General features: G+C 71.7%; 56 protein-coding genes, 3 tRNA genes, 1 pseudogene and 1 riboswitch (2 of these 61 only partly in view). Of the genes and pseudogenes, 19 read left to right on the top strand and 41 right to left on the bottom strand.

All coding sequences use genetic code 11. The features are described from left to right. From Msi02_RS05405 to Msi02_RS05390, 4 genes are all read right to left on the bottom strand, one after another. A protein-coding gene (locus Msi02_RS05405) for a helicase HerA-like domain-containing protein (RefSeq protein ID WP_204047327.1) crosses the window boundary here: on the bottom strand, window positions 1-589 show its beginning. It extends 917 nt beyond the left edge of the window; 589 of the gene's 1,506 nt are visible here — the first part of the coding sequence; the start codon lies at window positions 587-589; the stop codon falls past the left edge of the window. Next, window positions 586-1,410 (bottom strand): polysaccharide deacetylase family protein, encoded by an 825-nt coding sequence (locus tag Msi02_RS05400; RefSeq protein WP_204047326.1) that lies wholly within the window; start codon window positions 1,408-1,410, stop codon window positions 586-588. The genes Msi02_RS05405 and Msi02_RS05400 overlap by 4 nt, the downstream gene beginning before the upstream one ends. Window positions 1,411-1,444: 34 nt before the next feature. Beyond that, the gene (locus tag Msi02_RS05395; protein WP_079312678.1) at window positions 1,445-1,750 is read right to left on the bottom strand and encodes a hypothetical protein; all 306 of its coding nucleotides are present in this window, start codon (window positions 1,748-1,750) and stop codon (window positions 1,445-1,447) included. A gap of 155 nt (window positions 1,751-1,905) precedes the next feature. After that, entirely contained in the window at window positions 1,906-2,523 is a 618-nt protein-coding gene (locus tag Msi02_RS05390; RefSeq protein ID WP_204047325.1) for a helix-turn-helix domain-containing protein, read from the bottom strand. 98 nt (window positions 2,524-2,621) lie between these two features. Between Msi02_RS05390 and Msi02_RS05385 the strand changes: the two genes are divergently transcribed. Next, window positions 2,622-3,425 carry a DMT family transporter gene (locus tag Msi02_RS05385; protein WP_239108141.1) on the top strand — a complete coding sequence of 268 codons (804 nt, stop codon included), beginning with the start codon at window positions 2,622-2,624 and terminating at the stop codon, window positions 3,423-3,425. 93 nt (window positions 3,426-3,518) lie between these two features. Here Msi02_RS05385 and Msi02_RS05380 read toward each other — a convergent pair whose 3' ends face one another. Beyond that, complete coding sequence (locus tag Msi02_RS05380; RefSeq protein ID WP_079312684.1) at window positions 3,519-4,112, bottom strand: sigma-70 family RNA polymerase sigma factor; 594 nt, start codon at window positions 4,110-4,112, stop codon at window positions 3,519-3,521. A 327-nt stretch (window positions 4,113-4,439) separates the two neighbouring features. Between Msi02_RS05380 and Msi02_RS05375 the strand changes: the two genes are divergently transcribed. After that, window positions 4,440-5,510: a PLP-dependent cysteine synthase family protein gene (locus tag Msi02_RS05375; protein WP_204047323.1), complete on the top strand. Its 1,071-nt coding sequence runs from the start codon at window positions 4,440-4,442 to the stop codon at window positions 5,508-5,510. A gap of 46 nt (window positions 5,511-5,556) precedes the next feature. Here Msi02_RS05375 and ftsY read toward each other — a convergent pair whose 3' ends face one another. The 12 genes from ftsY to fakA form a co-directional block, all read right to left on the bottom strand. After that, entirely contained in the window at window positions 5,557-6,738 is a 1,182-nt protein-coding gene (ftsY, locus tag Msi02_RS05370) for a signal recognition particle-docking protein FtsY (RefSeq protein WP_204047322.1), read from the bottom strand. Window positions 6,739-6,940: 202 nt separating this feature from the next. Beyond that, complete coding sequence (locus Msi02_RS05365) at window positions 6,941-10,699, bottom strand: chromosome segregation SMC family protein (RefSeq protein WP_204047321.1); 3,759 nt, start codon at window positions 10,697-10,699, stop codon at window positions 6,941-6,943. Between the two features lie 261 nt (window positions 10,700-10,960). Next, complete coding sequence (locus Msi02_RS05360; protein WP_036331364.1) at window positions 10,961-11,155, bottom strand: hypothetical protein; 195 nt, start codon at window positions 11,153-11,155, stop codon at window positions 10,961-10,963. Between the two features lie 188 nt (window positions 11,156-11,343). Beyond that, window positions 11,344-11,613 carry an acylphosphatase gene (locus Msi02_RS05355; protein WP_179154936.1) on the bottom strand — a complete coding sequence of 90 codons (270 nt, stop codon included), beginning with the start codon at window positions 11,611-11,613 and terminating at the stop codon, window positions 11,344-11,346. A 47-nt stretch (window positions 11,614-11,660) separates the two neighbouring features. Next, window positions 11,661-12,542, bottom strand: a complete 882-nt coding sequence (gene mutM / locus Msi02_RS05350) for a bifunctional DNA-formamidopyrimidine glycosylase/DNA-(apurinic or apyrimidinic site) lyase (RefSeq protein ID WP_204047320.1) — start codon at window positions 12,540-12,542, stop codon at window positions 11,661-11,663. A 16-nt stretch (window positions 12,543-12,558) separates the two neighbouring features. Beyond that, window positions 12,559-13,308: a ribonuclease III gene (gene rnc / locus Msi02_RS05345; RefSeq protein WP_079312692.1), complete on the bottom strand. Its 750-nt coding sequence runs from the start codon at window positions 13,306-13,308 to the stop codon at window positions 12,559-12,561. A 246-nt stretch (window positions 13,309-13,554) separates the two neighbouring features. After that, window positions 13,555-13,734, bottom strand: a complete 180-nt coding sequence (rpmF, locus tag Msi02_RS05340; RefSeq protein ID WP_030506036.1) for a 50S ribosomal protein L32 — start codon at window positions 13,732-13,734, stop codon at window positions 13,555-13,557. A 1-nt stretch (window position 13,735) separates the two neighbouring features. Then, complete coding sequence (locus Msi02_RS05335) at window positions 13,736-14,290, bottom strand: YceD family protein (protein ID WP_204047319.1); 555 nt, start codon at window positions 14,288-14,290, stop codon at window positions 13,736-13,738. Window positions 14,291-14,360: 70 nt separating this feature from the next. After that, window positions 14,361-14,837, bottom strand: a complete 477-nt coding sequence (gene coaD / locus Msi02_RS05330) for a pantetheine-phosphate adenylyltransferase (protein ID WP_079312696.1) — start codon at window positions 14,835-14,837, stop codon at window positions 14,361-14,363. Window positions 14,838-14,854: 17 nt separating this feature from the next. Next, a complete protein-coding gene (gene rsmD / locus Msi02_RS05325; protein ID WP_204047318.1) occupies window positions 14,855-15,424 on the bottom strand; it encodes a 16S rRNA (guanine(966)-N(2))-methyltransferase RsmD in 570 nt (189 codons plus the stop codon). A gap of 352 nt (window positions 15,425-15,776) precedes the next feature. After that, window positions 15,777-17,939 carry an ATP-dependent DNA helicase RecG gene (recG, locus tag Msi02_RS05320; RefSeq protein WP_204047317.1) on the bottom strand — a complete coding sequence of 721 codons (2,163 nt, stop codon included), beginning with the start codon at window positions 17,937-17,939 and terminating at the stop codon, window positions 15,777-15,779. 36 nt (window positions 17,940-17,975) lie between these two features. After that, window positions 17,976-19,550 (bottom strand): DAK2 domain-containing protein, encoded by a 1,575-nt coding sequence (fakA, locus tag Msi02_RS05315; RefSeq protein WP_204047316.1) that lies wholly within the window; start codon window positions 19,548-19,550, stop codon window positions 17,976-17,978. A gap of 205 nt (window positions 19,551-19,755) precedes the next feature. Between fakA and rpmB the strand changes: the two genes are divergently transcribed. Then, entirely contained in the window at window positions 19,756-19,941 is a 186-nt protein-coding gene (gene rpmB, locus Msi02_RS05310; RefSeq protein WP_079312702.1) for a 50S ribosomal protein L28, read from the top strand. A 125-nt stretch (window positions 19,942-20,066) separates the two neighbouring features. Then, window positions 20,067-20,909: an NAD(P)H-binding protein gene (locus Msi02_RS05305; RefSeq protein ID WP_204047315.1), complete on the top strand. Its 843-nt coding sequence runs from the start codon at window positions 20,067-20,069 to the stop codon at window positions 20,907-20,909. 26 nt (window positions 20,910-20,935) lie between these two features. Here Msi02_RS05305 and thiD read toward each other — a convergent pair whose 3' ends face one another. From thiD to Msi02_RS05290, 3 genes are all read right to left on the bottom strand, one after another. Next, window positions 20,936-21,733, bottom strand: coding sequence for a bifunctional hydroxymethylpyrimidine kinase/phosphomethylpyrimidine kinase (gene thiD / locus Msi02_RS05300; protein ID WP_204047314.1), 798 nt, complete (start codon window positions 21,731-21,733; stop codon window positions 20,936-20,938). Between the two features lie 141 nt (window positions 21,734-21,874). After that, the gene (locus tag Msi02_RS05295; RefSeq protein ID WP_204047313.1) at window positions 21,875-23,062 is read right to left on the bottom strand and encodes a hypothetical protein; all 1,188 of its coding nucleotides are present in this window, start codon (window positions 23,060-23,062) and stop codon (window positions 21,875-21,877) included. 218 nt (window positions 23,063-23,280) lie between these two features. Continuing rightward, complete coding sequence (locus Msi02_RS05290; protein ID WP_204047508.1) at window positions 23,281-24,231, bottom strand: thiamine-phosphate kinase; 951 nt, start codon at window positions 24,229-24,231, stop codon at window positions 23,281-23,283. 65 nt (window positions 24,232-24,296) lie between these two features. Here Msi02_RS05290 and Msi02_RS05285 point away from each other — a divergent pair, with 65 nt between their 5' ends. Further along, entirely contained in the window at window positions 24,297-24,530 is a 234-nt protein-coding gene (locus Msi02_RS05285; protein ID WP_030506047.1) for an Lrp/AsnC family transcriptional regulator, read from the top strand. Between the two features lie 23 nt (window positions 24,531-24,553). Next, window positions 24,554-25,030, top strand: coding sequence for a DUF3515 domain-containing protein (locus tag Msi02_RS05280; protein ID WP_204047312.1), 477 nt, complete (start codon window positions 24,554-24,556; stop codon window positions 25,028-25,030). On the opposite strand, the gene Msi02_RS05275 is transcribed toward Msi02_RS05280, so the two are convergent. The 3 genes from Msi02_RS05275 to Msi02_RS05265 form a co-directional block, all read right to left on the bottom strand. Further along, window positions 25,031-26,146: a D-alanine--D-alanine ligase family protein gene (locus Msi02_RS05275; RefSeq protein ID WP_079312716.1), complete on the bottom strand. Its 1,116-nt coding sequence runs from the start codon at window positions 26,144-26,146 to the stop codon at window positions 25,031-25,033. It lies immediately after the preceding gene. Window positions 26,147-26,221: 75 nt separating this feature from the next. Further along, window positions 26,222-27,229 carry an NAD(P)H-dependent glycerol-3-phosphate dehydrogenase gene (locus Msi02_RS05270; RefSeq protein WP_193201374.1) on the bottom strand — a complete coding sequence of 336 codons (1,008 nt, stop codon included), beginning with the start codon at window positions 27,227-27,229 and terminating at the stop codon, window positions 26,222-26,224. A gap of 53 nt (window positions 27,230-27,282) precedes the next feature. Next, the gene (locus tag Msi02_RS05265; protein WP_239108140.1) at window positions 27,283-28,080 is read right to left on the bottom strand and encodes a lysophospholipid acyltransferase family protein; all 798 of its coding nucleotides are present in this window, start codon (window positions 28,078-28,080) and stop codon (window positions 27,283-27,285) included. Window positions 28,081-28,157: 77 nt separating this feature from the next. Between Msi02_RS05265 and cofC the strand changes: the two genes are divergently transcribed. Further along, window positions 28,158-28,808: a 2-phospho-L-lactate guanylyltransferase gene (cofC, locus tag Msi02_RS05260; protein WP_204047311.1), complete on the top strand. Its 651-nt coding sequence runs from the start codon at window positions 28,158-28,160 to the stop codon at window positions 28,806-28,808. A gap of 109 nt (window positions 28,809-28,917) precedes the next feature. Here the strand turns inward: cofC and Msi02_RS05255 are convergent, their stop codons facing one another. Next, window positions 28,918-30,381 (bottom strand): MFS transporter, encoded by a 1,464-nt coding sequence (locus tag Msi02_RS05255; protein WP_204047310.1) that lies wholly within the window; start codon window positions 30,379-30,381, stop codon window positions 28,918-28,920. A 199-nt stretch (window positions 30,382-30,580) separates the two neighbouring features. On the opposite strand from Msi02_RS05255, the gene Msi02_RS05250 reads away from it, so the two are divergent. Then, window positions 30,581-31,324, top strand: a complete 744-nt coding sequence (locus tag Msi02_RS05250; RefSeq protein ID WP_204047309.1) for a TetR/AcrR family transcriptional regulator — start codon at window positions 30,581-30,583, stop codon at window positions 31,322-31,324. 5 nt (window positions 31,325-31,329) lie between these two features. Here the strand turns inward: Msi02_RS05250 and Msi02_RS05245 are convergent, their stop codons facing one another. After that, window positions 31,330-32,565 carry an MFS transporter gene (locus tag Msi02_RS05245; protein ID WP_204047308.1) on the bottom strand — a complete coding sequence of 412 codons (1,236 nt, stop codon included), beginning with the start codon at window positions 32,563-32,565 and terminating at the stop codon, window positions 31,330-31,332. A gap of 71 nt (window positions 32,566-32,636) precedes the next feature. Here Msi02_RS05245 and Msi02_RS05240 point away from each other — a divergent pair, with 71 nt between their 5' ends. Continuing rightward, the gene (locus tag Msi02_RS05240; RefSeq protein WP_204047307.1) at window positions 32,637-32,837 is read left to right on the top strand and encodes a hypothetical protein; all 201 of its coding nucleotides are present in this window, start codon (window positions 32,637-32,639) and stop codon (window positions 32,835-32,837) included. 53 nt (window positions 32,838-32,890) lie between these two features. Here the strand turns inward: Msi02_RS05240 and Msi02_RS05235 are convergent, their stop codons facing one another. Next, complete coding sequence (locus Msi02_RS05235; RefSeq protein ID WP_204047306.1) at window positions 32,891-33,682, bottom strand: SDR family oxidoreductase; 792 nt, start codon at window positions 33,680-33,682, stop codon at window positions 32,891-32,893. A 176-nt stretch (window positions 33,683-33,858) separates the two neighbouring features. On the opposite strand from Msi02_RS05235, the gene Msi02_RS05230 reads away from it, so the two are divergent. Further along, on the top strand, window positions 33,859-34,407 hold the full coding sequence (locus Msi02_RS05230) for a TetR/AcrR family transcriptional regulator (protein WP_239108139.1): 549 nt from the start codon (window positions 33,859-33,861) through the stop codon (window positions 34,405-34,407). Window positions 34,408-34,467: 60 nt separating this feature from the next. After that, window positions 34,468-34,637: riboswitch (M-box (ykoK) riboswitch) on the top strand. Window positions 34,638-34,864: 227 nt separating this feature from the next. After that, on the top strand, window positions 34,865-35,047 hold the full coding sequence (locus tag Msi02_RS05225) for a hypothetical protein (RefSeq protein ID WP_204047304.1): 183 nt from the start codon (window positions 34,865-34,867) through the stop codon (window positions 35,045-35,047). Between the two features lie 16 nt (window positions 35,048-35,063). On the opposite strand, the gene Msi02_RS05220 is transcribed toward Msi02_RS05225, so the two are convergent. Beyond that, window positions 35,064-36,278 carry an RNA polymerase sigma factor gene (locus tag Msi02_RS05220; RefSeq protein ID WP_204047303.1) on the bottom strand — a complete coding sequence of 405 codons (1,215 nt, stop codon included), beginning with the start codon at window positions 36,276-36,278 and terminating at the stop codon, window positions 35,064-35,066. Further along, the gene (locus Msi02_RS05215; RefSeq protein ID WP_204047302.1) at window positions 36,275-36,646 is read right to left on the bottom strand and encodes a YciI family protein; all 372 of its coding nucleotides are present in this window, start codon (window positions 36,644-36,646) and stop codon (window positions 36,275-36,277) included. Before Msi02_RS05215 ends, Msi02_RS05220 begins: the two co-directional genes overlap by 4 nt. 149 nt (window positions 36,647-36,795) lie before the next feature. Here Msi02_RS05215 and Msi02_RS05210 point away from each other — a divergent pair, with 149 nt between their 5' ends. Beyond that, window positions 36,796-38,313 carry an MFS transporter gene (locus Msi02_RS05210; RefSeq protein WP_204047301.1) on the top strand — a complete coding sequence of 506 codons (1,518 nt, stop codon included), beginning with the start codon at window positions 36,796-36,798 and terminating at the stop codon, window positions 38,311-38,313. Here Msi02_RS05210 and Msi02_RS05205 read toward each other — a convergent pair. From Msi02_RS05205 to leuC, 5 genes are all read right to left on the bottom strand, one after another. Further along, entirely contained in the window at window positions 38,292-40,316 is a 2,025-nt protein-coding gene (locus tag Msi02_RS05205) for a SpoIIE family protein phosphatase (RefSeq protein ID WP_239108138.1), read from the bottom strand. The genes Msi02_RS05210 and Msi02_RS05205 overlap by 22 nt on opposite strands. Window positions 40,317-40,558: 242 nt before the next feature. Next, window positions 40,559-40,855, bottom strand: coding sequence for an HU family DNA-binding protein (locus tag Msi02_RS05200; protein WP_142562214.1), 297 nt, complete (start codon window positions 40,853-40,855; stop codon window positions 40,559-40,561). A 53-nt stretch (window positions 40,856-40,908) separates the two neighbouring features. Then, window positions 40,909-41,169 carry an SCO5555 family protein gene (locus Msi02_RS05195; protein ID WP_079312744.1) on the bottom strand — a complete coding sequence of 87 codons (261 nt, stop codon included), beginning with the start codon at window positions 41,167-41,169 and terminating at the stop codon, window positions 40,909-40,911. After that, window positions 41,148-41,735, bottom strand: a complete 588-nt coding sequence (leuD, locus tag Msi02_RS05190) for a 3-isopropylmalate dehydratase small subunit (protein WP_204047299.1) — start codon at window positions 41,733-41,735, stop codon at window positions 41,148-41,150. The genes Msi02_RS05195 and leuD overlap by 22 nt, the downstream gene beginning before the upstream one ends. 32 nt (window positions 41,736-41,767) lie before the next feature. Next, window positions 41,768-43,153, bottom strand: coding sequence for a 3-isopropylmalate dehydratase large subunit (gene leuC, locus Msi02_RS05185; protein ID WP_079312746.1), 1,386 nt, complete (start codon window positions 43,151-43,153; stop codon window positions 41,768-41,770). 138 nt (window positions 43,154-43,291) lie between these two features. On the opposite strand from leuC, the gene Msi02_RS05180 reads away from it, so the two are divergent. From Msi02_RS05180 to Msi02_RS05170, 3 genes are all read left to right on the top strand, one after another. Next, window positions 43,292-44,008 carry an IclR family transcriptional regulator gene (locus Msi02_RS05180; protein WP_079312748.1) on the top strand — a complete coding sequence of 239 codons (717 nt, stop codon included), beginning with the start codon at window positions 43,292-43,294 and terminating at the stop codon, window positions 44,006-44,008. A 37-nt stretch (window positions 44,009-44,045) separates the two neighbouring features. Next, window positions 44,046-45,749, top strand: a complete 1,704-nt coding sequence (locus Msi02_RS05175) for a hypothetical protein (protein WP_204047298.1) — start codon at window positions 44,046-44,048, stop codon at window positions 45,747-45,749. Window positions 45,750-45,853: 104 nt separating this feature from the next. Continuing rightward, window positions 45,854-46,576, top strand: coding sequence for an MgtC/SapB family protein (locus Msi02_RS05170; RefSeq protein WP_373308247.1), 723 nt, complete (start codon window positions 45,854-45,856; stop codon window positions 46,574-46,576). Here Msi02_RS05170 and Msi02_RS05165 read toward each other — a convergent pair. The 4 genes and pseudogenes from Msi02_RS05165 to Msi02_RS05150 form a co-directional block, all read right to left on the bottom strand. Beyond that, window positions 46,573-46,839, bottom strand: a pseudogene (locus Msi02_RS05165) (ester cyclase); the annotation flags it as partial. The gene Msi02_RS05170 and the pseudogene Msi02_RS05165 overlap by 4 nt on opposite strands. 220 nt (window positions 46,840-47,059) lie before the next feature. After that, window positions 47,060-47,132, bottom strand: a tRNA-Glu gene (locus Msi02_RS05160). Between the two features lie 13 nt (window positions 47,133-47,145). Then, a tRNA-Glu gene (locus Msi02_RS05155) sits at window positions 47,146-47,218 on the bottom strand. Between the two features lie 44 nt (window positions 47,219-47,262). Then, a tRNA-Gln gene (locus Msi02_RS05150) sits at window positions 47,263-47,334 on the bottom strand. 228 nt (window positions 47,335-47,562) lie between these two features. Here Msi02_RS05150 and Msi02_RS05145 point away from each other — a divergent pair. After that, complete coding sequence (locus Msi02_RS05145) at window positions 47,563-49,545, top strand: M3 family metallopeptidase (protein ID WP_204047297.1); 1,983 nt, start codon at window positions 47,563-47,565, stop codon at window positions 49,543-49,545. 3 nt (window positions 49,546-49,548) lie between these two features. On the opposite strand, the gene Msi02_RS05140 is transcribed toward Msi02_RS05145, so the two are convergent. Next, window positions 49,549-50,088: a PadR family transcriptional regulator gene (locus Msi02_RS05140; RefSeq protein WP_079312759.1), complete on the bottom strand. Its 540-nt coding sequence runs from the start codon at window positions 50,086-50,088 to the stop codon at window positions 49,549-49,551. A gap of 55 nt (window positions 50,089-50,143) precedes the next feature. Between Msi02_RS05140 and Msi02_RS05135 the strand changes: the two genes are divergently transcribed. Further along, window positions 50,144-51,481, top strand: a complete 1,338-nt coding sequence (locus Msi02_RS05135; RefSeq protein WP_204047296.1) for an MATE family efflux transporter — start codon at window positions 50,144-50,146, stop codon at window positions 51,479-51,481. Here Msi02_RS05135 and gltX read toward each other — a convergent pair. Continuing rightward, the gene (gene gltX / locus Msi02_RS05130; RefSeq protein WP_239108175.1) at window positions 51,378-52,706 is read right to left on the bottom strand and encodes a glutamate--tRNA ligase; all 1,329 of its coding nucleotides are present in this window, start codon (window positions 52,704-52,706) and stop codon (window positions 51,378-51,380) included. The two genes, Msi02_RS05135 and gltX, sit on opposite strands and share 104 nt — an antisense overlap. Window positions 52,707-52,734: 28 nt before the next feature. Next, a complete protein-coding gene (locus Msi02_RS05125; protein WP_204047295.1) occupies window positions 52,735-53,505 on the bottom strand; it encodes a fumarylacetoacetate hydrolase family protein in 771 nt (256 codons plus the stop codon). Between the two features lie 83 nt (window positions 53,506-53,588). Here Msi02_RS05125 and Msi02_RS05120 point away from each other — a divergent pair, with 83 nt between their 5' ends. Further along, a complete protein-coding gene (locus Msi02_RS05120; protein ID WP_204047294.1) occupies window positions 53,589-53,969 on the top strand; it encodes an antibiotic biosynthesis monooxygenase family protein in 381 nt (126 codons plus the stop codon). Window positions 53,970-54,022: 53 nt separating this feature from the next. Here the strand turns inward: Msi02_RS05120 and Msi02_RS05115 are convergent, their stop codons facing one another. Beyond that, the gene (locus Msi02_RS05115) at window positions 54,023-54,622 is read right to left on the bottom strand and encodes an HD domain-containing protein (protein WP_204047293.1); all 600 of its coding nucleotides are present in this window, start codon (window positions 54,620-54,622) and stop codon (window positions 54,023-54,025) included. A gap of 168 nt (window positions 54,623-54,790) precedes the next feature. On the opposite strand from Msi02_RS05115, the gene Msi02_RS05110 reads away from it, so the two are divergent. Further along, window positions 54,791-55,228, top strand: the 5' end (the start) of a protein-coding gene (locus Msi02_RS05110; protein ID WP_239108137.1) for a heparinase II/III family protein. 1,233 nt of this gene lie beyond the right edge of the window; the window shows 438 of its 1,671 coding nt (coding positions 1-438); its start codon is at window positions 54,791-54,793; the stop codon falls past the right edge of the window.

Genomic DNA, 55,228 nt, shown 5'->3' with positions numbered 1-55,228 from the left:
GGATGACCCCGGCGGTGGACGCCGACAGCCCGCCGATGCCGCTCAGCGCCTCCGGCGTCTCGGTCAGATAGCGGATGACGGCGATCAGGTCCTTGAGGTCCAGCAGCGGCAGCCCGTGCGTGTCGGCGAAGTAGAAGATCAGCCCGAGCGACGACTCCTGGGTCTCGTTGAGTTCGAGCACCCGCGACAGCAACGTCGGCCCGAACGCGCTCATGGTGGCGCGCAGCGGGATGCCCTCCCCCACGCCGCCGAGGGAGAAGAACTCGGTCACGCAGCCCTCGGGCGCCCAGTCCTGGCCCACGTCGGCGGCCCTGCGGGCGATCCGGTCGCCCGGCGTCCCCGGCGAGGCCAGGCCGGACAGGTCGCCCTTGACGTCCGCGAGGAACACCGGCACGCCCTGAGCGGCGAGCTGCTCGGCCATGAGCTGCAGCGTCTTCGTCTTCCCCGTGCCGGTCGCCCCGGCCACCAGGCCGTGCCGGTTCATCATGCGCACGGGGATGCGGACGCGCTCGGCGGGATCGGCCGTGCCGTCCTCGCGTACGAGCGCGCCCAGCTCCAGCGCCGGGCCCTCGAAGTCGTAGCCCTTCATCGGTTCGTGTACTTCTTCCCGGGCGTGGTGCTGCCGAGCAGCTCCGAGACGGTCACGTACGTGAAGCCCTTGTGGTCGAGCTCGTCGAGCAGGTGGGGCAGCGCCTGCACGGTGGTGGGGTGGATGTCGTGCATGAGCACGATGTCGCCCGGTTTGGCCGCGGCGCTGCGCTGGGCGATCGTCGTGGGGTTGCGGTTGAGCCAGTCGAGGGTGTCGACGGCCCACAGGATCTGCGCGAGCCCGGTCTGCTTCGTCTCGTTGTCCACCGCCTGGTTCGTCGCACCGTACGGCGGGCGCATGAGCCGCATCGTCACGCCGGTCGCCTTCCGCACGGCCTCCTGCGTCCGGTCCAGCTCGCGGCGCAGGGCGTCGGACGACAGCCCCGGCAGCGAGGCGTGGTCCCAGGAGTGGTTGCCGATCTCGTGGCCCTCGGCGGCCATCCGCCGCACGAAGTCCCGCGTCTCGCCCGTGATCATCTGCCCGAGGATGAAGAACGTGGCCCGGGCGTGGTGGGCCGCGAGGAGGTCGAGGACGTGCCCGGTGTATTCGGCCGGCCCGTCGTCGAACGTCAGCGCCACGCATTTGTGCTGCCTGCAGTCGACGTGCCGCGGCGGCGGGACCGCGGGCAGGCGCGGCCCCGGCGCTCCCCGTTGCGCCCCCGCGAGCCGGAAGCGCAGCAGGTCGGCGTCGAAATGCCGGGGCGTGCCGAAGCGCGGATGCGGCGCCACGGGACGTTCCCCCGCGGCCGGTACGGTGGTTGTCCTGGCCTGGGCACATCCGCCGAGCAGCAGCAACGACAGCAGAACGGATCCGATCCGCATACGACCCCCCGGAGCAGGCGGGGGGCCACGAACGCTACGGATAGCCTCCGGCCGCTCCCCCCCGCAGAACCTTTTCCAGCTCCTCCCACCAGGGCGGCACGTCCGCCTTGAGTTCGGCGTACCTGCGCGCCACCCGGATGGCGCATCCTGCGGGGTCCGTACCCAGGTGCCGGCACTTCACGGCACCCTCGCGCCAACGGTAAAAGCCCTCACGGAAGGTCACGACCAGGCCTATCCAGACGGAGAGAGTAGCCTCGTCACCGATCTCGTAGGCGTCGGCCACCCCGAGCGCGGCGAGTTCCGCGCGAAGTTTTTCCACCGCGACTCGCGACTCACTCACCGGCCACCGCCCCCTGCACAGCAGACACGCACAAAAAGGGATGTACCCAACCTTGGAGCGGCGCTTGCGGATTCATTCTGTAATCATCGGCTACTAAGCGTCACCACGCAGCCCTTACTCGTCAGTCATGTGCGGGTTCTCCGGCAGCAGGAGGCTCACCCGAGGTCGGGCGGCACTGTCGCATGGGGCGGCACCGTCGCATCAGGCGGTTCGGGGGGCTCGGTGACCACCATCACGAACCGCAGCGGCTCGTCGTGCTCGTTGGCGTACCGGTGCGGCCGGTCGGCGCTGAACACGACGGCGTCGCCGGGCCCCACGACGTGGCTCCTGCCGTACACGGTCAGCGTGAGCCGTCCCTCCAGGACGGTGAGCATCTCGCGGGTGCCGGCGGGGTGCGCGTCGCCGTCGTGGTGCTCGCCCGGCCCGAGCCGCCAGTCCCACAGCTCCAGGATCGCGGGCGCGTCCGTCCCCACGAGCAGGCGGGCCGACCCTCCCCCCGGATGCCGGAACGTCACGACCTCGGACTCGTGCACGACCCGTACGACCGGGGTGTCGGCGACCTCCACCAGCCGCGCGAGGGTCACGCCCAGCGCGTCGGCGATCCGGGTGAGCGTGTTGACGCTCGGGTTGGTGCGGCCCTGCTCGATCTGGATGAGCATGCCGCGGCTCACGTTCGACCTGGCCGCGAGCTCGTCGAGGGTCATCCCCCGGTGAGCCCGCTGGCCCCGTACGTTCGCGGCGATGGCCGCGGTGATCGTCGCAGGATCAGCCATGAGTACAGCGTAGTGATCTCCTACTACAATCCATTGCACTCACGATGCAATCTCTTGGGGGATCTGTGACGGCGGTGGCCCTCGCTACGGCATGCGCGGTGATCTTCGGCACGGCCGACTTCTTCGGGGGGCTCGCCACCAGGCGGTCGAAGGTGCTGGCCGTCGTCGTGCTCTCCCAGCTCGGCGGCCTGCTGCTGGTGGCCGCCCTGCTCCCGGTGCTGCCGGGCCACGCGAGCACGGCCGCGCTGGCCTGGGGGATGGCCTCCGGGGTCGCCGGCGCCTTCGGCATCGTGCTGTTCTACCGCGGCCTGGCCACCGGGATGATGTCGGTGGTCGCCCCGACCACGGCCACGACCGCGATGGCGGTCCCTGTGGTGTTCGGCCTGCTCACCGGCGACCGGCCATCCGCCCTGGCGCTCGTGGGCGTCGCGCTCGGCCTGTTCGCCGTCCTGCTGGTCAGCCGCGAGCCGAACGGCGGGGCGAGCGGCCCGAAGGCGGGGCCGATCCTCGCCGCCCTGGTGTCGGGAGCGGGTTTCGGCGGGTTCTTCGTGCTGCTCAAGCTGGCCCCGGCCGACTCGGGCACGTGGCCCCTGCTGGGGGCGAGGATCGCGTCGATCACGCTGGTCGCGCTGCTGGCCCTCGCGACCCGCAGGAGCCTGCGCCCGGTGCCCGGCAGCCTCACGGTGACGATCACGGCCGGGGTGCTCGACATGGCCGCCAACGTGCTCTATCTCTTCGCCGCGCAGCGGGGGATGCTCACCCTGGTGGCCGTCCTGGTGTCGCTCTATCCGGCGAGCACGCTGCTGCTCGCGCGTTACGTCCTGGGCGAGCGGCTGAGCCCGGTGCAGATCACCGGCGTCGGGTTCGCGCTCGGCGCGATCGCCCTCATCGCCGCCGCCTGAACCGCGCCCCTCAACCGCGCCCCGAAGCGCGTCGGGGCCCGCGGGCGCGGGACACCACGTCCCTGCGCTCCTCACGGGCCCGTCAGGCGCGGGTCAGGCGGCGCACACCTGCTCGGGGACGCGTACGACGCCCTCCTCGCGGGCGTAGTCCTCCAGCATCCCCCGGAGCTGGCGGCGGCCCCGGTGCAGCCTGGACATGACGGTGCCGATCGGGGTGCCCATCCGGTCGGCGATCTCCTTGTACGCGAAGCCCTCGACGTCGGCCAGGTAGACGGCCACCCGGAAGTCCTCCGGCAGGGCTCGCAGGGCGTTCATCACGACGCTGTCCGGGATCTGGTCGAGCGCCTCGGTCTCGGCCGAGCGCAGCCCGGTCGACATGTGCGACTCGGCCGCGGCCAGCTGCCAGTCCTCGATCTCCTCGGCGGCCGACAGCTTGGGCGAGCGCTGCTTCTTCCGGTAGTCGTTGATGAAGTTGTTCGTGAGGATGCGGTGCAGCCACGCCTTGAGGTTCGTGCCCTCGCGGAACTGGTGGTACGACGTGAACGCCTTCGCGACGGTCTCCTGGACCAGGTCCTCGGCATCGGCGGGGTTGCGCGTCAGACGCATGGCGGACGCGTAGAGCTGGCTCGTCACCGGCACGACCTCACGCTCGAACCATGCCTGCCGCTGCTCGTCGGTCGAGATCATCTCTTCCCCCTACGGAACTTCTCCCCCGTTACCCGTCCGGCCGGAACACATGCGAGGTCACTCGTTCATCCTTGTGCCAAGGACATCGTGCCGATTGGGGCCTAAGCACGGTGTTAATGTCGTCCGGCCTGGTCAGCGCCATCGCCGTGGAGACCAGGCCCGCGCGGCCAGGTCACGCGCAAGCCGAACAAGTCTCATTAGCGTAACACTGGAGCCTCAATCCGGAGTAAAATGTGGCAGATTTCACTGACCGCCCGCAGGCGCAGGCCGTCGAAGCGGTGAGCCGCTCTTTGGTGTTCATGCCGAGGAGCGTGCCAGAGTGGCGCCATGAACCACCTGGATCGGCACGATCCGGTCACGAGGGCATGGGTGGCCGACGCCATCCAGGCCGTCGAGGCCGACGCCAACCGAAGCTGTGACACTCACCTGCATGTGTTCCCGCTCCCCTCGCACTGGGGTGTCGACCTCTATCTGAAAGACGAGTCGGTGCACCCGACCGGTTCACTCAAGCATCGACTCGCCCGGTCCCTCTTCCTGTACGGCCTGGCCAACGGCTGGATCGGGCCCACCACCACGATCATCGAGGCGTCCAGCGGATCCACCGCCGTGAGCGAGGCGTACTTCGCCCGGCTGCTCGGCCTGCCGTTCATCGCGGTGATCCCGGCGAGCACCTCGCCGGAGAAGCGGGAGATCATCGAGTTCTACGGCGGGAAGTGCCACCTGGTGGACGACCCGAGGGCGATCTACGACGAGTCGCACCGGCTCGCCGCCGAGACCGGCGGGCACTACATGGACCAGTTCACCTACGCCGAACGGGCGACGGACTGGCGGGGCAACAACAACATCGCCGAGAGCATCTTCCAGCAGATGGCCCTCGAACGGCACCCGGAGCCCGCGTGGATCGTGGTCGGGGCGGGCACCGGCGGCACCTCGGCGACGATCGGCCGCTACATCCGCTACCGCCGCCACCAGACCCGGCTGTGCGTCGCCGATCCCGAGGGCTCGGCGTTCTATCCGTCCTGGATCTCGGGCGAGGAGCACGGCGGCGCCGGATCGCGGATCGAGGGCATCGGCCGGCCGCGGGTCGAGCCGTCGTTCCTGCCGACGGTCATCGACCGGATGACCCAGGTGCCGGACGCCCTGTCGATCGCGGCCATGCACTGGGTCAGGGAGGTCACCCGCCGGGAGGTCGGCGGCTCGACCGGCACCAACATCGCGGCGGCGGTGCAGATCATCCGCGAGATGCGGGAGCGGGGTGAGCGCGGCAGCGTGGTCACGCTGATCTGCGACGGCGCCGAGCGCTACCGCGACACCTACGGCGACCCGCACTGGCTGTCGGAGCAGGGCATCGACATCGGCCCCCACATCGAAGAGCTGCGGGCCTTCCTCCGGAGCTGACGATCGGCGGGCCGGGGATCTCCGGCCCGCCGCCGTCTCCTGTTCGTCAGTCGCCCAGCAGCGCGTCGACGAAGACGTCGGGGTCGAACGGCGCGAGGTCGTCCGGCCCCTCGCCGAGGCCCACCAGCTTCACGGGCACGCCCAGCTCGCGCTGCACCGAGATCACGATGCCGCCCTTGGCCGTGCCGTCCAGCTTGGTCAGCGCGATGCCGGTGACGTTGACCACCTCGGCGAAGACCTGCGCCTGGCGCATGCCGTTCTGCCCGGTGGTCGCGTCGAGGACGAGGAGCACCTCGTCCACCGCCGCCTTCTTCTCGATGACCCGCTTGACCTTGCCCAGCTCGTCCATGAGGCCGGTCTTGGTGTGCAGCCGTCCCGCGGTGTCGATGATGACGGTGTCCGCCTTGTCCTCGATGCCCTTGGCCACGGCGTCGAAGGCCACTGACGCCGGGTCGCCGCCCTCCGGGCCGCGCACCACGCCCGCGCCGACGCGGTCACCCCACGTCTGGAGCTGGTCGGTCGCCGCCGCGCGGAAGGTGTCGGCGGCGCCGAGCACGACCTTCCTGCCGTCGCCGACCAGGACCCGGGCGAGCTTGCCCGAGGTCGTGGTCTTGCCGGTGCCGTTGACACCGACGACGAGGACGACGGCCGGCCGCTCCCCGTGCGGCTGGGTGTGCAGGGTGCGGTCCAGGTCCGGCGCGACCTGCGCGAGCAGTTCCTCGCGCAGCAGCTTGCGCACCTCCTCGGGGGTGCGGGTGCCGAGCACCTTCACCTTCGTCCGCAGCTCCTCCACCATCGCACGGGTGGGGGCCACGCCGACGTCGGCCGTGATCAGAGTCTCCTCGATCTCGTCCCAGACCTCGTCGTCGAGCCGGTCGCGCGACAGCAGTTCGAGCAGGCCCCGGCCGAGGACGTTCTGCGAACGGGCGAGCCTGCCGCGCAGCCGCACCATCCGGCCGGCCGAGGGCGGCGGGACCTCGATCTCGGGAGCCTTGATCAGCTCTTCGATCGGAGGGGCGGGCGGCGGCAGTGTGGTCGTCGTGCCGCCGTCCTCTTCGCCCAGCCCCGTCTTCGCGGGCTCCTCCGCAACGGGAGCCTTCGGCTCGGGCGGGGCCGGCGGCGCGGGCGGCAGGTCCTTCGCCTTCGGCCGGAACAACAGCCACAGGCCACCCACCGCCAATATGGCGACGATGGCCACGATCACGATGATGCCGAGGTAACCGTCCACACCATGCAGTTTCCCAGATCACCCGCATTACTCCGGCCAGGGCAACTCAATCGAGCGATCCGGAGGGGCGCGCCGCCGATCTGGACTGAGGAGCGCGCGGGAGCGAAGCGACCAAGCGCGACGAGGGAAGCGCTGATGGCGCGCCTCCGGCACGACCGGGCGGGTGTGAGCGCCCCGATGGTGAGCGGGAAACGCGAACTCCTCAGACCTTCTCGCGGAGGCGCTGGCTGACGACCTGGGTGACGCCGTCGCCGCGCATCGACACGCCGTACAGCGCGTCGGCGATCTCCATCGTGCGCTTCTGGTGCGTGATCACGATGAGCTGTGAGGTCTGTCTCAGTTCCTCGAACAGGGTGAGCAGCCGCTGCGTGTTGGTGTCGTCGAGTGCCGCCTCGACCTCGTCCATCACGTAGAACGGCGACGGGCGCGCCTTGAAGATCGAGATGAGGAACGCGACCGCCGTCAGCGACCGCTCGCCGCCGGACAGCAGCGACAGGCGCTTGACCTTCTTGCCGGGCGGCCTGGCCTCGACCTCGACGCCGGTCGTCAGCATGTCCTCGGGGTCGGTCAGCAGCAGGCGGCCCTCGCCGCCGGGGAAGACCCGCTGGAAGATTCCCTGGAACTCGCGTGCCACGTCCTCGTACGCCGCCGCGAAGACCTGCTCGACCCGGTCGTCGACCTCCTTGACCACGAGCAGCAGGTCGCGCCGGGTCTTCTTGAGGTCTTCGAGCTGCGAGGTGAGGAAGGCGTGCCGCTCCTCAAGCGCGGCGAACTCCTCCAGCGCCAGCGGGTTGACCTTGCCGAGCTGGGTCATCTGCCGTTCGGCCGCCCTGGCCCGCTTCTCCTGCTCCTCCCGGACGTACGGCACCGGCGGGTCGCCGGGCACCGGCACGCTCGGCCCGTATTCGGCGATCAGCGGTTCGAGCTCGATGCCGTACTCCTCCAGGGCACGCTGCTCCATCTGTTCCAGGCGCAGCCGCCGCTCGGTCCTGGCCATCTCGCTGCCGTGGACCCGGTTGACCAGCGCGTCCAGCTCGGAGCTGAGCTCCCGTACGCGCAGGCGCACCTGCTTGAGCTCGGCGTCGATCTGCCCGCGCGCCCGCTCGGCCTCGTCGCGTTCCTCGGCGGCCCGCGCGAGCGAGCCCTCCAGTGCGCTCAGGGCGGCACGGGCGCCGTCGGCCACCGCCGCCGCGATCTCCGCCTGCCTGCGGCGGCGTTCCCGGTCGGCCGCGGCCCGCGCGCGGTCCTGCCGCTCGCGCTGCGCCGCGCGCAGCAGGGCGTCGGCCCGTCCCGCGATGCCCCGCACCCGCTCCTCGGCCGTACGGACGGTCAGCCGGGCCTCCATCTCGGCCTGCCGGGTGACGCCGCAGGCGGCGGCCAGCTCGTCGCGGGTGTCGGTGGTCGGCTCCGCCTCCAGCTCGGCGGCGTACTCCGCCTCGGCGAGCTGCTCCTCCAGCTCCACCACCGCGGCCTGGGCCTGCTCGCGCGCCTCCTGCGCGTCCACGACGGACCGGCTCAGCCGGGCCGCCTCGTCCTGGGCGGCCTTGACGGCGGCCTCCAGCCGGGCGAGCTGCTTGGCCGCCGCCGCCGCCCGCTGGTCGGCCTCCCGCTGCCTGCCGCGCAGGCGGTCGAGCCCGGCCTGCGCGGCGTTCAGCCCGTTCTGCGCGGCGTTGACGCCGCTCTGGGCGGCGCTCACGCCGCTCTGCGCCTCCGTGACCCGCGCCTGCGCCTCCTCCAGCGCGAGCTGGCACTCCCGTTCGGCGGCCACGGCCTCGGCCAGCGCCTCCGCATGCCGTTCGGCCCCGGCTCTGGCGGTGGCGAGATCGGCGGCGGCCTCGTCTAGGGCCGTGCGCATCTGCAACAGCGAGGAGCCGCCGCCCGAGCCGCCGTGCGCGGCGTGGACGCCGAGCAGGTCGCCGGACGTCGTGACGGCCCGCAGCTCCGGATGGGCGTCCACGACCTTACGTGCGGTGAGCAGGTCGGGCACCACGACCACGTCGGACAGCAGCGCGTCCACGGCGGGGCGCAGCTCGTCCGGCACGGTCACCAGGTCGGCGGCCCATTCCGCGCCCGCGACGGGCACCTCCGGCCGCGCGGCGCCACTCTGTCCACGGCCACTCTGTCCACCGCCACTCTGGCCGCCGCCGCTCTGGCGGTCGCCCGCGATCAGGAGGGCGGCGCGGCCGGCGTCGGCCTCGCGCAGGTGCTCGACGGCCGCGACGGCGGCGGTGAGCGAGGCGACGGCCACCCCGTCCACGGCCAGCACGGCCGCGACGGCCGCCTCCGCCCCCGGACGTACGGCCAGCAGCGTGGCGATCGGGCCGAGCAGGCCGGGCAGCCCGGCGCCGAGCAGCGCGGCGGCGCCGTCCGCTCCCCCGGCCAGGCTCATCTCCAGGGCCTCGCACCGCGCCTGGAGAGCGGCGACCGCGCGCTGTGACTCCTGGTCGGCGGCCCGGGCCGTGCTCACGGCGGCCTTGGCGGCGGCCAGCGCGTCCCTGGGCGCGGCCAGGTCGGCCCGCGCCCGCTCCACGACGGCCTCGGCCTCCTCGGCCACGGCCCTGGCCTCCTCCACGGCGGCGCGGGCGAGGTCCACGCCTTCCTGCGCGGCCTCCAGCTCGGCCACGAGCTCGGGGTCGGCCGGCGGCTCGCTGAGCGCCTGCGCGTCGAGCTCGTCCTGGGCCTGCTCCGCGCGCCGGGTGGCGTCCTCGACGGCCTTGGTGAGCCTGCCGATCTCGTCTCCGGCGGCCCTGGCCCGGCTCCTGGCCGACTCGACCTGGCCCCGGAGGCGGGCGAGGGCCTCGCGGCGGTCGGCCGCGGCGCGGGAGGCGGCGGTCAGGCGCCGCTCCTCGGCGGCCAGCGCCTCCTCGGCCTCGGCGCGGACCTCGACGGCGGCCTCCAGGCGCTCGCGCGCCTCGTCCAGCTCCTCCGCCAGCACCCGCTCCTGCTCCCGCACCTCGGCGGCCTCGCGCTCCAGGTCCTCCGGGTCGCGCCCGCGCCGCTCGATGGACGCGGCGTCCGCGGCGTGCCGCCGCCGTTCGGCCGCGAGGCTCTCCACGCCGCGCAGCCGCTCCCGCAGGGCCGAAAGACGGTAGAAGGTCTCCTGGGCGGCCTTGAGGCGCGGCTGGGCCTCGTTCTCGGCCGCCTCAAGCTCGGCCTCCCGCCGCTGGCCCTCGGCCAGCTCCGCCTCCACCTGGGCACGCCGCGCCTGTACGGCCGCCTCGTCGGCCTCCTCCCGCTGCAGCGTGTCGCGCAAGGTGATCACGTCGTCGGCGAGCAGGCGAAGGCGCGCGTCACGCAGGTCGGCCTGGATGACGGCCGCCTTGCGGGCGATCTCGGCCTGCCTGCCCAATGGTTTGAGCTGGCGGCGCAGCTCGGCCACGAGGTCCTGGACGCGGGTCAGGTTGGCCTGCATCGCGTCGAGCTTGCGGAGCGCCTTCTCCTTGCGCTTGCGGTGCTTGAGTACGCCCGCGGCCTCCTCGATGAACGCCCGGCGCTCCTCCGGCCCCGCGTGCAGCACCTGGTCGAGCTGGCCCTGGCCGACGATGACGTGCATCTCCCGGCCGATGCCGGAGTCGGACAGCAGTTCCTGGATGTCCAGAAGGCGGCAGGTGTCGCCGTTGATGGCGTACTCGCTCTGGCCGGACCGGAACATCAGCCGGCTGATCGTCACCTCGGTGTAGTCGATCGGGAGCGCGCCGTCGGTGTTGTCGATAGTCAGCGTGACCTCGGCGCGGCCGAGAGGCGGGCGGCTGGAGGTGCCCGCGAAGATGACGTCCTCCATCTTGCCGCCGCGCAGCGACTTGGCGCTGTGCTCGCCCATCACCCACGCGAGCGCGTCCACGACGTTGGACTTGCCGGAGCCGTTGGGGCCCACCACGGCGGTGATGCCCGGCTCGAAGCGCAGGGTGGTGGCCGAGGCGAAGGACTTGAAGCCGCGTAAGGTGAGCGTCTTCAGGTACACGTCCGCCCCCCTCGGTGCCGCCTGGCGTTTGGGGGGAAAGACTACAGCTCCCGAGGGCCGGGTACGCGGGGATAGGCACCGGCGCCCGCTCGGGGAATGAATACGAGGTAACGACAAGCCGGGCGGTTCACCCGTCCCGCCCACGGCTCGTTATTTATGATCAGTTAGCCGCCGAATCAATTACCGGGGAACGACGGTGGAAATGGCAAGGGACGCCTTTGCGGGGCGTCCCTACAATCCTTTCCCGTTTCCTGCCGGACCTCAGGTGAGAGCCGGCTCGCGATCCTGCAGCCGGACCAGGGCCTCGTCACGAGTTTGCGCCGCAAGCGCGTCGTTCTGGGCCTGGAGCCGGGTGAGTTCTGCCTCGAGGTCGCGGATGCGCTGCTGGAGACGGCGCATTTCCGAGATCATCCGAGGGTCAGGACCGCCGACGTGGCCGAGTAGAGCCTTCGCCATAGTAAAGGGTCCTCCACGCTGAGTGACCAGACTGGTTCGCGCACTTCATGCCGCGGGAGGGGTGCGCGTGGTTCCTCTCAAGAGTCGCACCGGCAATGGAGACGGTCAAGTTGAACGCTCCGCACAGGCGTGCCGGTGGGCACTCTCGCTAGATAAATATACCGGATTTGAGGGGTTTGAGGGAAGCCCTACCTCTCGACAAACCCGGCGATACCTCTCTTCGCATCGCTCCAGCGCTCGACCACCCCCTCAACATGGCCGGGCGTGTCTCCGGTGCGTAACAACGACAGGAGCCTCTCGCACGACTCCCTCGGGCCCTCGGCGACGACCTCGACCCTCCCGTCGGCCAGGTTCGAGGCCCACCCGACGAGCCCGAGCTCGAGTGCGCGGGCACGGGTCCACCAGCGGAACCCCACACCCTGCACCCGTCCCCGGACCCATGCCGTCAACCGAACCACGCCTACAAGTATCCAGATCGACTTCGGCCGCGACAGCGGGGGGTGGCCTACGGGCGGGCGTTCCTCGGGCGGGGCTGGCACTTCGGGCAACTGTAGGAGGACCGGTTCATGAACGCCTCGCGCCGGACCGGCGCCCCGCAACGGCGGCACGGCTCGTCCCGTCTGCCGTAGACGGCGAGCGAGCGGTCGAAGTAGCCGCTCTCACCGTTCACGTTCACGTAGAGGCTGTCGAAGGAGGTCCCGCCCTGCCCGAGCGCCTCGGTCATGACCGCGCGGACCGCCGCGAGCAGTTCGGCGATCTTCGGCCGGGTCAGCGTCTCCGTCGGGCGCGCCCAGTGCAGGCGCGCGCGCCACAACGCCTCGTCCGCGTAAATGTTGCCCACCCCGCTGATCAGCGACTGGTCGAGCAGCGCCCGCTTGATCCCCGTACGGCGCAGCCGCAGCCGTACGGCGAACTCCGCGTCGTCGAAGGCGTCCTCCAGCGGGTCGGCGGCGATGTGCGCGATCGGCTCGGGCACCGGCCGCCCCCGCCCCGCGGTCATGGGCGCCACCAGGAGGTGCCCGAAGGTGCGCTGGTCGACGAAGCGTAACTCCAGGCCGCCGTCGGTGAAGCCCATGCGCACACGCAGGTGCTTCTCGATCGGCGACAACGGGTCCACGACGAGAAGCTGGCCGCTCATGCCGAGATGGGCGATCAGCGCCTCGCCGGGCTCCTCCTCGACGGAGGCACCGTCCCGCAGGGGCAGCCACAGGTATTTGCCGCGCCGCTCGGCAGACGCCAGCGTGCGGCCCTTGAGCTGGGCGGGCAGGTCGCCGACGTTGCGGCGTACCGCCCGGGGGTGCAGGACCTCGGCCGCGGCCACCGTCCGGCCGGCGACCCAGCTCTCCAGGCCCCTGCGGACGACCTCGACCTCGGGCAGTTCGGGCATGCGCCGTCTCCGGGGCTCAGGCGCGTACGGGGCCGGCGCCCTCGCGGGCGTCGCGCAGCGCGCGGATCGCGGTCCAGGCCGCCTCGGCCGCCTGCTGCTCGGCCTCCTTCTTGCTGCGCCCGGAGCCCTTGCCGTACTCCTTGCCGCCCACGCGCACGATCGCGGAGAACGACTTGGCGTGGTCGGGCCCGCTCTCGTCCACGTGGTATTCCGGCACGCCGAGCATCTCGGCGGCGGTGAGCTCCTGCAGGGACGTCTTCCAGTCGAGCCCGGCGCCGAGCGACGCCGACCGCGTGATGAGCGGGTCGAACAGCAGGTGGACGACGCGGAACGCCTCGTCGAGGCCCTTGTCGACGTACACGGTGCCGATCAGGGCCTCCAGCGTGTCGGCCAGGATGGACGACTTGTCCCGGCCGCCCGTGCCCTCCTCGCCGCGGCCGAGCCGCAGGTACTTGCCGAGGTCGAGCGTCCTGGCGACGTCCGCGAGCGCCCGCATGTTGACCACCGCGGCGCGCAGCTTGGCGAGCTGGCCCTCCGGCAGGTCCGGGTGGTTGCGGAACAGCGTGTCCGTCACCACGAGCCCCAGCACCGAGTCGCCCAGGAACTCCAGGCGCTCGTTCGTCGGCAGCCCGCCGTTCTCGTAGGCGTACGAGCGGTGCGTCAGCGCCCGTTCCAGGATGCCGGTGCTGAGCCGGACATCCAGGATCTGGGCCAGCTCGTCTCTGGCGACCTCGACGGGCACGGGCTTTACGGACGGCGCGGCCATGAAATCCTCCCAACTCCTAAGTGCAGGCAGGGCCGTGCACGGGAGGCAGGTGGGCCGGCCGAAGGCCCGAAGGCGTGGTGGACGCCGGTCCGCCGGGAGCCGATGGCCCCGGCGTCCACCACGGCCGCGGGCGTGCATGTCGGTGCGTACCGTCCAACCGCCACCGCACGTTCCTGTGAAGCACGGTAACGCCGACCGGGTCGTTTTGACGATCCGGCCGGCGTCCCGACGTCCCTTACCGCGCGATCAGGCCGACGGCTCGACGACCTGACGGCGGTTGTAGGTGCCGCAGGTCGGGCAGGCCACGTGCGGGCGCTTGGGCGAGCGGCACTGCGGGCAGCTCACGAGTGCGACCGCCGCCGCCTTCCACTGGGACCTGCGGGCGCGGGTGTTGCTCCGCGACATCTTCCGCTTGGGGACGGCCACGTCAACCCTCCTGATCGTCTTCCTGTTCCACAACCAAACCCTGCAGCGCCGCCCAGCGGGCGTCGATCGCTTCGTGCCGGTGGTCAGGGCCGGCCTCCGCCAGCCTGATCCCGCACTCCGCACAGAGACCGGGGCAGTCCTCACCGCACACCGGGCTCAGCGGCAGTGCGAGCACCACCGCGTCACGGAATACCGGCTCGAGATCGAGCAGTTCGCCGTCGAGGAGCAGATCGTCCTCTCCGGCGTCCTCCGCCGAGTAGAAGTAGAGCTCCTGGAAGTCGACCTCGATCTCCGAGGTCAACGGGTCCAGGCAGCGCGAGCACTCCCCCGTCAGGGGAGCCTGCGCCGTGCCCGTGACGAGCACGCCCTCCATCACCGCCTCGAGCCGGATGTCCAGCTCGACGTCGGCGTCCTTGGGAACGCCGATCATTCCGACCGCGAGGTCCACCGGTGCCGGGAGGACCGGGCTGAGCGTGCGCATCGATCCCGGTCGGCGCCCCAGGTCGTGGGTGGAGATCACCCAGGGGGCTCGGGGATCGAGGCTGTGCAGACTCATCCTGCTCTCGTTAGGCATGGCGAATCACCGCCGTCGTGCAAGGCTGAAAGGCAAGAATACCAGCCCCGGTTCAGCCTCTGAGCCGCTCCACGAGCAGCTGGTGGACGAGGTCGGGGACCAGGCCGGACACGTCCCCGCCGTACCGGGCGATTTCCTTGAGCCTGCTGGACGACAGGAAGGAGTACTCCGGGTTGGTGGACATGAACAGCGTCTCGACGCCCGACATCCGGTAGTTGAGCTGGGCCATCTGCAGCTCGTAGTCGAAGTCGCTGACCGCCCGCAGGCCCTTCACGATGGTCGGGATGCCCTGCTGCCTGCAGAAGTCGACAAGCAGGCCGTGGAACTTCTCGACCCGGACGTTGCCGTACTCCTTCGTCACCGCCTGGAGCATCTCGATGCGCTCGTCGACGGTGAACAGGCTGTGCTTCTCGATGTTGATGAGCACGGCCACGACGACCTCGTCATACAGCCGTGACGTCCGGCCGATGATGTCCAGATGTCCGTTGGTCACGGGATCGAACGACCCCGGGCAGACGACACGACGCAAGGCGCACCCCCATAGAGTCACGGGTTCCCGGCTGCGCGACCGTACCAAACGGCCGCTTCGCCGTATCGACGGACCCTGTCTTCCGTGAAGCCCGCGGGCCACACCAGGTCCTTACCCCTCGACTCCCGCTCGACGGCCACGAGCGCGCCCTCCGCGAGCCAGCCGTTGTCGCGCAGCGCCTCCAGCACCCGGGAGACCGCCTCGTCCGAGACGGCATAGGGCGGATCGGCGAAGACGAAGTCGTACGGCTCCTCGCACGGCCGGCCCACCACCCGTTCGACCTTGTCGGCCCGCAGGGACGCCCCCGGCAGCCCGAGCGACGCGATGTTCTCCCTGATCGTGCGTACGGCCCGGGCGTCCGACTCGACCAGCAGCGCGTGGGCGGCCCCCCTGCTCAGCGCCTCGAGCCCGACGGCGCCCGACCCGGCGTACAGGTCGAGGACCCGGGCCCCCTCCAGCGAGCCGAGCGCGGAGCCGACGGTGGCGAACAGCCCCTCCCGGGTGCGGTCGCTCGTCGGCCTGGTCGATCTCCCCGGCGGGACGGCCAGCCTGCGTCCCCCCGCCGTCCCTGCGATCACCCGCGTCACGCCTTCATTGTCCCGCCCGCGACGGCCTTCCCGGCACGGCGGGCGGAAGAGGCCGGGAAGATCGCACAGGTCAAGAGTGGGCAAGCGGCGGCGACGAATGAGTAAGAGCCGTATCGCGGGCTCCGTCACATGCGCATCATGAGTTCTGCGGCCTTCACGGTGACCCAGGGGAAGGCCGGCCGGCGTGGTCGTGAGCCCTTCCGCACGTCGGCGCCCTCGGCACCTGACCCGAGGGCGGGCCCGGCCGGGGACGGCATTCGGGGGGAGGCCGTCCCAAGGCTGGGCCCTGGGTCGTTAACGGGCGTCGTGTTCACACGGCGCCCGTTTCACTTTCCGGCCCGCACACCGGCGATCACGCCTTTTCGAGGAACTCTGCGCGTTCGTCGGCGACCATGGTGTCGATCTCGGCGCGCAGGGCCGGGTGAGCCGACAGCTCGGAGTCGGCGGACAGCAGGGCGGTCGCCTCGGCCCGGGCGGCCTCGATCACGTCCTCGTCGCGCAGGAGCTGCAGCAGCTTGAGCGAGGACCTGCGCCCCGACTGGGCGGCGCCGAGCACGTCGCCCTCCCGGCGCTGCTCCAGGTCGACACGGGACAGCTCGAAGCCGTCGAGGGTCGCCGCCACCGCGTCGAGCCTGCGGCGCGCCTGGGTGCCCTCCGGGGCCTCGCTCACGAGCAGGCACAGCCCGGGCAGCCCGCCCCGGCCCACCCGGCCGCGCAACTGGTGGAGCTGGGAGACGCCGAAGCGGTCGGCGTCCATGATGACCATCACCGACGAGTTGGGGACGTCGACGCCGACCTCGATGACCGTGGTCGCGACCAGGACGTCGATCTCGCCCCGGGAGAAGGCGCGCATCGCCGCGTCCTTGTCCTCGGGCGCGAGCTTGCCGTGCAGCGCCTCGATCCGCAGGCCGGCCAGCGGCCCCTCCGCGAGCATGCGCGCGACGTCGAGCACCGCCAGGGGCGGCCTGCGCTCGTCGTCGTCCTTCGCCAGGTCGCCCTCGTCGCCCTCCTGGTCGCCGATGCGCGGGCACACCACGTACGCCTGGCGGCCCAGGCCGACCTCCTCGCGTACCCGCTGCCAGGCGCGGTCGAGGAAGTGGGGCTTCTCCGCGGCGGGCACCACGTGGGTGGTGATCGGGGCCCGGCCCGACGGGAGCTGGGACAGCGTGGAGACCTCCAGGTCGCCGAACACGGTCATCGCGACCGTCCGCGGGATCGGCGTCGCCGTCATGACCAGCACGTGGGGACGTCCGCCGCCGCCCTTCTCACGCAGCGCGTCGCGCTGCTCGACGCCGAACCTGTGCTGCTCGTCCACCACGACCAGCCCGAGGTCGGCGAACTGGACGTGCTCCTGCAGCACGGCGTGGGTGCCGATCACGATGCCGGCCGCGCCTGAGGCGGCGTCGAGCAGCGCGCTGCGCCGCGCGGCGGCCCCCATCGAGCCGGTGAGCAGCGCGACCGAGGTTCCGCCGAACATCCCACCGGCCGCGAGGTCGCCCAGCATGTTCACGATCGACCGGTGGTGCTGCTGGGCGAGGACCTCGGTGGGGGCGAGCAGCACGGCCTGCCCGCCCGAGTCGACCACCTGGAGCATCGCGCGCAGCGCGACCACGGTCTTGCCCGCGCCGACCTCGCCCTGCAGGAGCCGGTGCATGGGGTGTTCACGGGCGAGGTCGGCGGCGATCTCCTCGCCCACCTGCCGCTGCCCCTCGGTGAGCTGGAACGGCAGCCGCTTGTCGAACTCGCGCAGCAGCCCGTCGTCGCGCCCGGGGCGGGCCCTGGCGAGCCAGGCGGACGCGGCCATGCGCCGCCGCACCAACACGGCCTGCAGGACGAACGCCTCGTCGAACTTCAGCCGGTCGTGCGACCGGGCGACGTCCGCCTGGCTGCGGGGCCGGTGGACGCGCCGCAACGCCTCCTCGATCGGCAGCAGCCCCAGCCGCTCCCGTATCTCGGCGGGCACCGGGTCGTCCAGGCTGAGCACGTCGAGCACCGTGCGCACGGCCCGGCGGATCTTCCAGCTCGGCAGCCCCTGGGCGGAGGGGTAGATCGGCACCAGCGCGGAGGCGAACTCCTCGGCCGTCTCCTCCGTCTCGTCGAACGACTCGTACTCGGGATGGGTGAGCGAGACGCGCCTGGTCCTGCCGCCGACGAAGACGCCGACCTTGCCGGAGAACATCGCCTCGGTGCCGGGGGTGAGCCGCTGCTCGGCGACGTAGGCGCCCTTGCCGAAGAAGGCCAGGTGCAGCTTCTCCTTGCCGTCGGTCACCTCGATGTCGAGCCAGGTGCCCTGCCGGTTCTTCATCGGCCTGCGCACGGCGGACGACACCTTGGCGACCACGGTGACGTGCTCGTCGTGCTCCAGTGACGCGATGGGCGTCAGCTCTCCCCGCTGCGCGTACCGCCGCGGATAGTGGCGCAGCAGTTCACCGACCGTGCTGATGCCCAGCGCGCTCTCCAGCGGGGCGGCCGACCTGCCGACCACCTTCTTGAGCGGCTCGTCGAAGCTCGTCACGACACCAATTCCTACCCGTACAGGCCGACAATCCGGCTACTCGACGCCGATCAGGAGGGGATAGCCGCCCTGCCCGCCCTCGTACACGACGATCTCCAGGTCCGGGCGGGCCCGCTCCAGATGGTCGCGTACGGCGTCGAGCAGCGCCTCGGGCGCGCCGGCGCCGGTGACGAGCGTGACCATCTCGCTGCCGCCGGAGACCAGGCGCCGGGCGACCTCGACCGCGGTCGCCGCCAGGTCCGCGCCGATCAGCGCGACCTCGCCGTCCACCACCCCGAGCACGTCGCCGGGGCGGCAGATCCCGGCGCTGGTCATCGCCTCGCGGTCGGCCACCCACACGTGCCCGTGGCGGGTGTGCCCGGCGGCGTCGGTCATCGCCACGATGTCGTCGTCGAAGCGGCGCAGCGGGTCGTGCACGGCCAGCGCGGCCAGGCCCTGCACCGACGCCCGGGTGGGCAGGACGCTGACCGTCACGCCCTCCTCCCTGGCGATCTCCGCGGCGGCCACGGCGACGTCGTACACGGCCGCGTCGTTGGGCAGCACCGCGACCTCGGCGCCGGCCTCGCGGACGGCCCGCAGCAGGGCCGCCGCCGCCGGGGCCGAGCCCGGCTCGCGCCGCACGACCACCGCTCCCGCCTCCCGGAACAGCGCGGCCAGGCCGTCACCGGCGGCGACCGCGACGACGCCCCTGGCCGGGGCCGGCTCGTGCGGCCGTCCCCCGAGATAGGTCACCTTGATCCGGTGCGGGCGCCCGGCCCGCAGCCCGGCCTCGATCGCCGCGCCCGCGTCGTCCACATGGACGTGGACGTTCCACAGGCCCTTTCCACCGACGATCACCAGGCTGTCCCCCAGCGCGTCGAGCTCGTCCCTCAGCCGGTCCACTTCGTGCGCGCCCGCGTCCAGGAGGTACATGACCTCGTAACCGGGGCCGTCCCCGTCCCGCCGTCCGAGCTCCTCCGGCGCGATCCGCGCGGCGGGGGCGGGCACCTCGTGCCGCTCGCTGTACGCCTCGGTCACCACCTCGGCCAGGCTCTCCAGCATGATCACCAGCCCGGCCGCGCCCGCGTCCACCACGCCGTTGCGGGACAGCACGCCGAGCTGACCCGTCGTACGGCGCAGCGCCCGCCGCGCCTCCTCCGCCGCCCGGCGGGCCACCTCGGCCAGGTCGTCGGGCGCGTCGCGTACGGCATGCGCCGCGTCCGACAGGACGCTCAGCACGGTGCCCTCCACCGGCCGGACCACCGCCGCCCTGGCCATCTCGGCCGCCCTCGTCAGCCCGTCGCGCAGGTCGGCGCCGCCTCCCGGCGCATGCCCGAGCACCTCGCCCATGCCCCTGACGGCCTGGCTGACGATCACTCCCGAGTTGCCCCGCGCGCCGAGCAGGGCCCCGCGCGTCAGGGCCTCCCACGTGGCGTCCGCGTCGGCGTCGCCGGGCAGCGCGTCCACCGCCTCGGCCGCCGACAGGATCGTGAGGTGCAGGTTGGTGCCGGTGTCGCCGTCGGGCACGGGGAACACGTTGAGCGCGTCGATCTCCGCCCTGGCCCGGCCGAGGGCCGCCGCGCAGTGGCGGGACCAGCGGCGCACCGCGGGAGGATCGAGCACCTTGAGCATCGGCCGACCTTCCTTCCGCGCGCTCCAGCCCCTCGATGCGCTACCGTTGGCGGGTACGAGACTATCCCCGTTCGCCGGAGTCCCGTTTGGCGTGCACCGGTGAACATCGGATATCCTCGTGTGGCCAGCCGGTTGTCCCGGCATTGCTCGGACGAGCCGCTGCACCGGCGCCGGGCCGATCGACTGATTCAAAGGAGCGATTACCGTGGCTTCCGTCTGCGACGTCTGCGCCAAGAAGCCGATCTTCGGCAACAACATCTCCCACTCGCACCGCCGCACCCGCCGCCGCTGGAACCCCAACATCCAGACCGTGCGCGCGGTGGTCAACGGGACGCCGAAGCGGATGAACGTCTGCACCTCCTGCATCAAGGCGGGCAAGGTCTCGCGCTGACCGACTGACTCCCACGAGAGCCCGTCACCGAACCGGTGGCGGGCTCTCGTGCTCCTGTGACCCGACCGGCGACCGGCACGGATATGCGCCGGAATATCCCTGGCACGGCGCGGTTGACCACGATCATGACCCAGATTCTCGTGACGGGCGCGACCGGCAACGTCGGCCGGGAAGTCGTCACTCAGCTCGTATCCGCCGGTGTCCCGGTGCGCGCGTTCGTGCGCGATGCCCTGACGACCCGCCTGCCCGAAGGCGTGGAGATCGCGGCAGGAGACCTGTCCGAGCCGGAAACCCTGGAAAGGGCGCTGAGCGGGATCACGACGGTGTTCCTGGTCTGGCCCTTCCTCACGTCCGAGGGCGCGCCGGCCGTCCTCGCCACGATCGCGGGCTCCGCCCGCCGCCTCGTGTACCTGTCGTCGTCGGGTGTGGACGATAACGCCGAACGGCAGACCGATCCGATCTACCGGCTCCACGCCGACATGGAGAGCCTCATCACGGCGTCGGGGCTGGAGTGGACCATCCTGCGGGCCGACACGATCGCCTCCAACGCCCTGGGGTGGGCCGGGCAGATCCGGCAGGACGGTGTCGTACGCGGCCCCGACATCGCCCCCACGGCGGTGGTCCACCAGGCCGACGTCGCGGCCGTGGCGGCGCGCGTGCTCACTGGCGACGGGCACGTGGGCGCCAGGTACGTGCTGACCGGACCACAGGTGGTGAGCAGGGCCGACCAGGTCCGCATGATCGGAGAGGCGATCGGCCGTCCCCTGCGCTTCGAGAAGGTCCCCGTGGAGACGGCACGGGAGCGGATGCTCGCGGACGGCAGGCCGCCCGCCCTGGTCGAGGCACTGCTGGCGAGCACACGACGGCCCCGCTCCGACCTGATCACCTCGACGGTGGAGGAGATCACCGGAAGACCCGCGCGGACGTTCCGGGAATGGGCCGCCGACCACGCCGCCGACTTCCGCTGAGTCCGCTGGGGCCTGCCGCTGACGACTCAGGCGTCCGTCCGCATCCGCCAGCCGTGGTCCACGGGACCGATGCCCATGCCCAGCGGGAAGCCGTGCGCGATGGCGCCCGTGACGTACTCCTTGGCCCGCCGTACGGCGCCGGGCACGTCCTCGCCGAGAGCGAGGTACGACGCGATCGCGGAGGCGAGCGTGCAACCGGTGCCGTGGGTGTGCCGGTTGTCGTGCCGCTCGGCGGTGAAGCGGTGCTCGCTCGACCCGTCGGTGAGCAGGTCCACCGGCTCGCCGGGGAGGTGACCGCCCTTGATCAGCGCCCACTTCGGGCCGAGGGCCAGCACGGCCTCGGCGGCGCGGGGCAGGTCGTCCTCATCCTCGACCTTGACGCCCGTGAGCTGCTCGACCTCCCACAGGTTGGGGGTGACCACGGTCGCGGTCGGCAGCAGCACGCTCTTGACGGTCTCCACGGCCTCCGGCGCGAGCAGGCTGTCGCCGTGCTTGGAGACGCCGACCGGGTCCACCACGACGGGCGCGGTCACGCCCGCGAGCACCTCCGCGACGGTCTCCACCAGCACGGACGACGCCAGCATGCCCGTCTTGATCGCCTGGGCTCCGATGTCGCCGAGGACCGAGTCGAGCTGTGCCCGCACCGCCTCGGGGGGCAGTTCCCAGTAGCCCTGCACGCCCAGTGAGTTCTGCGCCGTCACGGCCGCGATGACGCTCATGCCGTGCACGCCGAGAGCCAGCATCGTCTTCAGGTCGGCCTGGATCCCGGCGCCGCCGCCGGAGTCCGAGCCCGCGATGGTCAGGACACGTGGTGGGGTGGTCATGCGCCCATCCAACCAAAACGCCGGCCACTCGCCGGAAAACGCCCCATCCCCGGGGCGGACACCCCGGCCGGGCGGGCCCGATCAGGGCGGGCGTCCCGGCGGAGCGGGCGTCGCGGCGGGGCGGGCGTCGCGGCGGGGCGGTCAGTCGCGGTGCCGGGAGTGGCCGGGGCCGGTGACTTCGCATCGCCCCTCCGAGAGCACGCAGTCGGCGGGCGCGGCGGACGGGCCGTCGGCGTGGATGGTCAGCGTCAGCGTGCCGCCCTCGCCCAGCGCGGTCTGCGAGCTCAGGGTCAGGGTGTCTCCCTGCTGCCTCCAGTCCGCCCCCTCGACCGCCGTCACCTGCCCGCCGACGGCCAGCCGGATGGTCCAGGCGGGCAGGGCCGGCCCCTCGTTGCGTACGGTGAGCCGGGCCGCGTACCCGCTCCCGTCACGGTGTGTGACCGTGAAGCGCAGCCGCACCGCCGGGCCGCCGGCGGCCAGAGCGGACTTCGTCTGCGCCGTGTCCGCGCCAGTAGAGCCGGTCGTGCCGGTCGAGCCCGCGTCGGCCGCGTCCGTGCCCGAAGTGCCCCCGGTGTTCCCTGTGCTCCCGGTGTTCCCTGTGCTCCCGCTGTTCCCGCTGTCGCCGGGCGTGGTGTCGCCGGGGGCCGCGTCGTTATCGGGCACGACCTCCGCCGTGTCCGGGACGGCCGTGACCGTGGCGGGAGCATCGCCCACCCGCGGAGACGCGTGGGCCGACGCACGCGGGGCGGCGGTGGACGGGGTGCGCGTACGGGCGGACGTGTGGTCGCGATCCCTGCCCTTCGAGGTCGCCGTGGAAACCGGTGTGGCCTGAGGAGCCGCCGATCCGCCCTGCCCGGTGTCGTCCTGCCCGGAACCGGTCTTGCCGGAGCCTGACTGGTCCTGGCCGTTCTGGACCGGGTCGCCGGTCGGATCGCCGGGCGCGGACGTCTCACCGAGGGCCTGGCCGGAGCCGGACGCTCCGTACGGCCCGCCCGCGGCGGCGCAGTTCCCGGACGTCGGGCAGGCCGTCGTCGGCTGCTCCATGATCAGGGAGGTCCGACCGGCGATCAGCCGTGCGCCGCCGGCCGTGACGCCCACGGCCAGCAGCACGGACAGCCCCGACACGAGCGCGAGCCGCCGCGTACGCCTCGGCCGCTTCGCGCGCCCGTCCCGGCCCCGCCCCGAAGAGCCGCGGCCCTCGGACGTCGTCAGATGCTCGGACATCATCAGGTGCTCGGACGATGCCAGGCTCTCGGACTCCAGCCTCTCGGGCGACAGGGCGGCGAACATCCGGGTCGTCGCCTCCGAGGGCGGCACGGGCCACGGCACAGCCCCACCGGCCTGTGCGGCGTCACCCGGCGTCGCCGGAGGACGGAAGGCCAGATGGTCCGGGCCTGCGGCCCGCCCCGGAGGATCGTCCTGAGCCGGGGAGGGCTGTCCCTCTCGCGCGTTGCGTCCTGCGGTGTGACGGCCCATGACGGTCCTTCCTGTTGCCTGACCGCCATACTTAATAACAGATCTAATACGCCTATGTCACAAATTTCACATCAAGCACGGAAGTGATCCCATCCCCCTCTGGTCCAGGTGCGTCCGTCGACCCGCACTCCGCGACCTTCCGTGACCGCCCCCACACGCGTCCACTCGGGCGGCAGCCGTACCTCGGGAGGGAACGTCGCGGCCAGAGCGTGGTCGTCACCGCCGGTCAGCACCCACTCCAGGGGGTCCGCGCCGAGTTCGCGCGCCGCCGCGGACAGCGCCTCCGGCACGGGCAGGGCGGCGGCGTCCAACTCGACGGCCACGCCGCTCGCGTCGGCGACGTGCCCGAGGTCCTGCAGCAGGCCGTCGCTGACGTCGAGCATGGCCGTCGCGCCGAGCAGTGCGGCCCGCGGGCCGCACGGGTACGGCGGCCGGGGACGGTGGTGCGCCTCCAGCAGGGTCACGAGATCCGGGGAACCGCCGGTCACCCCCGCCCCGAGCAGGGCCAGGCCGGCCGCCGCGTGGCCGAGGCGCCCCGCCACCGCGACCACGTCACCAGGCCGCGCGCCCGACCGGGTCACCGGAGCCCTGCCGCCGAGGTCGCCCAGCGCGGTCACGCCGAGCACGACGGCGTCAGAACGGGCGATGTCGCCGCCCGCCACGGTCGCCCCCACCAGGTCGCACTCGTCGCGGAAGCCGTCGGTCAGGGCGTCCACCCAGTCGGTGCCGACGTCCGCGGGCAGGCCCAGGCCGACCACGAGGGCGGTGGGATCGGCCCCCATGGCAACGATGTCGGAAAGGTTCTGCGCCGCCGCCTTACGGCCGATGTCGTAGCCACTCGACCAGTCGCGGCGGAAGTGCCTACCCTCGATCAGTAGATCCGTGCTCACGACAACCCGGCCGTCGGGGGCCTTCAGGACCGCGGCGTCGTCGCCGGGGCCCAGCAGTACGGCCGCGGTCCGCGGAAGGCGTCCCGATATCCGCTGAATTACTCCGAATTCGCCGAGATCTCCGACTGTGATAGCACACCCCTAGTGCATTCGAGGTACGGTTACGCTCCGGCACTGATCTCTACCCGGAGGACGTCATGGTGCAGGCCTACATCCTTATCCAGACCGAGGTCGGCAGGGCCGCCAATGTGGCCGAGGAGATCTCCTCCATCCCCGGGGTGACACAGGCCGAGGATGTCACCGGCCCCTACGACGTGATCGTCCGCGCCCAGGCCAACAACGTGGACGAGCTCGGCAAGCTCGTGGTGGCCCAGATCCAGGCCGTGCACGGCATCACCCGTACACTGACGTGTCCGATCGTCCACATCTGAGCGGAACACGAGCCGGGGAGACGATGCGAGAGGCGAAGGGGCCCGTACGCGCCGCGCAGGCAGGCACCCGCGCCGCGCTGGCAGGCACGGCCCTGGCGGCGCTCGCCCTGCTCGCCGGCTGCTCGTCCACCGTCCACGTGGAGCCGCCCACGCCGACCGGCGAGGCGGCGGCGGCCTGCCGCAAGCTCGACGCGGCGCTGCCGAAGACGCTCGACGGGCTCGGCCGGGCCGCCTCCGAGCCGCCCTCGCCGTACGTCGCCGTCTGGGGCGACGGCCAGATCGCCCTGCGCTGCGGCGTGCCCCGGCCGGCCAACATGGAGCCGACGGCGGAGGTCGCCGACATCAACGGCGTCGGCTGGTTCCAGGACCCGCGCCGGCCGACGCTGTTCACGTCGACCAACCGGGTCGCGTACGTCGAGGTGACGATCGGGCAGGAGCACCAGGCCGGGGCCGTGCTGGTCGACCTCGCCGAGCCGATCAAGTCGAGCATCCCGGAGTAGCTACCGCAGGCCCGCGGGCCTGCGCAGCGCGAGCTGGATCAGCCGGTCGACCAGGGCGGCGTACGGCAGGCCGGTGGCGGCCCACAGCTGCGGCGCGACCGACAGCGACGTGAAGCCCGGCATGGTGTTGATCTCGTTGACGATCAGCTCGCCGGACGGCGTGTAGAAGAAGTCGACCCGCGACAGGCCCTCGCAGCCCAGCGCCTCGAACGCGCGCACGGCCATGGACCGCACCGTCTCCGCCACCTCGGCGGGGATGTCGGCCGGCGCCTGGAGCGCCATCTGGTCGGGGTAGTACTTGGCCTCGAAGTCGAAGAACTCGCGCTCGCCCCGGACGAGCACCTCGCCGGGGACGCTCGCCTCGGGTGCGTCGTCGCCGAGCGACTCCAGCACCGCGCACTCGACCTCCCGGCCGACGATGGCGGCCTCGACCAGCACCTTCGGGTCGTGCTCGCGGGCGAGTTCGATCGCCGCCTCCAGCGACTCGGGGTCGTGCGCCTTGGAGATGCCCTGCGACGACCCGGCCCGGGACGGCTTGACGAACACCGGCCAGCCCAGTTCCTCGATCTCCTTGAGCACCCGGCCACGGTCGAGCCGCCAGTCGCGGTCGCGTACGACCACGAACGGGCCGACGGGCAGCCCGGCGGCGCGCAGCACGAGCTTCATGTACGCCTTGTCCATGCCGACCGCGCTGGCCAGCACGCCCGAGCCCACGTAGCGGACCCCGGCCATCTCCAGCAGGCCCTGGATCGTCCCGTCCTCGCCGAACGGGCCGTGCAGCATGGGGAACACGACGTCCACCCGGCCGAGCGCGCGCGGGATCTCACCGGACTCGAGTGCCACGAGGGCGCCGGAGTCCCCGGGGAGCGCGAGCGCCGTGCCGGAGTCGTCCACGACGGGCAGGCGGCCGGACTCGATCGCGTAGGACTGGTTGCCCGACGCCAGCACCCAGCGCCCGTCCTGGGCGATGCCGATGGGGATGACCTCGTACTTCGACCGGTCGATGGCCTCCAGCACACTGCCTGCGCCCATCAGGGAGACGGCGTGCTCGGAGTTGCGGCCGCCGAAGACGACTGCCACGCGCACGCGTGACGGGGACTCGCGATCCTCATTCATGATGCCCGAATCTACCGTGTTCGAGGCGCAAAACGGCTTGTCAGCCGCGCGCGTCGCGGAGGTCCGAATCGCTGATCAGACGCCGTAGCGCTCCGGCTTGGGGGTACGCGACATCAGCAGCATGGCGGCCTCACCGGGGGTCATGCCGTCGTGGACGACACCGACGACCACCTCGGTGATGGGCATCTCCACGTCGTGCTTCCTGGCCAGTTCGAGCACCGACTCGCACGACTTGACCCCTTCGGCCGTCTGCTTCGTGGCGGCGACGACCTCGGCCATCGTCATGCCGCGGCCGAGGTTCTCCCCGAAGGTGCGGTTGCGCGACAGCGGCGAGGTGCAGGTGGCGACGAGGTCGCCCATCCCGGCGAGGCCGGCGAAGGTGTGCTGGTCCGCCCCGAGCACCGCGCCCAGCCGGGCGATCTCGGCAAGGCCGCGCGTCATGAGCGTCGCCCGCACGTTGTCGCCCAAACCCATGCCGACCGCGACCCCGACGGCCAGCGCGATGACGTTCTTGACCGCGCCGCCGAGTTCGACGCCCACCACGTCGGGATTCGTGTAGGTCCGGAACCACGGCAGGTGACACGCCTCCTGGAGCCGGGCGGCCACCTCCTCGTCGGAGCAGGCGACGACCGCGGCGGCGGGCTGCCGCTGCGCCAGTTCGGGGACCAGGTTGGGCCCGGAGACCACGGCCACCCTGCGCTCCGGCACCTCGGCCACCTCGCAGATGACCTCGCTCATCCGCTTGCAGGTGCCGAGCTCGACGCCCTTCATGAGGCTGACCAGCACGGCCTCCGGCGGGATGTGGGGCTTCCACACCTGGAGGTTGGCGCGCAGCGTCTGGGACGGCACCGCGAGGACCACGAAGTCGGCGCCGTCCATGGCCTCGGCGGGGTCCGTCGTGGCGCGGATCGTGTCGGGCAGCCGCATCCCCGGCAGATACTCGGGGTTCTCCCGGGTCTCGTTGATCGCGTCGACGATCTCCGCCCGCCTGCCCCACAGGGTCGTGGGGGTGCCGGCCTCGGCGAGGATCATCGCGAACGTGGTGCCCCACGAGCCCGTTCCGAAAACAGCCGCCCTGCTCACTGGCCGCACCACTCCTCTTGCTCCGCGCGCTCCTCCCTCACCGTACGCTCCGCTCAGCCGTTGGCCGCGTTCTTGGGGTCATAAGGGACCTCCGGCGCCTTCTCATCCCGAATCTCGGCGAGCAGGTCGGTGATGGCGGCCGTGATGTCCGCGGTCGCGTCGCGCAGGACCGAGCCGCGCATGGGCTGCCCGGCGTACTTGGACAGGTCGACCGGCGGCCCGGCCAGCACGTGGAAGGTCGTGCGGGGCAGCAGCCGGGGCTTCTTCGCCCCGTACGGCAGCAGTTCCTGGGCGCCCCAGTGGGCGATCGGGACGACCGGCACGCCGGTCGCGAGGGCCAGCCGGGCGACGCCGGTCTTGCCGACCATGGGCCACAGGTCGGGATCGCGGGTGATCGTGCCCTCGGGATAGAACAGGATGCAGGCGCCGCTCCGCAGCCGCTCCTCGGCGATCTTGAGCGACTTGGTGGCCTCGGTGCTGTTCCGCTCGACCGGGATGGCCTGGAGCTGCGCGATGGCGTGACCGAGCCCGCGGATCCGGAAGAGACCCGCCTTGGCCAGGATCGTCGGCCACCGCCCGTTGTTGTACAGGTAGTGCGAGAGCAGCACGGGGTCGGACCACGACAGGTGGTTGGCCGCGATGATCAGACCGCCGGTGCGGGGGATGTGCTCCCCGCCGCGCCACCTCCGCTTCACGAACAGCCGTGAGAGCGGCTTGACGACGACGACCGCGAGCGTCTCCCAGAAGCGCGGCGGCCGGCCGGCACGCCGGCTCACCGCGGCGGAGGCGGGCACCGCGGGTGTGGCCTGGGGGGTGGTCGGGTCGGACGAGGGCTCGCTGGGGTGGCTCACAGGGTCTCCAAATCACCGGGATCCGGGACAAGTCTCCCGGTTGGCCATGGGCGATGTCGAGGCGGGATGCTACAGGCATGCACCTCGCGCGATGGTCAATAGTGGTCCCGGTGAAGACCCTGATCCGGGCCAAGACACGGCTCGCGGCGGCGGCCGGCCCGCACCGGGCCGATCTGGCGGTCGCGGTGGCCTCCGACACCGTGGCGGCGGCGCTGCGCTGTCCGCTGGTGGCGCGCGTGGTGGTCGTGACGGCCGACCCGCTGCCCGCGCGTCGGCTGGCCGCGCTCGGGGCCCACGTGGTGGCCGATCCCGACCGGGGTTTGAACACCGCTCTGCGGACCGGGGCGGAGGAGGCCGTACGGCTCGCGCCGGACGACGCCGTCGGCGCCCTGCAGGCCGACCTGCCCGCCCTGCGGCCCGCGGAGCTGGAGACGGTGCTCGCGGCGGCGCTGGAGTTCGACCAGGCGTTCGTCCCCGACGCCGCCGAGGTGGGCACGACGTTCTACGGCGTACGGCCGGGCGTGTCCTTCCGGCCCGGGTTCGGCGGCGAGTCGCGGGCGAGGCACCTGTCCCGGGGAGCCAAGGAACTGGCCCCGCCGGGGATCGCCTCCGTACGCAGGGACGTGGACACGGTGGAGGACCTGCGCGAGGCCCTGGTCCTGGGCGTCGGCCCCGCCACCGCCGAGGTCGCCGCCCTGATCCTCGGCGGCACGGCCCCCCGGCCGTAGCGGGCGGCTGCCGACCGTCCTTTCCGCCGACCGCGGCGGAGGCGGCGCCGGACGCGCCAAGGCGACCACGCCGAGCCCCCGCTCCGGCGTGGTCACCCGTGATGTCGCGTCAGTGGGCCGCCTCCGCGTTCTCGCGGGCCTGCTTCGGCAGGAGGAAGGCCACGACGAAGGTGAGCAGGAGCATTCCGGCGACCACCCAGAGGGTGATCTTCATGGCCTGGTCGAAGCTCCCGGCGGTGGGCACGTCGCCGAGCAGGTCGAAGAAGACCGTGCCGAGCAGGGCCACGCCGAACGCGTTGCCCAGCTGCTGCACCGCCGTCAGCGTGCCGGACGCCGAGCCCGTCTCGTGCTCCTCCACGCCGGCGAGCACGATGTCGAAGAAGGGCGACATCAGCAGGCCCATGCCGATTCCGCTGACGACCAGCGCGGGGGTGAGCTGCCACGGGCTGACGTGCATGCCCGCGAGGTTCAGCGTGAGCAGGACGCCGAGCACGCCCAGCGTCATGAGCAGGGTGCCGCCCTGGAGCAGCTTGCGCCCGAACTTCTGCAGCCCCTGCGCGAGGCCGAATCCGAGGATCATGCCGCCCGACCAGGGAACCATCGCGAGCCCCGCCTTGAGCGCGGAGTAGCCGAGGCCCAGCTGGCAGTAGAGGTTGAAGGCCAGCATGAACCCGGCCATGCCGGAGAAGAAGACCATGCCGGTGAACAGGCCGCCGGTGAACGCGCGCTTGCGGAACAGGCTCGGCACGATCAGCGGGTCGCCGCCCGAGCGGCTGCGGCGGGACTGGAACCAGCCGAAGACGGCGAACACGAGCACCGAGGCGGCGAGCATGACGAACGCCCACGCGGGCCAGTCGTGCTCGCGGCCCTGCACCAGCGGGTAGATCACCAGGAAGGCGCCCACGGACGCGAGCGCGACCCCGGCCAGGTCGAGCCGCGGCGGCCGCGGCGACCTCGACTCGGGCAGGAAGCGCAGCCCGGCGAGAAGCGCGGCCAGGCCGAGCGGCAGGTTGATGAAGAAGATCATCCGCCAGCTCGTGCCCCAGAAGTCGGCCGTCACGAGCCAACCGGCGAGGATCGGGCCGCCGACGGCCGACAGCCCCATGACCGGCCCGAACATGCCGAACGCCTTGCCCATCTCCGTGGGCGGGAACATCTCCTTGATCATGCCGAGGCCCTGCGGCAGCATGACCGAGCCGAACAGGCCCTGGATCACCCGGGCGCCGATCAGCATCTCGGGCGACTGGGCGACCGCGCACAGCAGGGAACCCACGGTGAACCCGGCGGCTCCGATCAGGAACATGCGCCTGCGGCCGAAGATGTCGCCGAGCCGCCCGCCGGTGATCAGGCCCACGGCCATCGAGAGCGTGTAGGCCGCGCCCAGCCATTGGATGACGGCCTCGGAGCCGCCGAGGTCGGCGCGCATCTCGGGCGCCGCGATGTTGGTGACCATCGCGTCGAGAAGGTCCATGACCTCCCCGGCGAGGATCACGAAGAGAGCGGCCCAGCGCCAGCGGTACGGCGCCCCGGTCGCCGGTGCCGGCGGCGCCGCCGCCGTGATGGGTTCGGACATCGCCCCTCCTTCGAGGCTGAACAGTGTTCATAGTAAAGTGAGCGCTGTTCTATCACCGATCAGTGTTCAGCGCCAAGTTCGATGTTCACCACGATATATCGCGTTTGCCGGACGCACAAGATATATCTCGTTTCGAGAGCGGTGTTCGTGAAGACGGAGCGGTGTTCACTAGCATGGGCGGAACAGCGGGAGGTCCTCCATGACGCAGCCGGACATGCCCACACCGCCGTGGGAGCGTCCGCCCAAGCGACGTACACCGGCCAGGGTTCCCCTCACCCGTGAGCGGATCGTCGACGCCGCCTTCACGGTCCTCGACCGTGAAGGCTACGACCGGCTGAGCATGCGGCAGGTCGCCGCCGAGCTCGGCGTCGCCGTCTCGGCGCTGTACGTTCACGTACGCGACAAGGACGAGCTGCTGCAGCTCATGTACACCCGCATGTTCGAGGGCTACGAGATTCCCGAGCCGGACCCCGAGCACTGGCGGGAGCAGGTCAAGGACTTCGCCCGCCAGGCGCGTGAGCGGCTGCTGAGCCGTCGCGACCTGGCGAAGCTCGCGATGGGCCACGTCCCGTTCACGCCGGAGCTGCTCCCCTACGTCGAGCGGCTGATGGCCGTCCTCGGCGCCGCCGGGATGCCGCGGCGGGTCCTGGCCGTCTCCGGCGACATGCTGTCCACGTACATCAACGGGTTCGCGCTGGAGGAGAGCCTCTGGCAGCAGCGTTACCGCGAGAGCCACACCTCGTGGCACAAGCTGCGCGAGGAGGTCAACGACTACTTCGCCTCGCTGCCGCCCGACCGGTTCCCCAACCTGGTGCGGCTCGCCGACATCATGGTGGACGAGTCGAACGACTACCGGTTCGAGCTCGGCCTGGAGATCATCCTGCGCGGCCTCGCCTCCTACATCGGCGAGCCGGACCCCGACGAGGAGGGCGAGCAGGGCTAGGAGGGCTAGGAGACCTCGCGGATCCGCGGCGCGAGCAGGACCGGCAGGTGGGCGAGCGTGTAAGCCCCGCACGCGGCCCAGAACGCGACGCGCACCCCGGCGAGCTGCCCCAGCGTGCCCGCCAGCAGGCCGCCGAGCGGCATCGGGCCCCACATCAGGAACCGCATGGTGGCGCTCAGGCGGCCGAGCAGGTGCGGGGGGCAGATCGACTGGCGGTAGGCCCCCTGCGCCACGCTGAACACAGTGGTCGCCACGCCACTGGCCGCCAGGGCCACTGGAAGGATCAGCAGGCGGGGGCCCGCCGTCGTCAGCGCGAGCGGGGCGGTGCACACCGTGGCCGCCCACGCCGCGGCGTACATGGCCCGGCCCGTGCCCAGGCGGGCCGCGATCCGCGGGGCGAGCCAGGCGCCGGCCACCCCGCCCATCGCGCCGGCCGACAGCAGCGTGCCGTACGTGCCGGGGCTCGTGCCGACCTCGCGGACGAGGTAGAGCGGCACCGTGGCCGACCACAGGCCGAACGACAGCATCACCAGCGCCCCCACGGCGGCGACCCGGCGCAGGACCGGCTGCCCGGCGACGAACCGGAGCCCTTCGGCGATCTCCGGCCACAGCCGGCTCCCGCCCCGGACGTCCCTTCCGCCGGGCTTCTCGTCCGCGCGTACGCCGAGGAGCAGCAGCGCGGACGCGGCGTAGCTGAGTGCGTCGGCGACCACCGCGAGAGGGGCGGTGAGCGCCTGCACCAGCCACCCGCCGATCCCCGGGCCCGCGAGCTGGGCGAGCGACTGGTTCGCGGCGAGCGCGCCGTGCCCGCGGGCGAGGTCCTCCCGGCCGACGATGGACGGGAGATAGCTCTGGTGGGCGACGTCGAAGAAGACCGTGCACAGCCCGGTCAGCAGGGCCACGGCGTACATCTGGGGCAGGCCGAGCACGCCGAGCACGGCCGCGGCCGGGATCGACAGCAGCGCCAGCGCGCGCACCGCGTCGGCGGCGACCAGCACGGGACGGCGCCGCATCCGGTCCACCCAGGCTCCGGCGGGCAGGCCGACCAGCAGGAACGCCACCATCTCCGCGGCGGTGAGCAGGCCCACCTGGAACGGAGTCGCGTGGAGGGTGAGCGCCGCCGTGAGCGGCAGGGCGACCAGAGAGACCTCGCTGCCGAGCTTGCTGATCGCGTCGGCCCCGGCGTATCGCCGGAAGTCACGGACGCGCCACAGGCTCGTCCTCGGTGCCGCCTCGGTCATGGCGGGACATGCTGGCAGCCGGAAGATCCACTGGTCAAAGGATTTTCCGCACGCGGCGGTAGGCTGGCGCCGTGCAGGCGACGGTGCAGAGCTTCGACCCCGCGACCCGCTCGGGCTGGGTCTTCCTCGACGACGGCACCCGGATCCCGTTCGACGGCGAGGCGTTCGACGCCGGGCCGCTGCGGCATCTGCGCCCCGGCCAGCGCGTCGCCCTCGTCATGGCGAACGGCCGCGTCACCTACGTGACGCTCTCCACGTTCCCGACGCCCTGAATCTCCTCCACCCTGAATCTCCTCCACCCTGGGTTTCCGGCGCCACCGGCGCGTCAGACCGTCTTGATCGCTCCTCCGTCGATCACCAGGTCGGCGCCGGTGACGCTCGCCGCGTGCGGGGAGGCGAGGTAGGTCACGAGGGAGGCCACCTCCGCCGGTTCGACCAGCCGCCCCGTGGTCATGCCCGTCCGGTCCGGGAGCCCGGCCAGCAACCGCTCGTGCGGCACTCCCAGCGCCGCCGCCAGCTCGGCGCCGTAGCTGTCGGGCGCCTCCAACAGCGCGGTGCGGACCGGGCCGGGGGAGACCGTGTTCACCCGCACTCCCTGCGGCCCGAACTCCTCCGCCAGGGCCTTGCCGAACGCGGTGAGCGCCGCCTTCGCCGTGGTGTACGGCACAGGACCCGCATGCGGCATGCGGGCGCCGTTCGAGGAGATGTTCACGATCACGCCGCGGCGGCGCAGGACGCCGGGCAGCGCGGCGCGGGTCGTGCGGACGGCGGCGAAGAAGTTGAGCTCGAACCAGGAGAGCCACTCGTCGTCCGCGAAGCCGAGGAATCCCCGGACCGCGTTCGCACCGGGGTCCCCGCCGCCCACGTTGTTGACCAGCAGGTCGAGATCCTCCCCCAGCTCGGCGACGGCGCGCTCGACCAGGTGCGCCGGGCCCTCGGGCGTCGAGAGATCCACCGGCACGGCGATCGCCCCGGTCTCCTTCAGCTCCGCGGTGACGTTCCGCGCCGCCGCCACAACGCGGACGCCCTCCGCGGCGAGCGCGGCGACGGTCGCCAGCCCGATGCCACGACTGGCACCCGTCACCAGCGCCGTACGTCCCTCGAGTCCCATGTCCATGTCGGCTCCCTTCGCACTAACTGCGACTGCGATGACACGAGAACACTAATAGTCGCTACACGCTTGTTGCAACTGTAGGTAGAGCTGAAGCGTCCCGGTAGCATGTAAGGGTGACGTCAGTCCAGCAGTCTTCGCAGCAGGGGAAGCGTCCGCTCCGGACCGACTCGGAGCGGACGGTGCGGACGATCCTCGAGGCGGCCGAGCGCGTGTTCGCCGCCAACCCGGCGGCGACCATGGAGCAGGTCGCCCAGGCGGCCGGGGTCGCCCGCACGACCGTCCACCGCCGTTTCGCCACCCGCGAGGCGCTCGTGGAGGAGCTCACCGGCTGGGCCGCCCGCCGGTTCGCCGAGGCCGTCGAATCGGCCCGCGCGGACAGCACCCCGCCCCTCGTCGCGCTCTACCAGGTCACCGCCAACGTCCTGCGCGTGAAGACGAACTGGTGGTTCGCCATGAGCCGTACGGCCGACGGCGCCCATCCCGAGGCCGTCCGCGTGCACGCCGAGGTGCGCGACCAGTGCGAGCGGCTGTTCCACCGGGCCCGTGAGGCCGGCGTGCTGCGTCCCGACGCCGACCTCGACTGGACCCGCCGCGTCTACTACGCCCTCATCCACGAGGCCGCCGCCGAGGGGGCGGCCGGCGGAGGGGACGCCGAGGCCCTCGCGACCCGGGTCGTGGACACCCTCCTGCGCGGATTCGGCTCCCCCGCCGCGCCGGTCATCGCCTGAGCGGCCCCCTGACCAGGGCGGGTTTGACCTGACGACCCGGCCGGGGTTCTACTGGATGGGTAGGCACCTCGTTCGGTGAGGCGTCTGCGCGGACACAGGCCACTGACCCTCCTCGTCGAGAGACGTCCCGGGTCAGGACAGGTCTCCCCGGCTTAAGGGGTGACCCCAGGTGGCTTCCCTCCGAGGGATCACGCCGCGCAGTGCCAAAGCTCTGACGTGAGGGGTGCGAATCGACAGGCGCCGCCGGCGGGCATCCGCCGTGCCACGAGTGCCGCCGCACGACCTTGAGGAGGTGGTCGGGATGACTTCCGGCAGTAGTCCGCAACCGTCCCATCCCGTCACCTTCCCCGGCACGACGCGGGGCTCCGGCGTCGCCGAGGCGGTCGCCGCCCGCTGTCAGGCCAGGTGACGGGTTCTCACCCGTGCCGGACGCCCGGCACGAGACAGGAGGTCCGTCATGACGATCACGATTTCCGTTCCGTTCGCGCTGCCGCACATCCTGGCCCGGACGGCCCGTGCCCTGTTCCCCGTCCTGATGCCGCTCGCCCTCGCGCTGGTGGGTTCCGCCGAGGCGGGGATCGGCCTGCAGGTGGGGCTGGAAATCGGGCTGCTGGTCCTCCGGCACCTGCTGGGGATCTGAGGCTGCGGGGCGGCCGCTACGCCCTTACCCGGCCGGCCCGGGACTCCAGGTAGCGTTGCTCGGCGATGCTGGCGGTGGACCTCGCGGCGCGCCGGTAGTGCTCGTACGCACCGGCCGTGTCGCCGGTCTTCTCCAGCAGATGCGCCCGTACGGACAGCAACCGGTGGTGCCCGGCCATCCGCTCGTCGCCGTCCAAGGTGGACAGCAGGGCCAGCCCGGCCTCCGGGCCCTCGGTCTCGGCGAGCGCGATCGCCCGGTTGAGGGTGACCATCGGGTTGGGCGCGATCCGCTCGAGGATCAGGTAGAGGGCGTGCACCTGCGGCCAGTCGGTCTCCTCGGCCGTGGCCGCGTCGGCGTGCGTGGCGGCGATGGCGGCCTGCAACTGGTAGGGCCCCAGCGCCGGGCCGGCCAGCGACGCCTTGACCAGCTCGACGCCCTCGTCGATCAGCTCCCGGTCCCACTTCGTACGGTCCTGCTCGTCGAGCGGCACCAGGTCGCCGGCCGGGGTCGTACGGGCCTCCCTGCGGGCGTGGGTCAGCAGCATCAGCGCGAGCAGCCCGGTGACCTCGCCGTCCTCGGGCAGCTGGGCGTGCACCATCCTGGTCAGCCGGATCGCCTCGTGCGCGAGGTCGGCGCGGTGCAGCTCGCTGCCCGAGGAGGCGGTGTAGCCCTCGTTGAAGATCAGGTAGAGCACGTGCAGGACGACCCGGAGCCGCTCCTGGAGCTCCGCGCCGTCCGGCAGGCCGAACGAGCTGCCGGCGGCCTTGATGCGCTGCTTGGCCCGGCTGATCCTGGCCGCCATCGTGGCCTCCGGCACCAGGAACGCGCGGGCGATCTCGGCGGTGGTCAGTCCGCCGACCGCCCGCAGCGTCAGGGCGACCTGGGAGGCCGGGGTCAGCGTGGGATGGCAGCACAGGAACAGCAGGACGAGCGTGTCGTCGGTGTCCGGCACGTCCTGCGGCGGCACCTCGACGGCGGCCGTCGCCGACTCCCGCTCGCGGCGCGCGTGGTCGCTGCGCATCTGGTCGATGAGCCGCCGGGACGCGACCGTCAACAGCCAGCCGCGCGGGTTGTCCGGCACTCCCTCGGCCGGCCACTGCACGGCGGCGGCCAGGACGGCCTCCTGCACGGCGTCCTCGCATCCTTCGAACCGGCCGTGCCGTCGTATCAGCGCGCCGAGGACCTGCGGCGTGAGCTCACGCAGCAGGTCCTCGATGACCGGTGCTGTCATGCCTCCAATTGTCCGTCGGCGAACATGACCTGCCGCACCTCGATGCCGAGACCCTCGATCGCGGCGTCGGGGATCTGCGCCGCCAGCTCGATCGCCCGCTCCTTGTTCTCGCAGTCGATCAGGTAGAAGCCGCCCAGATACTCCTTGGACTCCAGGAAGGGGCCGTCGGTGACGACCGGCTGGCCGTTGCGCACGGACACCACCGCGGCCTGCGACGGGTCGGCCAGCGCCTGCGTGGTGATCAGCTCGCCGGACTGCTTCAGCGCCTCGATGAACCTGCCGTGGCCCTCGCCGATCGCCGCCCTCTCCTCGTCGGTCAGCGCGTCCAGCACGGCCGGGTTGATGTGCAGGCTGATCAGGAACTTCATCTCGTTCTCCTCGTGGTTCGCGGGCCTCCGCCGGCCCTTCCACCGGTTGGTCGGAGCCGCCGCCGCCGTCTTGACACCTACCCGTGTCAAGAAACCCCCGGTCGCTCCGACCAACCGGCGAAACGTCGAGAGAACCGGGAGTTCCACATATGCGAGTCAACCGGGCGTGGTTGGGACTGGTCGTCCTGGCGCTGCCGGCATTGCTCGTCGCGATCGACGCGACGGCGTTGCTCCTCGCGCTGCCACAACTGAGCGCCGGGCTGGGGGCCACCAACGTCGAGCAGTTGTGGATCAGCGACAGCTACGGATTCATGGTGGCCGGCCTGGTCATCACGATGGGCACGCTCGGCGACCGGATCGGCCGCAAGCGGCTGCTGCTGATCGGCGGAGCGGCGTTCCTGGTGCTGTCGGTCGTGGCCGCCTTCGCGGTCACCCCGCTGATGCTGATCGTCGCGCGGGCGCTGCTGGGGGTCGCGGGGGCGACCCTGGCGCCGTCCACCCTCGCCCTGATCACCAACATGTTCCGCGACGAACGCCGACGCGGTAAGGCCATCGCGATCTGGGCGACCTGCCAGTTCACCGGCGGCGCGCTCGGCCCCGTGCTCGCCGGATTCCTGCTCCAGCACTTCTGGTGGGGATCGGTGTTCCTGCTCGCCGTGCCGGCGATGGCGTTGCTGCTGCTCGCGGGGCCGGTCCTGCTGCCGGAGTTCCGCGGCGACCGGGCCGGCCGGCTCGACCCGGCAAGCGTCGGGCTGTCGCTCGTGGCGGTGCTCCTGATGGTCTACGGCATCAAGCAACTGACCGTCGAGAGCGTTCCGGTCGTCCCGGCGGTGGCCCTCGTCGCCGGCGCGGCCGTCGGGTTCCTGTTCGTACGGCGGCAACTGCGGCTGGAGGCGCCGCTGCTGGACCTGCGGCTGCTGCGCAACCGCCCCTTCACCGCCGTGCTCGTCGCGCTGGTCTTCGCCGGCGTCGCCATGGCCGGCACGGGCCTGATGGTGACCCAGTATCTGCAGGGCGTGCTGGGCCACTCGCCGTTCGCGTCGGCGGTGTTGTTCGCGCCGATGGGCCTGGGCGTGGCGGCCGCCACGATGGCCGCGCCGGCGCTGGCCCGGCGCGTGAAGCAGACGACCGCCATCGCCGGCGGGCTGGCGGTGTCGGCGCTGGGCAGCCTGCTGCTGGCCGACGCCGGCGGTGCGGGCGCCCTGCCGCTGGTGATGATCGGCATCACCGTGCTCGCGCTGGGCACCGGCCCGCTGTTCGCACTGGGCACCGGGCTGGTCGTCGGGTCCGTGCCGCCCGAGCGCGCCGGGTCGGCGGCGTCGATGTCGGAGACCGGCAACTACTTCGGCGGTTCGCTCGGCTTCGCGCTGCTCGGCGTGGTGGCCGCAGTGGTCTACCGCAGCCGGATGGACGGCACTTCCGACTCGCTGGCCGGCGCGGTCACCGCCAGCCGGCACCTTCCCGCCGGTCAGGGCGCGCAACTGCTGCACGCGGCACGGGAGGCGTTCACCGCCGGCCTGCACGTCACCGGCGTCGTCGCCGCGGTCGTCTTCGCCGGGCTTGCCGTACTGGTCGTGGCGATGCGCCCGGCGGCCCGGACCGCCCCGGCCGCGCCGCCCCATCACGAAGCCGGCTACGGGCCCGGCTACGAGGCGACCCCCTCATAGTGCCCTGCCGCCGGCACCCGCAGCGCGATCATGGCGACGTCGTCCTCCCCCGTCACCGGCATCCCGGTGAGCAGTTCGTCGCAGAACCGGCCCAGGGGCTCGCGGGCGAGCGGCTCCGCGCGCCGCCGCAACCGTTCGAGCCCGTCGCCGAGATCCTCTCCCCGCCGCTCGATGAGGCCGTCGGTGTAGAGCAGCAGGGTGCTGTGCGGCGGCAGCGTCTCCACGGCGCTGATCCACGGCTGGTCGTGGTAGAGGCCGAGGAGCGGGTTGCCCGCGCCCTGGAGGAAGCGGCCCTCCCCCTCGCCGGTCACCAGCAACGGCGGCGGGTGCCCGGCCACCGAGTAAACCAGCCGCCACAGGCCGTCGCCGTCCCTTTCGAGGCGCGTCAGCACGCACGTCGCCGTGCTCTCGCCGTTCAGGGTCTCCAGGGCTCTGTTCAGCCGCCACAGGACGTCGCCCGGGGAGCCGTCGCGGTCGACGGCGAGCGCCCGCAGCATGTTCCGCACCTGGCTCATGCAGACGGCGGCGCCGAGGTCGTGCCCGGCCACGTCCCCGATGACCAGCTTGACGGCGCCGCAGGGCAGCGGGAACGCGTCGTACCAGTCTCCGCCGATCTCGGCGGCGGTCGGGCTCGCCTGATAGCGCGCGGCGAGCTCCAGGCCGGGGACGTGGGGCGGCTCGGCCAGCAGGCTGTGCTGCAGGGCCAGCGCCACCCTCTGCGTGCGGCGGAACCGCAGAGCCTTGCTGACCGCGTCGTGCGCGTGGTCGAGCATCTCCCGCATCAACTGGACGTCGCCACACGGGATCGGAGGGCGATCCCCGCAGGCACCGGTAGTGACCACGGCCGCCACCTCGCCCTCGACGACGATCGGCAGGAGGGCCAGGCTGTGCGACCCGATCTCGGCCATCCAGGTCCTGACGGCCTCGGGGCAGGGGAACGAAGGACGGCCCGGAGGGTAGGAGATCTTGACAGGGCGGCGCTGCCGTACCGCGCGCACCAGCGCGCCGTCGACGGCGTGATACTCCTTGCGCCGGGTCGGCAGTCTCGGGAGTCCCTCACGTACGGCGGAGGCGATGCGCTCGGTGACGATGGGCGCGTGCGGGAGGCCGCCGCTCGACTCGGGCAGCAGGTAGACGTGGCACGAGTCGGCGAGCTCCGGCACGATCACACCGGCGAACGCCTGGCACATCTCCTCCAGGTTGGTGATGTCGGTCGCCGCGGCGGCCGCGCGGTCCAGCAGCCGGCGGCGGCGCTCCTCCTGCCACTCCTGCTCGACGTCGGTGGAGGCTCCCACCCACTCCGTCACCGCGCCGTTCTCGTACACGGGCACGGCCCGGAACCGGATGTGCCGGTAGGAGCCGTCGCGGGTGCGGACACGGTAGATCTGCTCGTAGAGCGAGAGCGCCTCTTCCGTGGCCTTGTCCCACGAGTCCCTGGCGGGCACGCGGTCTTCCGGGTGCAGGGCGCCCAGCCAGCCGTAGCCGAGACTCTCCTCCGTCGTCTGTCCCGTCAGCCGCTGCCAGCCCTGGCTCATCTCCCTGGACTCGCCGTGCGGGCCGGTCACCCACACCATGTGCGCGTCCGCCCACACCATGCTCTGGTAGCGGCGCTGGAGGCGGAGCCACTCCTTCTCCATCGCGTGGAGGCGCCGTGTGGCGGAGACCTGCTCCGTGACCTCCTGAACCGCCGCCAGGACTCCGCTCTCACCGCCCTGCAGGGGAATCCTGGAAAGGCTCATCCGTAAGAGCCGCTCGCGTGGGCCGCCACTCCGGTCCGCGGTCACCCGGACCTCGTCGAGGCGCGCCGTCTCCCCCGTCTCGCGGACCTCGTCGAGCACGGCGAGGATTTCCTGCCCGAGGACGTCGCGGAGGCCCTCCCGTACCGGCGCCCCGATAGGCAGGTCCCCGAACATCGCCCGGACGTCGTCGTTCGCGTAGAGCAGCCGATGGTCTTCCCCGCGGGTCACCAGGACGCCGGCCGGCGCCTGGTCGAACACCTCCATCGGGACATGGCTGATCTCACATTGCCGGCCGACTTGCACTGCATCTTCCCCCGGTCGAACGTACGCGCGCCGTCGATGGGTCCCCCGCATCCGCGCCCCGCGACTCGCTTACCTGAAGATTACACGTTTGCGCAGGTCAAGAAGGGGGTTCACGGCCTCATGCGACCGCCGGCACCGGGCATGGAACGACGAACGGCGCCCGGGGGCTCCGAGCGCCGTCCACTGGTGCGGGGTGGGGCCTGCTACTTCTTCTTGGCAGCCTTGCCACCCGCGTTGACCTGCTCCTTGAAGTCCGCCCCGGGGCGGAACCTGGGCGCCCAGCTCTCCTCCACCTTGATCGGGTCGCCGGTGGAAGGGTTGCGGGCCGTACGGGCCGGCTTGTGCACCATCTCGAAGGCGCCGAAGCCGGTGATCGAGACCTTGTCCCCGCTCGCGACAGCGCTCTGGATGGCGTCGAGGACGGCGTTGACGGCTTCGGTCGCCGTCTTCTTGTCACCGACGCGATCAGTGATCGCGTCGACGAGTTCTTTCTTGTTCATTTCGGTTTCCTCCCCCTTACGCGCTTGAAATTAGGGGACGAGGTCGCGGGACTTCAATCACCGGGGGGCATGTTTCGCCTGCTCGGCGTGTCGAATGTGCCGTCCAGATAGGCGATGAAGGCGTCCAGCCGGGCGGCCGCATGGGCTATGTCCCGCTTTGCCACGTCACAGATAGCAAGCAGCCGTCGCGCCAGGCGGGCCTGCTCCTCCTGTGGTAAGGCTAACGCTCTGACGCGGCGATGCGCATCACGCAGTCGCCGCGCCAGCAGCTCATCTCCGGTCTGAGGATCGTTCAGACGGTCGTCGGCAGCCATGGCTGCCGTCCATTCTCGTACTCCTCGATGGCGTCCGCGTGACGCAGGGTCAGCCCGATGTCGTCGAGGCCCTCCATCAGCCGCCAGCGGGTGTAGTCGTCGATCTCGAACGAGGCGACGAGGTCGCCCGAGCGCACCTGACGTTCCATCAGGTCGACGGTGATCTCCGTCTTGGGGTCGGCCTCGGCCGCGTCCTGCAGGCGCTCGACCACGTCCTCGGGCAGGACGACCGGCAGCAGGCCCATCTTCGTGGAGTTGTTGCGGAAGATGTCGCCGAACCGCGAGGCGATCACGACGCGGAAGCCGTACTGCTGCAGGGCCCAGACGGCGTGCTCACGCGAGGAGCCGGTGCCGAAGTCGGGCCCGGACACCAGGATCGACGCGCCCTCGTACGCCGGGTCGTTCAGCACGAAGGACGGGTCCTCGCGCCAGGCGGCGAACAGGCCCTTCTCGAAGCCCGTACGGCTGACCTGCTTCAGCCAGACCGCCGGGATGATCTGGTCGGTGTCCACGTTGCTGCGGCGCAGCGGCACGGCCCGGCCGGTGTGAGTGGTGAAGGCATCCATGATGATCTCTTCCTGGGACTGAGGCGGGCGGACTAGAGGTCGGCGGGGGCGGTCAGCCGGCCGGTCACCGCGGTCGCGGCCGCCACCTGCGGCGAGACCAGGTGGGTGCGCCCGCCCTTGCCCTGGCGGCCCTCGAAGTTGCGGTTGGAGGTCGAGGCGCTGCGCTCGCCCGGCTTCAGGGTGTCGGGGTTCATGCCCAGGCACATCGAGCAGCCGGCCTCGCGCCACTCGGCCCCGGCCGCCTTGAAGACCTCGTGCAGGCCCTCCTCCTCTGCCGCCTTCTTGACCCCCATGGAGCCCGGGACGATCAGCGTACGGGTGACGACCTTGCGGCCGCGCAGGATCTCGGCGGCGGCGCGCAGGTCCTCGATGCGGCCGTTGGTGCAGGAGCCGACGAAGACGGTGTCCACCTGGATGTCGCGCAGCGGCGTGCCCGCGGCCAGGCCCATGTACTCCAGCGCCCGCTCGGCGGCGGCCCGCTCGACCGGGTCGGCGAACTGCTCGGGCGACGGCACGGCGGAGCCGAGCGGCGCGCCCTGGCCCGGGTTGGTGCCCCACGTGACGAACGGCGTGAGGGCCGAGGCGTCGATCTCCACGACCTTGTCGAACTCGGCGTCGTCGTCGGTGCGCAGCGTCTTCCAGTACTCGACGGCCCGGTCCCAGGCCTCCCCGGTGGGCGCGTGGGGACGGCCGCGCAGGTACTCGAACGTGGTCTCGTCGGGGGCGATCATGCCCGCCCGCGCGCCGGCCTCGATCGACATGTTGCAGACGGTCATGCGGCCCTCCATGGAGAGCTTGCGCACGGCCTCGCCCCGGTACTCGACGATGTAGCCCTGGCCGCCGCCGGTGCCGATCTTCGCGATGATCGCGAGGATCAGGTCCTTGGCGGTCACGCCGACCGGCAGCTCGCCCTTGACCTCGATGGCCATCGTCTTGGGCCGGTAGGCGGGCAGCGTCTGGGTGGCCAGCACGTGCTCGACCTCGGAGGTCCCGATGCCGAACGCGATGGCGCCGAACGCCCCGTGGGTCGAGGTGTGCGAGTCGCCGCAGACGATCGTCATGCCGGGCTGGGTGAGGCCGAACTGCGGGCCGATGATGTGCACCACGCCCTGGCCGGCGTCGCCCATCGGGTGCAGGCGGATGCCGAACTCCGCGGCGTTCTTGCGCAGCGTCTCGACCTGCGTGCGGGACACCGGGTCGGAGATCGGCCCGAGCACGGTCGGAACGTTGTGGTCCTCGGTGGCGATCGTGAGGTCGGGGCGGCGCACGGTGCGGCCGGCCATGCGCAGGCCGTCGAACGCCTGCGGGCTGGTCACCTCGTGGATGAGGTGCAGGTCGATGTAGAGCAGGTCGGGTTCGCCGTCGGCACGGCGTACGACGTGCTGCTCCCAGACTTTCTCAGCCAGTGTGCGACCCATGGTTGTGACGCCTCCTCGCGTTCAGACCCCCGGTCGTGTCTCTCATCATGAGACAGAAATATCGGGATATGGACACTGTATCTGCTGATTCCCAACATTGCGTTTGCATCTCGTATGGCGAGACGGCAGTATCGGGGTATGGACAACTCTAGCGGGGTCGGAGTACTCGACAAGGCGGTTCTCGTACTCAACGCCCTGGAGGCGGGCCCCGCTTCCCTGGCACAGCTCGTCCAGGCGACCGGCCTGGCCAGGCCGACGGCCCACCGGCTGGCCGTCGCGCTGGAGCACCACCGCATCGTCTCCCGCGACACGCAGGGCCGGTTCATCCTCGGGCCCCGCCTGTCGGAACTGTCCACGGCCGCGGGCGAGGACCGGCTGCTCGCCGTCGCCGGGCCGGTGCTCACCCAGCTTCGCGACCTCACCGGGGAGAGTGCTCAACTCTACCGGCGCCAGGGCGACGAGCGGGTCTGCGTGGCCGCCGCGGAGCGCGCCAGCGGCCTGCGCGACACCGTGCCGGTCGGCTCCGCGCTGCCCATGACCGCGGGGTCCGCCGCGCAGATCCTGCTCGCCTGGGAGGAGCCCGACCGCCTGCACCGCGGCCTGCGCGGCGCCAAGTTCACCGCCGCCACGCTCGCGAGCGTACGCAGGAGGGGCTGGGCGCACAGCGTCGGCGAGCGCGAGCAGGGTGTGGCGAGCGTCTCCGCGCCCATCCGCGGCGCCGGCGGCAAGGTGATCGCCGCGGTCTCCGTGTCCGGTCCCATAGAGCGGCTGACCCGTACGCCCGGCCGGATGCACGCCGCCCCCGTCGTCGCCGCCGCCGAACGGATAACCGAAGCCATGCGCCGCGCGAACTGATTGGAGAGCGGTGTCCCGATAGCCCTAGGCTGGCGGGGTGACAGACCGCATCGAGGCAGCCGCCGCTGAACTGCGTCCCCTGCTCCAAGAATTCATCCTCTGGGCGCCGGACAACGCACCCGGCAGCGACCCCGATCTCGTGGGCCCCGTCGCCCTGTGGCACCGCCTGATCGCCCGCGACGACGTCGGGCTGTGGAAGCGTGGCGACCTGCGCACGGTCCTGCTGGAGCGCATGCCCCAGGTGGTCGAGGACCCCGACGCCGCCGCGGACGGCATGATCCCCGCCGTCCGGGCCTACCTGACGTTCCTGTCGGGCACCGGACGGCTCTCGCCCGGCTCGGCGTCCCTGGAGACCCTCCTCGCGGAGCTGGACGAGGTCGAGGACGACTTCGTGGACGCGATGGAGGACACCATCGCCGAACGCGACTGGGACGAGGAGGAGGACGAGCTCGACGAGGACGAGGCCGACGAGGGCCTCGGCGACTTCGAGCCGTTCGCCGACGAGATCGGCGCCCTGCCCACGATCCGGCTGCGTCCCGACACCGAGCTGGCCGAGGCGGCCCGCCGGGTGACGCTCATCGAGCAGGCCCGCGACCTGGCGCTGTGGGTCGGCACCGGGCGCAAGGTGGGCGAGGAGACGCTGCTCACCGAGTCCGAGGTGGACGAGGCCGTACGCACGCTCGGCCTGCCCGACGCGCGCAACATCTGGAACCTCTGGAACCTCGCGATCGACCTGGAGTTCCTCGCCCCGGACGGCGACGACACGGTCAGCGTGGACTCCGACACCGCCGCCTGGCCCTTCGAGGACGACGACGACGTCCTGGACGCCTGGATGCTCGGCCTTCACTCGCTCGACTACGGCGACCCGGAACTGGACGACGACGACCTCACGCTGGCCCTGTCCGGCCTGACCCGCGCGCTGCTGATCCGGGTGCTGCTGGCCGGCGGCACCCGGCAGGTGTCCTCGCTGCGCGAGGAACTGGCCGAGGCCGCGGCGGAGTACGACGACCTGGGCGCCGACGCCTGGGCCGCGGCCGGCGACCCGCTCGCCTCCGTGCTCGCCTGGCTGACCGGCTACGGCATGGTCACCGTCGAGGGCGACGTGGTGACCTTGACGCCGCTCGGCACCGAGGGCCTCGTCCACCTGCTGGACGACGAGGACATCGAGATCGACGCCCGGCCCGCGATCGACGCCATGACCGCGCTCGACCTGCTGTCGTTCAGCGCCGACATGTCCGAGGAGGAGGCCGACGAGGAGTTCGCCGCCTGGCTCGCGCTGCGCGACCCGGCGCGGGCCGCCTCCGAGCTGCTCGAAGCCGCCGCCGAGGAGGAGTCGGACGCCCTCGTGCGGGTCCAGGCCGCCAGCCTGGTCGGCTCGCTGGGCGAGGCCGCCATACCTGCCTGGCAGGAGGCGCTCAAGGAGCCCTCGCTGCGGCCGTACGCCGCGACGCACCTGACGCAGATGGACGTCGAGGACGCCCCGGAGCCGACTCAGGCGGACACCCACTGGCTGATCCTCGACATGTGGACGATCTCCGCCGGGCTCGGCCGGCCGGAGTTCGTGTCCAGCCTGCACGACATCGGCCCGGCGCAGACGCTCATCGGGCTGCTCGACGTGATCTGGAAGGTCCGCCACCCGCACATCGAGGAGCTGCTGGACCTCATCGGCGAGACCCACCCGGACAAGCAGGTGGTTAAGGCCGCCAAGCGGGCGCTGTTCAAGGCGCGATCGGGACGCTAGCGGGGTCACTCGGGCCGGGACGGCGGCGTCCGCCCCGGCCTCGCCGCCTCTTCTGTTCGCGGTCGCCGTGACCGATTCGGGGCGGACGGACTTAGTCTGGTCGCGTGACGCCGATCTCACTCATGGTGAGCCCCGTGGCGTGGTGGCAGCCGGCCGTGGACCTCGCCATCGCGCTCGTGCTGTCGGCGGCCATCGGACTGGAGCGGGAGATCCGGCAGAAGAGCGCCGGACTGCGCACCCACACGCTCGTGGGATTCGGCGCCGCGCTGTTCATGCTCGTGTCCAAGTACGGCTTCTCCGACATCCTCGGCGACTCCGTGGTGCTCGATCCGTCGCGGGTGGCGGCCCAGATCGTCTCCGGCATCGGCTTCATCGGCGGCGGGCTGATCTTCGTACGCCGCGACGCGGTCAAGGGGCTGACCACCGCCGCCGCCGTGTGGCTCACCGCCGGAGTCGGCATGGCCGCGGGGGCCGGCCTGTGGCTGCTGGCCGTCCTGGCCACGGTCGGGAACTTCGTCGTGATGCTGGGGCTCACCCCGCTGGCCGCCCGGCTCCCCCGCTCCAAGCACGCGCAGTCGCGGCTGCGTCTGTCGTACCTGGACGGCCGGGGCGTGCTGCGGCAGGCGCTGGCCGAGTGCACGGGCCGCCGTTTCGTGGTCGACGAACTGTCGCTGGAGCAGCCCGGCCGGGGCCAGGACACCGGCGCGGTCACGGTCACCCTGCTGATCCACGGCCCGGGCTCGATCGGGGACCTCACGAGCAGGCTGGCCGAGATAGAGGGCGTGCTCACCGTCTCCTGCGACGACGCCAACGCCCAGCACTTCTAGCCGGCACGTGGCGGGTAGAGCCCGAGCTGCGCGAGCAGCTCCAACTGGTCGAAGTAGACCTGGTAGCCGACCACGAGCCCGTCCTGGACGGTGATGATCTCGCAGGAGCGAAGGAAGACGCGCCGCCCGGTCGCCTGGGCCTCCTCGCCGTCCGGCAGCAGCAGCGGGCCCTTGTGCGTGCCGGTGAGTGTGACCTCGTCCACCGCGCAGTCGCCGACGTCGATCGCGCGCCAGGTCGACCGACGGTAGTCCGGGAAGGTGGCGAAGAACCCGCGTCAGGTTTCGCGCCCGCGCAGCGGGCCATGAGCAGGGCGCGGCGTCCCCGTAACGGCGAAAACCCCCGGCACGGGGAAGTGCCGAGGGTTCCCGATGATGTAGCCCCGACCGGATTCGCGCCCGCGCAACGGGCCATGAGCAGGGCGCGGCGTCCCCGTAACGGCGAAAACCCCCGGCACGGGGAAGTGCCGAGGGTTCCCGATGATGTAGCCCCGACCGGATTCGAACCGGCGCTACCGCCTTGAGAGGGCGGCGTCCTAGGCCACTAGACGACGGAGCCGAGTGCAGTGAAGTAGTCCCGAGCGGATTCGAACCGCCGTTACCGCCTTGAGAGGGCGGCGTCCTAGGCCACTAGACGACGGGACCTTGCACTGCGCTGTTTTCCAGCAGAATCCCTTGGGGGGATCCAGCTGGGGTACCAGGACTCGAACCTAGACTAACGGAGCCAGAATCCGTCGGGCTGCCAATTACCCCATACCCCATCTGCTTGCGGGGGCCTCGCGGCTCCCGCTTGCGACTCCGAAAGGATAGCCCAGCTTGCGACCCACTACCAAAACGATTGCGGCGCGCCTCGCGATCTCGTGATCCGATCCCCCGTACGGAGGGTCCGATCCTCCTGCGTGCAGGGCCCGATCCTCCTGCCGCGCAGGGCCCGGTCCTCCTGTGCGAGGCTGGGACAAACGCCAGCACGACGTGAGGAGCCGCCAGCCATGACCTCGGCCGCGAACCCCTTCCTCAGCCCGAGCACCCTGCCCTACGGGCTGCCTCCCTTCCAGGAGATCAGGGAGGAGCACTACGCGCCGGCGTTCGAGCAGGGCATGGCCGAGCACCTCGCGGAGGTCGAGGCGATCGCCGAGAACCCGGAGCCTCCGACCTTCGAGAACACGATCGAGGCGCTGGAGAGGTCCGGCGCCCTGCTCGAACGTGTCTCCGCGGTGTTCTTCAACCAGACGTCCTCCGACACGACACCCGGTGTCCAGGAGATCCAGAAGGACGTCACGCCGAAGCTCGCCAAGCACGCCGACGCGATCCACCTCAACGCCAAGCTCTTCGCGCGCATCCAGGCGGTCGAGGCGGCCGACGAGGAGCAGCGGTGGCTGCTGAAGCGCTACCTCACCGACTTCACCCGTGCGGGCGCCACGCTCGGCCCCCAGGACCAGGCCCGGCTCAGGGAGATCAACGAGCGGCTGTCGGCCCTGGGGACGGCGTTCCAGCAGAACCTGCTCGCCGACACCAACGAGCGGGCGGTGGTGGTCGAGGACGTGGCCGAACTCGACGGGCTGTCGCAGGACGCGATCCAGGGACTCGCCGACCAGGCCAGGGAGCGCGGGCTGGAGGGCAAGTATCTGATCACGCTGGTCCTGCCCACCGGTCAGCCCACCCTGGCCGAGCTGACCAACCGGTCCCTGCGCGAGCGGATCCACCGGGCCTCGGTCGGGCGGGGCGCGGCGAACGCCGGACTGATCAAGGAGATCGCGATCCTGCGCCGGGAGCGCGCGCGACTGCTGGGCTACGAGAACCACGCGGAGTACGTCCTGGCCGACCAGACGGCGGGCACGACCCGGGCGGTCACCGAGATGCTCGACCGGCTCGTGCCGCCCGCCGTGGCCAACGCGCGCAAGGAGCAGGCCGACCTGGAGGAGATCGCCGGGCACCCGATCCAGCCGTGGGACTGGGCGTTCTACTCCGAGAAGGTGCGCAAGGCCCGCTACGACATCGACAGCCGGCGCATGCGGCCGTACTTCGAGTTGAACACCGTGCTGGAGAAGGGCGTCTTCAACGCGGCGTCGCGCCTGTACGGCGTCACCTTCCACGAGCGGTCCGACCTGTACGGCTACCACCCGGAGGCGCGGGTCTTCGAGGTGCGCGACGAGGACGGCTCCCCGCTGGGCCTGTTCCTCGGCGACTTCCACGCCAGGGCCTCCAAGCGGGGCGGGGCGTGGATGAACAGCCTGGTGAAGCAGTCGGGCCTGGAGGGCACCAGGCCGGTGGTGGTCAACAACCTCAACATCGTCAAGGGCGAGCCGACCCTGATGACGTTCGACGAGGTCAACACCATGTTCCACGAGTTCGGGCACGCGTTGCACGGATTGTTCTCCGACGTGCGCTACCCCCGGTTCTCCGGCACGGCCGTGCCGCGCGACTTCGTCGAGTACCCCTCCCAGGTGAACGAGATGTGGGCGACCCATCCGGAGATCCTGGCCGAGTACGCCAGGCACCACGAGACGGGCGAGCCGATGCCGCAGGACCTCGTCGACCGGATGCTGGAGACGCAGAAGTTCAACCAGGGCTTCGCCACACTGGAGTACCTGGCCGCCACCCTGCTCGACTGGGCGTGGCACACGGCGTACGACGGCGAGGAGGACGTGGAGGAGTTCGAGAGGCGGGCGCTGCGGGAGGCCGGGGTGGACCTGCCGGCCGTCCCGCCGCGATACCGCAGCACGTACTTCGCCCACATCTGGGCGAGCGGCTACAGCGCCGGCTACTACTCCTACATCTGGAGCGAGGTCCTCGACGCCGACACCGTCGAGTGGTTCAACGAGAACGGCGGGCTGCGCCGGGAGAACGGCGACGCCTTCCGCCGGGCCCTGCTGTCGCGGGGCGGCAGCGTGGACTCGATGGCGGCGTTCCGCGACTTCCGCGGCCGCGACCCGGAGATCACTCCCCTGCTGGACCGCCGCGGGCTGCTGTGACGGTCATGACCCGGTGAGCGCGGAGATGGCCTGCCTGAGCCAGTCCTTCTCCGCGGCGCTCACGGCCCGCGCGACGAGCACCATGCCGCGGCGGAAGGGATCGGGCATCTCCTCGGCCCTGAGGGGCCTTCCGCCGCGGTAGAAGAAGCTCGCCGGCGTCTCCAGAAAGGCCAGGCGACGGCGCAGCACCCGCACCTGGTCCTCGGCGTCGGGGAGCCGGGACAGGAACGCCAGCAGCGTGAAGAACCTCGCCTGGTCGCTGATCTCGACGTCCGACGGCTCACGCAGCCGCCTGAACAGTTCCTCCCGGCCCCGCTCGGTGATCGAGAGCACCTGGCGCCGGGCGGCGCCCGAGCCCTCCTCCTCGTGCCGCTCCAGGAGGCCGGCCGCCTCCATCCGGGCGATGGCCGGGTAGAGCGCACCGTCGCTGACCGGCCGGACGTGCCCGCTCAGCCCGGCGATCCGCTGCTTGAGCTCGTATCCGTGCATCGGCTCCTCGTCCAGGAACCCGAGGATCGTCAACGCCAGGTCACCGCTTGCCACGGCGGCATCGTATCGTTATACCTCTAATCGATATAGCTCGATTCGAGGTAAGCGCATGAGACTGATCAGGCTCGCCCTGCCCGTCTACGTCGAACTCCTGACGGCCGTCGTGGCCGTCGGCCTGATCGACACGCTGTGGGTGTCCGGACTCGGCAGCGAGGCCGTCGCGGCGGTCACGGTCGCCACAACGACCGAGAACCTGGCCCTCGGCGTGATCCTCTGTGTCGGAACGGGCACGACGGTCCTGATCGGACGGCGGGACGGCCACGCCCCGCTGGCCCCGGTCGTCCGTACGGCCTGGCTGCTACTGGGCGTCTTCGCCCTGGCCGTGGCGGTGCCCGGCGTGCTGCTGCGCGAGCCGGTCGCCCGCCTGTTCACCGACGATCCCGTCACGGTGGGGCTGGCCGCGGGCTACTACGCGGTGGCGTTCGCCGGGATCCCCGTCTTCTTCGCCCAGAACCTCGTCGACGGGATCTTCAAGGGCCTCGGCGACACCCGGACGCCGATGCGGGCCGCCCTGCTCTGCAACGCCCTGGTGATCGGCCTGGACCCGCTGCTGATCTACGGGCTCGGCCTGGGCGTCCGGGGAGCCGCGCTGGCCACCGTGGCGGCCCGCCTGGCCACGCTGGCCGTGTCCGTCCTCCTGCTGGCCCGGCGGCTGCCCGCGGAGAAGGGGACGGCGAAGGTCTCGGCGAACCGGGCGGACGCGGCGGCGATCCTGCGCACCGGGCTGCCCATGTCCGGCGACTTCCTCGCCCGCGCCCTGGTGGGCATGGCGCTGGCCGGCATCGTCGGCCGGCACGGCGTGGCCGCGCTCGCCGGGTACGGCATCGGCCTGAAGATCATGATGGCCGGGGTGATGTCCTTCTACGCCCTCCGCCAGGCGGCGATGATCCGCACCTCGCGCGCGGGCGAGGCGGACGGCCCGTCTTCAGGGCGTGATGACGCCCTCGCCGCGCTGCGGTACGGCCTGGCCGCGGGACTGGCCGCCTCGCTTGTGCTGAACGCGCTCGCCCCTGCGGCCGTGGGCCCGTTCACCGCCGACCCGGCGGTGGCCGCGCAGGCCGTGTGGTTCCTGCGCTGCATGCCGCTCTATCTCGTGCCCTTCGGCGGCCTGATCGCCGTCGGCGGCGTCCTGCAGGCCGGCGGGCGGGGCGCCGGCCTGCTCGCGGCCACACTGGCGGGCTTCGCCGTCCAGTTGCCCCTGGCCTTCCTGCTCGGCTCCCGGATGGGAACCACCGGGGTCTGGCTGGCCATGGCCGCCGGCGCCGCGCTCTCGCTCGTTCTGCTCAGGCCAGCCTGGCGAGGGCCGCGCGCACCCGGCCGAGCGAGCGCTCGCGGCCGAGCACCTCGATCGACTCGAACAGCGGCAGGCCCACGGTCCTGCCGGTGATCGCCACCCGGACGGGGGCCTGCGCCTTACCGAGCTTGAGCCCGTGGGCGAGGCCGACCTCCTCCAGGGCGGTCTTGAGCGAGTCGGGGTCCCAGCTGACCGTCTCCAGCCGCTCGGCGTACCCGGCCAGGATCTCGGCCGCCCCCGCCTTCATCGCCTTGTCCCACGACGCCTGGTCGAAGACGGGCTCGTCGAGGAACAGGAAGTCGACGTTGGCGGTGACCTCGGACAGCACGGCGACCCGGGTCTGCACCAGGTCGGCCACGCGGTCGAACACCGAGCGGTCCCAGGACGGGTCGAGCCACGGCTCGCAGCGGGCGACGAACACCTCGCGGGGCAGCGCCCGGATGTACTCGCCGTTGAAGGCCCGCAGCTTCTTCTCGTCGAAGAACGCCGGCGCCTGGTTCACGCCCTCCAGCCGGAACAGCGGCATCATCTCCGACCACGGCATGATCTCGCGGTCGTCGCCGGGCCCCCAGCCGAGCAGCATGAGGTAGTTGACCATCGCCTCGGCGAGGTAGCCCTCGTCGCGGTAGGACTCCAGGGCCACCTTGTCCCGGCGCTTGGACAGCTTCTGCCGCTTCTCGTTGACGATCACCGGCACGTGCGCCCAGACCGGCGGCTCCGCGCCGAGCGCCTTCCACAGAAGCTGCTGCTTGGGCGTGTTCGACAGGTGCTCCTCGGCCCGTACGACATGGCTGATCCGCATCTCCATGTCGTCCACGACGTTGGCGAGGATGAACAGCGGCGAGCCGTCCCCCCGGACGATGACGAAGTCCTCCATCGCCGAGTTGGGGAACTCCACCCGCCCGCGGACCTTGTCGTCCACGACCGTCACGCCCTCGTCGGGCGTACGGAACCGCACGGCGCCCTCGGTCAGGCCGCGGTCGCGGCAGTGGCCGTCGTAGCCCTGGTGCTCCGAGCCGGTCCTGGCCTTCACGTCGTCGCGCGTGCAGGTGCAGTGGTAGGCCTTGCCGTCCTTGAGCAGCTTCGCCGCGGCCTCGCGGTGCTGCTGCTCGTAGGCGGACTGGAAGTAGGGCCCCTCGAAGTGCGGCGAGTCGCCGTTGATGCCGATCCAGGCGAGGGCCGAGATGATGCCCTCGGTCCATTCTGGCCGGTTGCGTGCCGCGTCCGTGTCCTCGATGCGCAGCACGAACGTGCCGCCGGACTGCTCGGCGATCGCCCAGTTGAACAGCGCCGAGCGGGCGCCGCCGACGTGGAACATGCCGGTGGGCGAAGGGGCGAAGCGCACCCTAGTCACGTGAGATCACCCGGTTAGTGAGAGTTCCGATTCCTTCGATGGAGACGCCGACCTCGTCGCCCACGGACATCGGGCCCACCCCGGCGGGCGTGCCGGTCAGGATGACGTCGCCGGGCAGCAGGGTCATGACCGCGCTCACGTACGCGATGAGCGCGGGGATGTCGTGCAGTAGCAGGGAGGTGCGGGCGCTCTGCCTGACCTCGCCGTTGAGCGTGGTGGTGATCGCCAGGTCGGCCGGATCGAGTTCGGTCTCGATCCAGGGACCGAGCGGGCAGAACGTGTCGAAGCCCTTGGCCCGGGTCCACTGGCCGTCCTTGGCCTGCAGGTCGCGTGCGGTCACGTCGTTGGCGCAGGTGTATCCGAAGACGACCTCGCCCGCCCGCTCGGCCGGGACATCACGGCACAGCCGGCCGATCACCACGGCCAGTTCGCCCTCGTAGTCGACCCGCTCCGACAGCTTCCCCGGGTACGCGATCGCCTCCGACGGCCCGATCACGGTCGTGTTGGGCTTGAGGAACACGACCGGCTCCGCCGGGGGCTCGCCGCCCATCTCCCTGGCGTGGTCGGCGTAGTTCTTGCCGATAGCGATGATCTTGCTGGGCAGCATGGGGGCGACCAGGCGGACCTCGGCCACCGGGAACCGCTCGCCGGTGAACTCCACCCCGTGGAAGGGGTGGCCGCCGACGCGGGCGATGACCTGCCCGCCCTCTTCCACCACGCCGAAGGCGACCTGGTCGCCCATCGAGAACCTCGCGATACGCACGTCACGAGCCTAGTGGGGGGACGCCGGGTGGGCGTACGTAAGGTGGTCTGGTATCAGCTGGAGTCAAGCGTACGGGAGTCGATGTGCCTTCGGTCGTGAAGATCAACGTGCTGACGGTGCCCGAGGAGATGCGGCGCGAACTGGAGAAGCGGTTCGCCGGCCGGGCCGGGATGGTGGAGTCGGCCGACGGGTTCGAGTGGTTCGAGCTGCTGCGGCCGGTGGAGGGCAGCGACCGTTACCTCGTCTACACCCGCTGGCGCAGCGAGGAGGACTTCCGGCGCTGGCAGGAGAGCCGGGCGTTCCAGGCGGGACACGCGCAGGCCGCCGCCGAGGCCGCCGCGCAGGGCCACGGACACGGCCAGGGCCACGGACATGGGCACGGGCAGGGCGGCCCGGCCGCGACCGACTCCGAGCTGTGGACGTTCGAGGTCGTGGAGAGCACCGGCCCCAAGCAGGAGGGCTGAGCCGGGGCCCGTGACGCCTGGACGCCCCGGCGGCGACGCGCGGACGAGGGCGTTCAGGCGTCGAGCGGGTTGGCGGCGATCCGGGCTCCGACACCGCCCGTGACCGAGGAGGCCGCCGCGCAGCCCGGCTTGCGCCGCGCCTGCTCCTCGAAGGCGGCGAGGAACTCCGCGCCGAACCCGAGCCGGGGATGCCGCGCGAGCACGGCGGCCCGGACCTCCGCCGGGAACTCCTCGGGCCGCTGTCCCGACACGTCCCACGACGTGGCCACCTGCAGCAGGTGCGACTCCGGGTCCTCCGACGCGGCGACCGGATCACGCATGTGGACGACGACGATCTCCTCGGCCCGCGCGGATCTCTCCGGCGACCAGCCGGCGGACATGCCGAAGACCCAGGCGAGACGTCCCCCCGCCTCCTCGAACGGCACCGTGTGACTGTCGAAGGTCTCGGTCAGCCCGATGTCGTGGAGCAGGGAGGACACGTAGTACAGCTCGTCGTCGAAGCCGATCCCGTGCGCCCGGGCGTACCCGGCGCCCCACAGGTAGGACCTGATCGAGTGGTTGAGCAGCGCGGGCGAGCAGAAGCGAGTCGCGACGGCGAGCGCGGCCGACGCGGCGGGCGTCTCGGGGAACGTCTCTGAGAACGAAGCCGGCATGGCCCCAGGCTGGCAGAGCGGGCCGGCCGGGCGCGAGCCGCCATGCGGCCACTTCCCGCACGATTCGGGCCAGCGCAGTTGTGCAGTTGTAACCGGAGTGACTTGACCAGATCATCAGAATTCGGACAGCATGAGCGGCTCCCATTTCGATCTCGGAAGGAATCCGGCGTGTTCCGCCGCCTCTCAGCCCTCTCCCTGGTGGCCGCTCTCCCGCTGACCGCGCTCACCGTGGCCGCGCCCGCCCAGGCACGAGCCCCGCACCGCACTCCGGAGTGCCAGGGCGACTGGCTGCCCGCCACCCCCACCTCCGGTGACGTCATGAGCGGCAAGCTGTCCTTCCTGGGCCTGCCCGCGGTCACGGTCGGCAAGGACGTCGACTGGCGCATGGACCCGTACAGGAACAGGTCCTGGCAGATGGTGTTCCAGTCGCTCCGGTGGATGGGCAGGCTCGTGGCCGACTACGAGTCGACCGGCGAGGAGGACTATCTCAGCCGGGCCGTGGAGATCGCGAAGGACTGGGTCACGGACAACCCGTACGGCGGGCGCACGACCAGCCCGTACGCCTGGGCCGAGCATCCGGTCGCGCTGCGCGCCCCTGCCCTGGTG

Origin of the sequence: Microbispora siamensis, from assembly GCF_016863095.1 — a bacterium.
In the GTDB taxonomy this organism is placed as follows: Bacteria; Actinomycetota; Actinomycetes; order Streptosporangiales; family Streptosporangiaceae; genus Microbispora; species Microbispora siamensis.
Note: the sequence above shows the minus strand (reverse complement) of the source record. Positions and strands in the feature narration are given on the sequence as shown.

Bases quoted from the DNA above. Each gene is read 5' to 3' on its own strand.
- Msi02_RS05390 (WP_204047325.1), bottom strand. From the start codon at position 2,523: ATGGCTGATCCTGCGACGATCACCGCGGCCATCGCCGCGAACGTACGG.
- Msi02_RS05305 (WP_204047315.1), top strand. From the start codon at position 20,067: ATGACCCAGATTCTCGTGACGGGCGCGACCGGCAACGTCGGCCGGGAA.
- Msi02_RS05135 (WP_204047296.1), top strand. From the start codon at position 50,144: ATGAGACTGATCAGGCTCGCCCTGCCCGTCTACGTCGAACTCCTGACG.
- Msi02_RS05145 (WP_204047297.1), top strand. From the start codon at position 47,563: ATGACCTCGGCCGCGAACCCCTTCCTCAGCCCGAGCACCCTGCCCTAC.
- Msi02_RS05220 (WP_204047303.1), bottom strand. From the start codon at position 36,278: ATGACAGCACCGGTCATCGAGGACCTGCTGCGTGAGCTCACGCCGCAG.
- fakA (WP_204047316.1), bottom strand. From the start codon at position 19,550: ATGCTCAAGGTGCTCGATCCTCCCGCGGTGCGCCGCTGGTCCCGCCAC.
- Msi02_RS05335 (WP_204047319.1), bottom strand. From the start codon at position 14,290: ATGAGTCTGCACAGCCTCGATCCCCGAGCCCCCTGGGTGATCTCCACC.
- mutM (WP_204047320.1), bottom strand. From the start codon at position 12,542: ATGCCCGAACTGCCCGAGGTCGAGGTCGTCCGCAGGGGCCTGGAGAGC.
- Msi02_RS05400 (WP_204047326.1), bottom strand. From the start codon at position 1,410: ATGCGGATCGGATCCGTTCTGCTGTCGTTGCTGCTGCTCGGCGGATGT.
- Msi02_RS05360 (WP_036331364.1), bottom strand. From the start codon at position 11,155: ATGGCGAAGGCTCTACTCGGCCACGTCGGCGGTCCTGACCCTCGGATG.
- leuD (WP_204047299.1), bottom strand. From the start codon at position 41,735: ATGGATGCCTTCACCACTCACACCGGCCGGGCCGTGCCGCTGCGCCGC.
- Msi02_RS05235 (WP_204047306.1), bottom strand. From the start codon at position 33,682: ATGGACATGGGACTCGAGGGACGTACGGCGCTGGTGACGGGTGCCAGT.
- thiD (WP_204047314.1), bottom strand. From the start codon at position 21,733: ATGACCACCCCACCACGTGTCCTGACCATCGCGGGCTCGGACTCCGGC.
- Msi02_RS05180 (WP_079312748.1), top strand. From the start codon at position 43,292: ATGGACAACTCTAGCGGGGTCGGAGTACTCGACAAGGCGGTTCTCGTA.
- Msi02_RS05275 (WP_079312716.1), bottom strand. From the start codon at position 26,146: ATGAATGAGGATCGCGAGTCCCCGTCACGCGTGCGCGTGGCAGTCGTC.
- Msi02_RS05115 (WP_204047293.1), bottom strand. From the start codon at position 54,622: ATGCCGGCTTCGTTCTCAGAGACGTTCCCCGAGACGCCCGCCGCGTCG.
- Msi02_RS05285 (WP_030506047.1), top strand. From the start codon at position 24,297: ATGGTGCAGGCCTACATCCTTATCCAGACCGAGGTCGGCAGGGCCGCC.
- Msi02_RS05245 (WP_204047308.1), bottom strand. From the start codon at position 32,565: ATGACCGAGGCGGCACCGAGGACGAGCCTGTGGCGCGTCCGTGACTTC.
- cofC (WP_204047311.1), top strand. From the start codon at position 28,158: ATGCACCTCGCGCGATGGTCAATAGTGGTCCCGGTGAAGACCCTGATC.
- Msi02_RS05200 (WP_142562214.1), bottom strand. From the start codon at position 40,855: ATGAACAAGAAAGAACTCGTCGACGCGATCACTGATCGCGTCGGTGAC.
- gltX (WP_239108175.1), bottom strand. From the start codon at position 52,706: ATGTTCCACGTCGGCGGCGCCCGCTCGGCGCTGTTCAACTGGGCGATC.
- Msi02_RS05205 (WP_239108138.1), bottom strand. From the start codon at position 40,316: ATGGAGGTGTTCGACCAGGCGCCGGCCGGCGTCCTGGTGACCCGCGGG.
- Msi02_RS05250 (WP_204047309.1), top strand. From the start codon at position 30,581: ATGACGCAGCCGGACATGCCCACACCGCCGTGGGAGCGTCCGCCCAAG.
- Msi02_RS05210 (WP_204047301.1), top strand. From the start codon at position 36,796: ATGCGAGTCAACCGGGCGTGGTTGGGACTGGTCGTCCTGGCGCTGCCG.
- rnc (WP_079312692.1), bottom strand. From the start codon at position 13,308: ATGGCCGCGCCGTCCGTAAAGCCCGTGCCCGTCGAGGTCGCCAGAGAC.
- Msi02_RS05255 (WP_204047310.1), bottom strand. From the start codon at position 30,381: ATGTCCGAACCCATCACGGCGGCGGCGCCGCCGGCACCGGCGACCGGG.
- Msi02_RS05375 (WP_204047323.1), top strand. From the start codon at position 4,440: ATGAACCACCTGGATCGGCACGATCCGGTCACGAGGGCATGGGTGGCC.
- Msi02_RS05380 (WP_079312684.1), bottom strand. From the start codon at position 4,112: ATGATCTCGACCGACGAGCAGCGGCAGGCATGGTTCGAGCGTGAGGTC.
- Msi02_RS05215 (WP_204047302.1), bottom strand. From the start codon at position 36,646: ATGAAGTTCCTGATCAGCCTGCACATCAACCCGGCCGTGCTGGACGCG.
- Msi02_RS05225 (WP_204047304.1), top strand. From the start codon at position 34,865: ATGACGATCACGATTTCCGTTCCGTTCGCGCTGCCGCACATCCTGGCC.
- Msi02_RS05195 (WP_079312744.1), bottom strand. From the start codon at position 41,169: ATGGCTGCCGACGACCGTCTGAACGATCCTCAGACCGGAGATGAGCTG.
- leuC (WP_079312746.1), bottom strand. From the start codon at position 43,153: ATGGGTCGCACACTGGCTGAGAAAGTCTGGGAGCAGCACGTCGTACGC.
- Msi02_RS05280 (WP_204047312.1), top strand. From the start codon at position 24,554: ATGCGAGAGGCGAAGGGGCCCGTACGCGCCGCGCAGGCAGGCACCCGC.